The organism is Intestinimonas sp. (assembly GCF_026169115.1).
GTDB lineage: Bacteria > Bacillota > Clostridia > Oscillospirales > Oscillospiraceae > Intestinimonas.
Genome location: NZ_JAPFEA010000132.1, coordinates 1 through 51,962 on the forward strand (window position 1 = coordinate 1; position 51,962 = coordinate 51,962).

A 51,962-nucleotide genomic window follows, 5' to 3' on the forward strand; every position below is an offset into this window, starting at 1 on the left:
CAGACTGTATTTACCGTCACAAACCGGAAACCTTCTCCGAAGCAAAGGAAATGATTGACCGCTATATCTGTATTTTCAACGATGAGCGAATCCAGTTAAAAACCGGAGAGGCGCCGCTGGCGCGACGCCTCTCCACTTAAAACTCAATATTTCCTACCAGGGGCTCTTTTTTGTGCTGTCCGCATAATCTGGGGCAGTTCAGACCTGGTCGACCTCTGCCTGTCCGAATTGGGCGTCCCGGCAGCACAATGCGTCTATGTGGGGGATTCCGATGTGGATATCCAGACGGCGGCCAATGCCGGTCTTCCCTGCCTTTCCGTATCCTGGGGCTTTCGCAGCCGCGAGTTCCTTTTGTCGCACGGAGCATCGGCCATTGCCGATACGCCGCAGGCGCTATTTGCGCTCCTGGAAAAATAAATATCGCCCCAATACGAAAAAACGCGGACCCGTATGTTACGGGTCCGCATTTTCTTTGAGAGAGAGGAGGAGGTTTGGGTTGTGGTCTCCTGACCACGGTTTTATTCTAGCATTTTCCTCCTGAGCATGCATGGACAAATCATAAACAAGCTGTAAACAAACGATGAACAGATCTCACATCATCAGTTCAAAAATATCTTCCTGGACAGAGCGGAAATTTCCCTCCTCCAGCCACTGCCGGACCTGCTCAAACAGGGTCGGTTGGATCTCCGGGTAGGTCAGCGCCTCCGGAAGAGACTCCATCAGTCGGCACTCGGCCATCTCGCTTTCTGCCGGAAGGGCGGCCATCTCCCACACATCGGCAAAGAAGAGGGCGCCAAAGGAGGGGTCCTCCCCTTCCTCAAATACGCCATAGGCCGCCACCGGCTCCAGCTGGCACTCGGTCACACCGGTCTCCTCACGGAGCTCCCGCTGGGCGGTGGCATGAATGTCCTCCCCCGGCTCCCGGTGTCCGCCGGGCAGCTCCCAGGTCTCCCGTGCCCTGTGGCGGCAAAGGAGCCACCGCTCCCCCGCTCTGGCACAGATCACAGCATATTTCAGGTCGCTGTCCAGGGCCTGCTCGTAAAAACGGATCTCCATATTGCTTCACCCTCAGTTCAGGAAGTCCTTGAGCTTTTTGCTCCGGCTGGGATGGCGGAGCTTCCGCAGGGCCTTGGCCTCAATCTGGCGGATACGTTCACGGGTGACGTTGAACTCCTTGCCCACCTCTTCCAGAGTGCGGGTCCGGCCATCCTCCAGGCCGAAGCGCAGCTTGAGCACCTTCTCCTCCCGGGGGGTGAGGGTATCCAGTACGTCGATGAGCTGCTCCTTGAGGAGGGTGTAGCTGGCGGCCTCAGAGGGCTCGGAGGCATCCTCGTCTGGGATGAAGTCTCCCAGGTGGGAGTCCTCTTCCTCGCCGATGGGGGTCTCCAGGCTCACGGGCTCCTGGGCGATCTTCAGGATCTCCCGCACCTTGTCCACCGGCATATTCATCTCCTCGGAGATCTCTTCGGGGCTGGGATCGTGACCCAGCTCCTGAAGAAGCTGCCGGGAAACCCGGATGACCTTGTTGATGGTCTCCACCATATGGACGGGGATGCGGATGGTGCGGGCCTGATCGGCAATGGCGCGGGTGATGGCCTGACGGATCCACCAGGTGGCATAGGTGGAGAACTTATAGCCCTTGGTATAGTCAAACTTCTCCACAGCCTTGATAAGGCCCAGATTGCCCTCCTGGATCAGGTCCAGGAAGAGCATTCCACGTCCCACATAGCGTTTGGCGATGGAGACCACCAGGCGGAGGTTGGCCTCGGCAAGGCGCTGCTTGGCGGCTTCTCCCCGCTTGACGGCCCGCTTGAGCTCTTTCTCTTCCTCCGGGGTAAGGGTAACCTCCTCCCCACGGGCCCTGGCGCTCTCGACCTCCGCCATGCGCTCCTTGGCAGCGTCGCCCGCTCCCATATCCTGAGCAAGACGGACCTCCTCGTCGGGCGAGAGCAGATTCACTTTGCCGATCTCCTTGAGGTACATGCGCACCGGGTCGTCAATGCCAAAGGAGTCCACCAGAGCGTTGGTGTCCACGATCTCCTCTTCCGGGATCTCCTCAATTTCTTCCAGCGTGGGGACCTCGTCCACCAGCTCGGGAAGGTAGTCCTCACCGGCAGTGTCAATGCCCATATTCTCCATGGCGTCGTAGATCTTGTCCAGCTGCTCGCTCTCCAAATCCATCTCTTCCAGGACGTCCATGAGTTCGCTGGAGGACAGCTTCCCCTTCTTCTTGCCCTTGTCCAGCAGCTCCGCCAGCTTTTCTGCGCCCTGGACGCCCTCAACGACCTTCATGAGCTCGATCTTGCCGGCCTCAATCTTTTCTTCGCTGGTGGCCTGTCCCTTCTTGATGGGCTCCGCAGGCATATCCAGTATTCTCTTTCCACTCATGGATTCATCCTCCATATGCTTTTTTCTCCAGCATCTTTTTCTGTATGGCCAGCAGTTCGTCTGACGCACCTTCCAGCCGGCGTTTTTCCGCTTCTGTCTTTATGATCTCTATGTAATCCCTCATGGCCTGATCGCCATTCTGGAGAGATTCCGGTTTTGTAAGTATCCCGCTCAGGTGGTTCATCTCAGCGCTCTCCAGCTCGCCGGACAGCGCGTTCAGGCTGACTGTGAGTCCATTGGTCCATCGTGCCCGCAGCAGCCCGAAGACTCTTCCCAGCAGCGGAGAGGAAAAATCCTCCGGTTCCAGCAGGGCCGCGCCTCCAAAGAGCTCTGGGTCCAGCATCACCAGTCTCAGGACGCCCTCCTCTGCCCCGGCAGAATGGAGGTTGTCATAGCGTAGCGCCCGTTCCTTCGGCTGGCGCTGGACAGCTGGGGTCAGGTCACGCCGTTCCTGCTGCTTTTTTTCCTTCCAGCTCCGGCGGGAACGCTCCCGTTTGACCTCTTGGGCCACCACCTCGGCAGAGACGCCGGCCATCTCGGCGCACCGGGCACCATAGATCTCCCGCTCCGCCGGACTTGGCAGTTGGGCCAGTATGGGGACGGACTCCTTCAGAAATTCCACCCGTTGAGCGTCGTCTGTCAGATCGTACTTCCCTTTTACCTGATCGATGCGATATTCGATGTGGTTCTCACTCTGATCCAGCAGCTTGGCAAATGCTTCCGGTCCATATGTTTTGATAAATTCATCGGGGTCTTTTGCCCCCTTCATCCGCAGGACCCGTACCTTCATCCCCGTTTTCTCCAGCAGTCCGATGGCCCGCTGGGCCGCGGAGACGCCGGCGCCGTCGCCATCGTAGGCGATCACGACCTCTTTGGTGTACCGGGCGAGGAGCTGGGCGTGGTCTCCCGTCAGAGCCGTGCCCAGCGAGGCCACGGCACAGTCGAACCCGGCCTGATGGAGGGAGAGCGTATCCATGTAGCCCTCCGTGAGGATGATGCGGCCCAGACGACTCTTTTTCGCGATGTTCAGGGCAAAGAGGTTTCGGCCCTTATTGAATACCGGCGTATCCGGTGAGTTGAGGTATTTGGGCGTGGAATCGTCCAAGACCCGGCCGCCGAAGCCGATTACATCCCCACGCAGATCAATGATGGGGAACATGACCCGGTTGCGGAACCGGTCATACATCCGGCCTTCCTTGTTGTTGACCACCAGTCCGGCCTCCAGCAGCTCGCTCTTTTCAAAGCCCATAGCAGTCATGGTGGTAAGGAGATTGTCCCAGCCCTCCGGCGACATACCCAGCCCGAACCGGGTCACAGTTGATTTGGAGAGCCTTCGCTTACCGAACAGGTATTCCACCCCGGCCTGTCCGGCGGGACTGCGCAAGACGCTGTGGAAGTACCGGGCTGCCTCCCTGTTGAGGGCCAGGAGCCGTTCCCGCTTCCTTCGGAAGCGGCCGTCCCCCTGCTCCTCCGGCACGGTCAGTCCTGCCCGCTTGGCCAGAAACCGAACGGCGTCCGGATAAGAGAGATTTTCTATCTCCATGATAAAATTGATTACGCCGCCCCCCTTGCCGCAGCCGAAGCACTTATACATCTGCCGCTCCGGCACCACATGGAAAGAGGGGGTCCGCTCGCTGTGGAAAGGACAGCAGCCCCACAGGCTGCCGCCCTTTCTGCTCAGAGGGACATAGTCGGCCACCACATCCGCGATGTCGCACCGCGCGATCAATTCATCGATGAATTGTGCAGGGATGGCCATATTTTTCCCCCTTTCAGCCTATTTTTGCCGCCATTCGGCTGATTCATACCGTACAGCGGTCACTTTACCCCCCAGGACATCGGAATAAAGGCCGCCGAAAACTTTTCCACGGCATATTTGTCCGTCATACCGGCAATGTAGTCGCACACCGCCCGCTCCACACCTTCCCGCTCCCGGATGTCCTGAAACTCCGGAGGAAGCATGTCCGGGTCATGGCAGTAATATTCAAAAAGCCTCAGAAGCATATCCTGGGCCTTGGACTCCTCTCCCTTGGCCACAGGATTGCGGTAGACATGCTCAAACATAAATTCCCGCAGGTCGCGCATGGCCTCCCGACAGGCATCTGACTGCCGCAGGGCCCCGGTGTCGGCGCTCTCCCGGATGATGTCGGTGGTGAGTGTATCGATGCGCTCGGAGTGGGTAAAGCCCAGCACATTGGAGATCTCCAGGGGAATGTCCATAGGATAGATGATCCCCCCTCGCATGGCGTCGTCAATATCGGCGTTGATGTAAGCGATTTTGTCTGCCAGGCGCAGCAGCTGGCCCTCCAGCGTCTCGGCGGTTTCGGCTCCGGTGTGACACAGGATACCGCGGCGCACCTCATAGGTGAGGTTCAAGCCCTCTCCGTCCTTTTCCAGCCGGTCCACCACCCGCAGTGACTGGACGTTGTGCTCAAAGCCGCCGGGCATGATCTCATTGAGGACCCGTTCCCCAGCATGGCCGAAGGGCGTATGTCCCAGGTCGTGGCCATAGGCGGCAGCCTCGGTGAGGTCTTCGTTGAGCTGGAGCCCCCGGGCGATGGTCCGGGCGATCCGGACCACCTCAATGGTGTGGGTCATACGGGTGCGGTAGTGGTCTCCTTCTGGCTGCAAAAAGACCTGGGTCTTGTGCATCAGTCTCCGAAAAGCCTTGGAGTGGATGATCCGGTCAATATCGCGCTGAAAGCAGGTCCGTACCGGGCAGGGCTCCACAGGCCGCGCCCGCCCTCTGGAGTCCTCTGCCAGACAGGCGTAGGGCGAGAGAAAGCGCCGCTCCTGCGCTTCCCGGCGTTCCCGTTCCGTCAAGGCATCTCACCTCCCCAATCAGGTCTGAAGTGTTATACGCCGCTGACGATAAAAAATCCTGCCTGCACGAAAAATTTTTCGGCCTATCTGCGCGCTTCGGAGGGGGGCTCCCCCCGTGCGGTCAATGGCGCCGCCCGGAAGGTATGCCCATTGACCGCAGGCGAGACCCCTCCGGCGGTGAGTTCCACCACCCGGGCGGCAAAGGCATCCTCTTTTCCCTCGGGCAGAAGAAGTGCGAGTCCCACATCGGCGGCGTAGTCGATCTCGCCCAACACACCGCCGGCCTCCTCTGCCTCCAGCTTGATCCGTTCCAGAAGGTGGTAAGGGAAGCGCAGCTCAACCTGGGACCATCGGCGGACCACCGAGATGCCGGCGGCATCCAGCGCATCCTTGGCGCTCTGAGTATAGGCGCGGACCAGCCCGCCGGCCCCCAGCAGCACACCGCCGAAATACCGGGTCACGACACAGACCACATCCACCACGCCCTCCCGCTGAAAGACGTTGAGCATGGGCTGTCCGGCTGTGCCCTGGGGCTCCCCATCGTCGGAATAGCGTTCTGTGCCGTCTTTGAGCCGGTAGCACCAGCAGTTGTGCCGGGCGTCATAGTGTTTCTTTTTTGTCTCCTCGATCCTGGCCCGGGCCTCCGTCTCGCTCTCCACCTGCCACACCTGGCCGATAAACCGGGAGCGTTTTTCTACCAATTCTGTTTCGGAATGCTCCGTCGGGATATAATATGCCGAATATTCCGTCATAGCTGGCCCTCATTTCTCAGCGATCCAGAAGATATTCTTCCATCTGTCCCAGCAGCCTGGACGTGCATACTGCGGTCACCAGAATGGTCTCGCCGTACTCCACCGACTCCACCTTGGCTTCCTGGTACAGGACATCCAGCAGTCCGCCTTTGTCGTAAGGCAGGGAGAGGGTCACCCGGTGGGCGCCGGCATCCAGCCGGTCACCGATCATGCTCCGAAGCCGGTCCAGCCCTTCCCCCGTCCTGGCGGAAACGGTGACGATGTCCTCCCCATGGGGCAGGATATCGCCGTGATAGCGGTCACACTTGTTGAACACATCGATCCTGGGCGTCTCCGAGGCTCCCAGCTCATGGATGAGGGACTCCACCACCGCCGCCTGTTCCCGCCACTCCGGATTGGAGGAATCAATGACATGGAGGAGCAAATCGGCAAAGGAGAGCTCCTCCAGGGTGGCCTTGAAAGCCTCCACCAGGTGGTGGGGCAGCTTAGAGATAAAACCGACCGTATCCGAGATGAGCACGGTGCAGGTGTCTGAGATCTCCAGGGTCCGTGTCGTCGTGTCCAGGGTGTCGAAGAGACGGTCATTGGCGGGAATGTCCGCACCGGTGAGGGCGTTGAGCAGCGTGGATTTCCCGGCGTTGGTGTAGCCCACGATGGCGACCACCGGGACTTCGTTCTTCTCCCGACGGGAGCGTTGAGTGGCCCGCACCCGACGCACCTGCTCCAGATCCTCCCGCAGCTTCTGGATCTTCCGGTGGATGTGCCGGCGGTCGGTCTCCAGCTGGGTCTCACCGGGACCGCGGGTACCGATGGCGCCCTCCTGCCGCTCCAGGTGGGTCCACATGCCCAACAGCCGGGGCAGCAGATATTGGTACTGGGCCAGCTCCACTTGGAGCCGGCCCTCCTTGGTCCTGGCCCGCTGGGCGAAAATGTCCAGAATCAGGGCGGAGCGGTCCAGCACGGACACGCCCAGCTCATCGGAGAGGACCCGCTGCTGGGAGGGAGAGAGCGCGTTGTCAAAAATGACCATGGTGGCGCCCATTCCCTGGACCAGCTCCTTTACCTCAGCCACCTTGCCCTCTCCGATAAAGGTGCGGGAGTCCGGGGTGTCCTTGTTTTGCAGCACGGTGCCCACGCAGACGCCGCCCGCAGTCTCCAGGAGGGCAGAGAGCTCCTCCATGGACGAATCGCTGGCGTTCTCCTCCCGGCTCAGACAGCCGGCATTGAGACCCACCAGTACTGCCCGGTCGATCTTCTTTTCGGTATGGTCAGTCATAGCACCTCCGGGACTGTGTCCCTCATTTCTTTCGATATGCCTCCACGATCTTGCCGATATACATTCTGTGGTAGTCCTTTTCAGGGTACCATTTGGAGTCCGTCTCCGGGTCCAGGAAGTGGGCGGGATCCATGTCCTGCCAGTACGCCTTCCGGCACACCAGGACCAGCTCCGCCTCAGCAAAGTAAGGCGCGCCGCCCTCACCGGTACAGACCGTAAAGCCGCACTCCTTTACCTTATCTACCTCCCGGCCACTCTTGGCACCGCAGAGCGCCAGCGCCCGCCGGTACTCAGGGCCGAAAAAGGAGAGGGTAAAGAAATCGCTTTTCTCTACAAATTCATAGGTATATCGCTGTGGACGGATGTAGCAGGTGGCCACATCACTTCCCCAGAGCACGCCCAGGCCGCCCCAACTGGCGGTCATCGTGTTGCAGCGCTCCCCTGTTCCGGCGGTAATGAGCATCCACTGCTCGCCAATCAGGGAGAATACGTTCTGATCCAGACCTTTCACATCACATTTTTCCAGCATATCGGCGCCCTCCTAGTTACAGTATGGCTCTGTCTGAAAATGGCTCTGTCTGAAAGCAGTATATGCGAAAAGACCCGCGCCGAAACCGACGCGGGCCTCATGAGACGATCGCTTACTTCTGGTCCAAACCGAACTTCTTGTTGAAGCGGCTCACGCGACCACCCGTATCCACCATCTTCTGCTTGCCGGTGAAAAAGGGGTGACACTTGGAGCAAACTTCCACGCGGATGTCCTTTTTGGTAGAGCCGGTCTCGATCACATTACCACAGGCACACTTGATCGTGGTCTGCTGATAATTGGGATGAATACCTTCCTTCATTGCTGTTTCACCTCTTTCTCGTTCCGGATGAGACGGCGCAGCAAACCTCCACGCCTTACAAACGCTAGAATATAATAGCACAGTGCAGGACAGAATGCAACTGTTTTTTCAATTTTTCCCTGTACTTTTTTCTTGCGCCTCTATAATAGCTCCACGGCGCGGTCCAGTTGGAAAAACCACAGCACCTTTCGGACTACTTTCCGGCCGGTGATCTCCTCCAGCGCGCGGCTGTACGCCGTAAGCTGCGGACGGTAGGACTCCGAACGGGCCTGAAGCTCCTCCTCCCCGATCCGGTCGGTTTTGAAGTCCACCACGGTGATGCCCTCCAAAGTCTCAAACCAGCAGTCCACTACACCTTGGAAAAGTACCTCCTCCCTCTCTCCTGCCTGAGGATAGTAGTCACGGGCAGGAACCAGGATGGAGAACTTGAATTCCCGCTGAAGGGTATCCGAAGCAAGAAGTTCCCGGCCCAAGGGCGAGGAAAAGAGGGCCGCAATGCGAACGGGATCTGCGGCTTCCCCCTGCTGCTGGGTGATGACCTGCTCCAGGACCAGGCGTCGGATCTCCTCGGTCACGCCGTGGCGGGTGGTGCATTTTGTAAAATCAATGAATTCCATCACCAGATGGATGGCAGTCCCCTTCTGAGCCGGCGTCAATCCCAATTCTGCTGCTGCAAAGCGTGGTCTTGGAAACAGGATGGGCCGCTGCGGCTGGGGGGCAGCCTCCGCCGCTTCCTGATCCAGATGTCTGCCCTTGAGCTGGGTTGCGGTCAGCTTGGAGGGGATGAGCGTGTCCTCCTGATGGGGGTAGCGCCAGGTCAGGCATTGGGTCAGGGCCTCCAGGTCTTGCTCGGCTGTCTCTGGTTCTCCATCTGCCGGTACTAGCCGTCTGTATACCGGCACGGCGCCCAGGTCGCTGCCGTCTACCCAGCGGATATCCCAGCCTGGACCGCAGTCGGCTGTGGTCACAGGGAGATCCCGTTCCATGGCCCGCCGGAGCGCACCGGCATCGGGACGGGCCAGCACCGAAAGCAGGAGCCACTGGGCCGCCGACTGGGTCCCAAGAAGGGCCTGGGGGTCTACCGGACAGGCGGCGTCCTCTGCCAGTCTGCGCAGGTCTCTGGCTCCGCCGGTCAGGGCACAGGTGAGGATCAGCTTCTCCTTAGCTCGGGTCATGGCTACATAGAGCAGTCGCAGCTCCTCCGCCATCATTTCCCGTTCCAGCTGGGCGGCAACCGCCTGTCGGGCCAGAGTAGTGTACTCCACCATCTTCTCCGGGTCAAGTCCTTTGGGCCCCACCCCCAGCCTGGGATGAAAGAGCATGGGCTTTTGCATATCCTCCCGGTTGAGCCGCCGGGCCAGCCCGCACAGAAATACCACCGGGAACTCCAGTCCCTTGGAGCGGTGGATGCTCAGAATGCGCACGCCGCTCCCCTCCCCGGCCGGACTGGGCGAGGACAGCCGTCCGCCGGCATCCAGGACCCGGTCCAGATAGGAGAGGAAGCCATAGAGGCCCTTGTGCCCTGCGGACTCAAACTGCCTGGCACACTCTGTCAGGGCCAGCAGATTCCGCCGCCTGGTCTCTCCGTCACCCCGGGCATCAAAAATACCAAGGAGTGCAAAGCGGTCATAGACCTCCCACAGGAGCTGGTGACAGCTCATGTCACAGGCCAGGTCCCTCAATCGGTCCAGTTCATCCAGAAACTCCCTGACGTCAGCGCCGTTGTCAGCCAGGAGCGCGTCATAGAAATCAGTGTCCGAAGCGGCGGAGCGGATCTGAGAGAGCCGGTCTGCCGAAAAACCCCACACTGGGGAGCGGAGCACGGAAATGAGCGGGACATCCTGTCGGGGGTTATCGATGACCCGCAGGCAGGAGAGGGCCACTGACACCTCAGTGGAGGCGAGGAAGTCCTCTCCGCCCTCCGCCTCCCAGGCCAGCCCCTGTTCGCCCAGGGCCTTTGCATAGTGGCGCAGAACAGTTCCGGGGGAACGGAGCAGGATCACCACATCACCCTGCTCCAGGGGGCGCGTCCCTCCTTTGCCGTCAGACACTGGGAAACCGCTGTCCAGCAGAGCACGGATACGCCGGGCCGTAAAGCGGGCCTCCAGCAGATCCCGGGGTGTCTTTTCTTCTGTACCGTCTGTTTCCACTCCAGAGAGGTCCAGGGCATCCAGCTCCACAGCGTAGTCCTCCGCCTGACCGGGGAATTCTGCGCCCGGATAGAGGGCTTCGTCCGCCGTGTAGTCCATCTCTCCGAAGGAGACCGACATGATGTTGCGGAAGAGGAAGTTGGTCCCCTCCAATACCTGGGGCCGGGAGCGAAAGTTCCTTGTCAGAAGGATGCGGCGGTCCTCCCCCTCTCCCGCCTGTTCACGGGGCTTGAAGGCGCGATATTTCCCCAGGAAGATGGTGGGGTCGGCCAGACGGAACCGATAAATGGACTGCTTTACATCGCCCACCATAAAGAGCTTCCGTCCATTCCCGGAAATGGCGTCAAAAATGGCGTTTTGCGCCTCGTTGGTGTCCTGGTACTCGTCCACCATCACCTCAATGTACCGGCTGGCCACCAGTCCGGCCAGCTCGGTGGCCGAACCGTCCGCTTCCCGCAAAAGCCGGATGGCCAGATGCTCCAGGTCAGAGAAATCCAGGAGCCGCCGGCGGCGCTTGAGCGCGGTGTAAGCATCCGAAAAATCCTCCACAAGAGCAAAGAGGACCTGGACCGCCGGAGCCACCGACCTCAGATCCTCCAACAGCTGCCCGCTGCCGTCGGCGAATCGCTCTGAGAGTTTCCCGATCCGTTTCTTGCAGGCATCCCGAATGGCCTTGATCCGCTCCTGAGCAGCGGGGTCCTCACAGCTCCGCACTGCCCCCATACGCGGGAAAGAGACGGCAGCCTTTGCCGCCGCCTGGTCCCAGCCCTGGCCCAGAGCAGTTTCAAACGCCTCCAGGTCGGCCAGACTCGTGGCGAGACTGGGGGCATAGCTCCGACTGAGCTTTTCATCGACCTCACACAGCGCAAGGGCCTCCGTCATCCTGACCCGCCAATAGCCGACCTGCTCCTGGGCCTGCTCCAGCAGCAGTCGTCCCCAGACGGTCTCCCCAGCGTCAGAAATATCCGTCAGGTCGAAAGCACGGCCCTGTATTTCCAGCCAGGCGTGGGGGTCTGGGTGGCTTTGGACCTTGTTGTAGATGTCCAGGGCGATCTCCACCAGACGGCTGTCATCCCGCCCGGCGGACATGGTATCCAGCAGGCAGGCAAAACCGCTCCCATCGGAAATGGTCTCATACCGCGCCTCCAGTACCTGGTCCATGGCCAGGAGCATCAGAGCGCCGGCCTCGCTCTCGTCACACAGCCGCAGATCGGCTTCCAGATCCAGCAGATGGCCGTGCTCCCGCAGGAGCTGGGCGCAGAACGCATGGATGGTGGAGATCTGGGTCTTATAGAGCAGCATGGCCTGTCGCCGCAGGTGCCGGTCCTCCGGATTTTCCGCTATGCGGGCGGAGATCTCCTGGGCAATGCGGCCCCGCAGCTCTGCCGCCGCCGCCTTGGTGTAGGTGATGACCAGGAAACGGTCTATGTCTGCCCCCTCAGCCTGGACCCGGCGGAGAAGACGCTCTACCAGCACCCTGGTCTTGCCGGAACCGGCGGCGGCAGCGACCAGCAGCCCACCGCCCCGGTCCTCTACCACCGCACGCTGCTCCTCTGTCAGCGGAAAACCCACAAAACCACCCCCGTTCCCATTCGCTCAATCGTCATGGCCGTCCTCCTGCTCTATAAAATCCCAAAAGTGTTCGCCATCAATAGATGGAAAGTATCTTCGCCTGTCATTCCCGTTTCCATCCTCAAAGTGGCAGGCGGCTGCATAGTCGCAGTAGAGGCAGGCATTCTTTTCCGGTCCGCGCCAGTATGGATCAGCATCAATGACCCCTGATGAGAGTTCTCCGGCGATCTCCATCAGGATGCGCTGGATGTGCGTTTTCAGCCTGCCCAAACGCTCGGCGGTCACCAGAGCTTCACCGGTAATCGCACCTGTACGGCTGGAGACCTTTACAGGTAGAAAACGCGGGCCATGCTCGCCCATGGCTTCCATGGCCTCCAGTACATCTGGATCGTCCAGCAGCAGGCCGTGACGCCGCAGTTCGGCGTCAGTCTGTTTCCGTCGCTCCTCCTCCGTCATGATGCGGCTCCCCTTGGCAACCGCTGCCCTGGCCGGCAGGTAGAGCACGCCCGCCGGTGTGATGGCATAATTGTAAAGCGATTCTCCTTTCTCTTCCAGTGTGAAGAGGTAGAGGAGCATTTGAAGGCCCAGACCATTCCAGACCTCGGTGAGATCAAAGGATTTCCGGCCTGTTTTGTAGTCGACCACCCGGAGATAGAGCCGACCATCGTGGACCCAGCCATCCACGCGGTCCACAAAGCCGGAGACGCTGACGGTGATCCCAGCTGCGGTAAGCTCCACAGGGGGCAGGTCTCCCCGGTCGCCGAAGCCCAGCTCAAAGGAAATGGGCTGAAATTGAGAGACGGAGAGCTCCTCCAGTACGTTTTCCACTACTTGGGTCACCGGACGGCTGAGCCTGTGAAAGAGATAGATAAAGCGGGGCGTTTTATTCTCCAGTCCCCCGAGCTCCTGGGCGATGTAGGTCTCCATAATGGTATGGATCTGCTGACGTACGATGGTTCTGTCCCAGGTCCACCCGCCACTGCCCTCCTCCACTTTCCAGGCAGTATCCTTAAGAATGTGTTCCAGGACATAGTGGACGAAGGTGCCGTACTCCGGCGCCTGGAATCCAGCGGCCTGTCGGGGCCTGGCCTTCAGCCCAAACTGCATGAAATAGGAAAAGTGGCAGGAGCGGTACTTGTCCATCCGGGAGGCGGACATGGGGACTCTCTGCCCATAAAGTCTGGCCACGGAGTCCGGACAAAGCCTTCCCCGTTCCAGAGACATTCCACGCTCCAGGCGCTCTGCCAAGGACGCCAGTACATCCTGCTGCCTGAGGATACGCAGCACCTCGGGATGGGCTCCCGCCATTTCCAGCGCGGCCCGGGGCGCCGCCAGGCGGAAGTCCTCCGCTAGGCCCTTCTCCCGCACAGGCACTACATCTGGAAAGAGACGGCGCAGGCGCTCCCACAGGAAGGAGGGACTACGCTCTTCGCCTTGTGGGCCAAGGGCCGCCCAGCTCACCGTCAAGTGGCAGTCGGGGCGCGCGCAGGCGGCATAGACGATGGTCATTTCACGGTCCAGCTTGTCGGTGAGCTGTGGGGAGAGCTCCAGGCCCATAGAGGCGAGGAGACTTCTATCGTCATCCGTGAAGAGTCCGGGGGCCGGCGTCACCTGCGGCAGAGCGCCGTCATCAGCCCCCAGAAAGAAAAGGGCAGCGCAGCGGCGATCCCCCAGCCGTGCGGCATCACCGGCAGTCGCCCGGTCCAGGGAGACGGGGATGGCGCCCACGTCATACTGTGCGAGCACCAATTTGAACAACTGGGCAAACTCCTCCATTCCCAGGGGGGTATGCCCCAGGATGGCGGCACACTGCTCCAAGCCGCCGCAGAGGATCTCCCACAGCTGGCTGTACTCCTCCGCCCGTTTGAGCTCCCCCCGCGCCCGAAGGGCCTGGGCCCGCTCCTCCAACCGCTGCGGCAGCTGGATGGACTCCAAAAATTTGTAAAGGGAAATCGCTTGTCCCTCTCCAGTTTCGTTGGTATTTGAGTGGAGTTGCTCCAACGGCTCCACCAGCTGCCGCCGCACTGCATCAAGATGGTCCAAAAGGGCCTGGTCCCCCTCCGTCATGGGGAACCCGTAACCTCTGGGATGCATGGTCCAGGGCGCAGATGTCGTCCATCGACTCCCTTTCAGGTCCCACTTCAAGGCGTAATTTTCCAGAAGGTCACAATCTGAACGGGAAATGCCGGTAAGACCGGTCTTCAGGTAGCGGAACAAATCCTCCCTGTCGTACCCCCCTGCAACCACATCCAACGCACCCATGACCACCGCAAAGACCGGCTTTTGCAGGACGTCAGTCACGCTGTCCAGAAAGACGGGGATTCCATAGCGTCCAAAAACCTCCTCGATCAGCGGGGCATACGCATCAAACCCTCTGGCCACAACGCCGATCTCACGAAAGCGAAGCCCTTCCTCCCGCACCAGCCGCAGGATCTCCGCAGCGGTCCATTCCACCTCGGAGCGCGGGGAGACCGCCGTGAACAGCTTGACGCCCTCTGTCTCCCCTTTCCAGGCATGAGACGTCTCGGAAAACAAGTGTTCTTCAATATAGGAAAGCTCTTTTGCTTTACAGTGATTCCGGCCTCGCAGCACCTCGGTCTCTACTGGTATATGGTCCGTCCGGGCGGCTCTGGTCAACTGGGCTATGGTCCGCCGCGCAGGGGCGAAGATCCCGGCTTCTTGCTGCTCCTCTCCCCCGTCGCAGGTGAGCGACACAGTAAGCGATCCGGCCTGTCTCCACAGCTGCCGAAGGACTTGAATTTGCTGCGGTGTAAAGTCTGTAAAGCCATCTACGTATACAGTGCTTCCCTGTGCCCAGCTGCTCTCGGACAGGCCCTCGGCCAGCCGGGTGAGCCGGTCTCTGGGGTCTGCGGCCACCCGGGCGGTCAGAGCGTCATAAGCGCCGAAGATCAGCCCCAGATCCCGGAGCTTCTCCCCCGCCTGACCAGGAAGCTCCTCCCCCGCCCTCGTGAGATCTTCCGGAGAAACACAGTACTGCTTGCACTCGTCCAGAGTGGCCAGCAGTCCGGAGAGGAAGGCGGGCTTCTGAGAGGGCCGGGCATAGATGGTGAGCGCGGTAGAGACTGCCTTCCGCGCGGCACACATGAGTAGGACCCGTCCTCCGGGGTCCAATGCCGGTGCGGCCAGACCGCCGGCATTGGCCAACACTCGGCTGGCCAGTCTGGTAAAGGAGAGCACTTCGGCGTGAAGACAGGCGCGGTTTCCCGCCACAGCACACAGCCGCCGCTCCATCTCGTGGGAGGATTGCTCTGGAACGATAATCAGGTGCCGTCCCTTTTTTGCAGCTGCGACCCGTTCCAGGATCGCAGCTGTTTTTCCTGCTCCGGCCCGTCCCAAAAGAAGCTTTAGCATTGGGCTCCCCCCTTCCTCACATGGTGCTCTCTCATTTGATGCCGTGGCTTTCCAGCCAAACAAACAGCTGTTGCAGCATCAGTTTCTCCCCCAAAAGCTCCCGGAACCGGGCGCTTTTTTGTTTTCCTGCCGCCCGCAGGGGCGCCATCTGTTCCTCCAGGCACACCTTTTTGATACACAGCGCCTGATAGGCGTCCTCAAAACAGGCGAGGCGTGCCAGTGCGGCCTGTTCCAGGCCGATCGGCACCAGCCATTCCTCTCCTTCACGCCTGGTATATCGCTCCATGTGTCCTCTCTCCTTCTCTTTTGGGCCTGACGAAAAAAGGCCCGCGTCCATCACTGGCGCGGGCCTTTTGGAGTGTATTACTGGGGATTGACCGTGTAGTTGGGGGCCTCCCTGGTGATGTAGATATCATGGGGATGGCTCTCCTTCAGACCGGCGCTGGTGATCTGGATAAACTGGCCATTGCTGCGCAGATCCTCAATGGTGGCACATCCGCAGTAGCCCATACCGGCCCGCAGTCCGCCCATCATCTGATAGATGGTTTCGCTCAGGCCGCCCTTGTAGGGAACGCGGCCCTCTACGCCCTCGGGGACCAGCTTTTTGTTGTTCTCCTGGAAATAGCGGTCCTTGGAACCCTTTGCCATGGCGCCAAGGGACCCCATGCCCCGATAGACCTTAAACTGACGTCCCTGATAAACCTCGGTGTCCCCAGGGGACTCCTCACAGCCGGCCAAGAGCGAGCCGAGCATGACTACATTGCCGCCGGCCGCGATGGCCTTGACGATGTCGCCGGAGTACTTGATGCCGCCGTCTGCAATGATAGGAACGCCATATTCAGCGGCCACACAGGCGGCGTCATACACAGCGGTGATCTGGGGAACGCCGATGCCGGCCACCACGCGGGTGGTGCAGATAGAACCGGGGCCAATACCGATCTTCACGCAGTCGGCGCCAGCTTCGATGAGGGCGCGAGTACCCTCCGCAGTGGCCACGTTACCAGCGATGAGCTGTACATCGGGGCAAAGGGCCTTGATACGCTTGACACACTCCAGGATGTTGTGAGAGTGCCCGTGGGCAGAGTCCAGGCACAGCACATCGACTCCGGCCTCCACCAAGGCGGTCACCCGGTCCATGACGTCGGAGGTGGCACCGATGGCAGCACCCACCAGCAGACGGCCCTTCTCGTCGCGGGCGGAATTGGGATAGACCTCTGCCTTTTCAATGTCCTTGATCGTAATGAGTCCCTTGAGATGGAAGTCATCGTCTACAATGGGCAGCTTCTCAATCTTGTGCTTGCGGAGGATCTGCTTGGCTTCCTCCAGGGTGGTGCCCTCTTTGGCGGTGACCAGATGGTCCTTGGTCATCACGTTGTCAATCAGCTGGTCCATGTCCTCTTCAAACTTCATGTCCCGGTTGGTGATGATGCCGATGAGCTTACCGTGGTCGCAGATGGGCACACCGGAAATGCGGTATTTCGCCATGAGCTCGTCAGCCTCAGCCAAAGTGTGACCGGGAGCCAGCCAGAAGGGGTTGGTAATGACGCCATTTTCACTGCGCTTCACCATATCCACCTGCTCGGCCTGCTGGCCGATGGACATGTTCTTATGGATGATGCCGATACCGCCCTCACGGGCGATGGCAATGGCCATCCGATACTCGGTGACTGTATCCATGGCGGCACTCATCACAGGGATGTTCAGGCGGATCTTTTTGGTGAGCTGGGTGTGCAGGTCGATGTCTGCGGGCAGGATATTGCTCTCCGCGGGGATCAGCAGCACATCGTCAAAGGTCAGACCCTGCCGCACGAACTTACTGGCGGCATCCGTATGGAACATGGACTCCACTCCTTCGTTTGTTTTCATTGCATCCTGGTGGTGAAAAACATATTTGATATATTTTATGCCCCTGGCTGAAGGTTGTCAAGAGGGGAAATCGTCAATGCCGCATCAAATCTGGCCTTTCCCTCCGCACCGTCTCCCTGAACATAAAAAGTATCTCCCTTGCGGCCTGCGGAGAGAAGAAGCCTCTCCCCCGCCCGGCACTCCTTCAAATAACCGATCTGGACCTCGGAGATAAAATGTCCGCTTCCCTCCTGCTCCAGATGGACTGCATCGCAGGCGTAATCGGCGTAATGGACATTGTTGACGTGGCCGTTTACGTCGCAGTCGCTGTACCAGAGCTGCCGCTCTCCCGCCTCGTTCAGTGTGATTGGTATGCGCAGCTTGGGCAGCATATGGCTTTTGCAGCGATCCCCGCCGGAGGTATTGACAAACTCCGAAAGCTCAGACACACGGCGGAGCTTTCGGGTCTCTGCGTCGGCCAGAACCCACAGGCTCACGCCTTCCCCGATGCGGGTCCCATCCCGAAAGATATCGAAATCACGATACATGGAGACGCCGTGATTGCTGCCCCGGTGCCAGGTCTGAACCGTCAGCTCTTCATTCCAATAAACAGGCACATCCAAATGATACCAGATCCGGGCAAGCATCCAGAACACGCCATGGCCGTGGAGCATCTCCTCCCGGGAGACATGAAGGGCCACCGCAGCACTGGTGGCGGCCTCCTGAAGAAAGTCCATCATGGCCGATGGGCGGCACAGGCCAAAGAGGTCGGTATCCCGGGCGCCCACCCGAAAGGAAGCCTCATGGATCATGGCTCAATCCCCCTTTCCCCTAATGCACAGGGTCTGCTTGCAGCACAGATCGCCCAGATCGTCTGCGGTGGCCGCAGGGATACGCAGGGCGGCGCCGCAGTGTCCGCAGATCAGGTCTACCGAGCTGAAGTTCACTTGGAGCCGCCACTCCCTGGAGCCGCAGGTGCAGGAGACCCCGCCCCGCTGGGCGATATCCCGAAGCTCAGAGAGGACCTCGTGCATGATGACCTCATCCAGAAATGTGCCCTTCTCCCCGGCTGCCGCTTCCAGCTTGTCCACGGCCTCCTCCAAGCGCTCCATAGCGGCAAAAACCGGCCCCTCCTCCCCTACATAGCAGCAGTCCAGACCGGAGGCGGCACAGGAAAACGCCAAGGCCTTTTCATGGAGGAAAGCATGGGTGGAGCAGGTCACAGTGTGTTCCCGTCCGCAGAAGAGACAGGGCACGGTCAGCTTCACCCGGTCCCCGATCATCTCTGTCTTTAGTGCCGATTTCCCGCAGGGACAGGGGATCTTTCCGGGGGCCGCCGCCAGAGAGAATACAGTTTTTTCAACCACCACAGCCTGCCGGCACTCTGGACAGAGGTAGGCGACGGTGCGTTTCGGCTCTTCAATCATAGCGATCATTCTCCATCCTGACGATAAATATGTGACTTTATTATATCGCATTTTCCTCCATTTGACCAGCAGTCGCACCGCCAAAATGCGCCCTCATATTTTCCGGAAAACTGTTCAAACTAGTTCTGTTTCGTTCCATCCCCGCAGACAGGAGGAGACGTGATGGGTACAAAAAAATTGGGAAAACAGACACTGGCCTTTGTCGCACCCCCCACCATCGCCGGTTACGCCAGTGTGGTGGGGAAAAAAGAGGGACAGGGACCTCTCGCAGGCGCCTTTGATCTCATCAATCAGGATGACAGCTTTGGGGAGTCCAGCTGGGAAAAAGCGGAGAGCACCATGCAGCGTATGGCGCTTGAGACAGCGTTGGATAAGGCTGGGCAGTCTCCCTCCGGCCTGGACCTTCTCTTCGCCGGTGACCTGCTCAATCAATGTATTGCCTCCTCCTTCGCCGCCCGTGGGCAGGATGTCTCCTTTCTGGGGCTCTACGGCGCCTGCTCCACTATGGCGGAAGGGTTGGCACTGGCCGCCATGGCCCTGGATGGGGGCTTCGGTGAACGGGCGGCAGCGGTGGCCTCCTCCCACTTCTGCTCGGCTGAGCGGCAATACCGCACCCCCCTGGAATACGGCGGGCAACGCACACCAACTGCCCAGTGGACGGTGACCGGCGCCGGCGCCTGTGTCCTCACTTGTCAGGGAACGGGACCCTGTATCACCCACGCTACCCTCGGCAAGGTGATAGACAAGGGCATCAAGGACGCCAACAACATGGGGGCTGCCATGGCCCCTGCCGCCTGTGATACGCTCGCCGCCCATTTCTCCGATACTGGCCGGCGGCCCTCTGACTATGACCTTATCGTCACCGGGGATCTGGGCGAGCTGGGCAAGTCCATCGTTTTGGACCTGTTTCGCTCTGACGGCGTGGAACTGCCCAACTACGACGACTGCGGCGTGATGATCTTTGACCTCCCCGCCCAGGACGTCCACTGCGGCGGCTCCGGCTGCGGCTGCTCTGCCGTCGTCCTCAACGGCTATCTGCTCCGGGGCATGGCGGCCGGGCGCTGGAAAAAGATCCTCTTCTGCGGTACCGGGGCTCTGCTCTCCCCCATTTCTTCTCTCCAGGGAGAGAGCATCCCAGGCATCTGTCACGCCGTGGCCATTTCTACCGGGAAAGGAGGATAATAGGATGGATGGTATTTTGCCCTATCTCCGGGCCTTCCTCTGCGGCGGGACCCTTTGCCTCATCGGACAGGTGCTCATCGACCGTACGAAGCTCACCCCCGCCAAGATCCTGGTACTCTATGTGGTATCTGGGGTGGTGCTGGGCGGACTGGGGATCTATCAGCATGTGGTCGATTTTGGCGGCGCTGGAGCCACTGTCCCTCTGACCGGCTTTGGGTATCTGCTGGCAAAAGGGGTGAAGGAAGCGGTCGCTCAGGACGGTCTCCTGGGGGCCTTTACCGGCGGCGTCACAGCCGCCGCCGGCGGAATCGCCGCCGCCATTTTTTTCGGCTGCGTGGTTGCGCTTCTCTTCAAGCCCAAGCCAAAAGGGTAAAAAAGGTCCGGCGTACCCCAGTACGCCGGACCTTTTGCTTGTTTAACAGATGAACATGGCGTCGCCAAAGGAAAAGAACCGATACCTTTCCCGGACAGCCTCCTCATAAGCTGCCAGGATATGTTCCCGTCCGGCCAGAGCGGAGACCAGCATCACCAGGGTGGACTCCGGCAGGTGGAAGTTGGTGACCAGGGCGTCCAGGACCTTGAAGCGGTAACCGGGATAGATATAGATGCTGGTCCAGCCGGCGGACTCCTTTAATGTCCCGTCTTCGGCGGCCCAGGACTCAATGGTCCGGCAGGAGGTGGTGCCCACACAGATCACCCGTCCGCCCCGCCGACGGGTCTCATTGATGGTCTCCGCCGTTTCCTTGGAGATCATGCAGTATTCGGCGTGCATCTCATGATCTGTGATCTCCTCCTCCTTCACAGGGCGGAAGGTTCCCAGACCCACATGGAGGGTCACATAGGCCAGAGAGACGCCCATCGCCTTGATCTGCTCCAGCAGATCCTTGGTGAAGTGGAGTCCCGCGGTGGGAGCCGCCGCCGAGCCCACTTCACGGGAGTATACCGTCTGATATCGCTCCGGGTCCTGGAGCTCCGCTTTGATATAGGGTGGCAGCGGCATTTTGCCCAGCTGCTCCAGCAGCTCCAGAAAGATTCCCTCGTAGTTGAAGCGGACCAACCGATTACCCCCCTCCAGGGTCTCGGTGACCTCTGCCGTCAGCAGCCCGTCCCCAAAGGACAGCTTGGTCCCGGGCTTCATTTTCTTGCCCGGGCGGACCAGGCACTCCCAGGTCTTGTCTCCCTTGTCGTTGAGCAGCAGCACCTCCGCCGCCCCACCGCCGGGCTCCCGGTGGCCCAGCAGGCGAGCGGGCAGCACGCGGGAATCGTTGAGCACCAGGCAGTCGCCCGGACGCAGCAGACTGGGCAGGTCGTAAAAGTGCTTGTGCTCCACCGCTCCAGTCTCTTTGTGGAGCACCATCAACCGGGAAGCGTCCCGCCGGTCCAGCGGCGTCTGGGCGATGAGCTCCTGGGGCAGATCATAATAAAAATCCGATGTTTTCAATTCAAGTTCCTGCTTTCCTTATGGTCTCTCACTCCACCGTGATATCGGTGAAATAGAAGGTCAGAATATCGATGTAGTCCATTCCCCGCAGAGCCATGGCGCGGGCGCCCTGCTGGCTCATCCCCACATTGTGGCCATAGCCTGAGCCGGTAAAGGTGATGGTACTCCCCGTGGAAGTGACCGTTGTGGCAGCCCCCAGCCGGTCAGTTCCCGAAGCGGTGGCCACATAGGGCGTGCCGGTGATGGCGCTCACCGCACCGTCTCCATTCACTGCATAGGCTCCGCTGATTGAAGTAAGGGCATCCGATGCACCATTCACATAATAGCTGCCACCCCCCTCCCCGATGGTGAAGCGGTTGGAACGCAGACCGAACCAGATGCGCATGGTCTCCGGCCCGAAGGACCATTTCTTCCCATTGGCGTCCACAAAAGTGATGGTCTTGGGGTTTCCCGTCTCGCTGAGCTCGGCCACATAGGCATCTGTGATGGCGCCGCAGTTATAGCCCTTGCTCCGGAGCTTATCGGCGGCCTGTGCCTTGCTGACCGTGACCGTCCAGTTGTACTGGGAGATCCCGTCTGCCAGGTCGGCCTCATAGGGATCGACGACCCCCTTTAGGTGGGGCAGATCGGCAGTGGAATTCCAGATATTCCTCACATCCTCCGTAGCGCCTCCATCACTGGCTGAGTAGTAGGTGACGGCCGGCTGTCCACGGTAGCGGACAAATTCCCCGGCGGTCTCCTCAACTGCCTGATCGGTGTTGGAATTGGCCTGGTTCAGGCCCTGGTACATCTGACAGTGGGTATTGTTGCACACGTCGAATCCGCTGCCGGCGTGGTTGGAGGAGATGGTGGCCGCATAGGTCCGGGCGCACACAGCCTGGGCCTTCAATGCCTCCAGGGGCCAGGCGTTGTTCATCTCGTAGGGCAGGACCCCCTTGATATAGTCCTCCAGATCCACGATGTTGATGACGGTGAGATTGCCGCCGTTTCGGCGGTACTGGAAGCCTCCGTAATAGCGATATCCTTTGAACCAGGTCACCGGCGTTACGCTGTCATCCAGACCGGGCTGGATACCCAGGCAGTCATTCTGACCACCGTCGAACTGGAAGATGGGGCGGCCCGTTTTTGTGACCACCACTGTGACCGCATAGCCGCTGGTCCCGGCCACCGCTGCATCGGTCAGCCCCAGGGCAGCCTGGGCCGCCAGGGCCGCCTCTTTGGTGGGATAAGCGCCTACCCGGACATAATAGGTTCCATCGATCCAGGCGGGGAATCCGTTGGTCAGCCCAGACGCTGCGGATTGGGCCTCCTCAAAGGTGGGATAGGTCATGGGGAGCTGGAGGTGGTAGCAGCCCACGGTCACCGCGCCGGCGCCATCCACATAGTTGCCCCCGGAGAAGGTGACATTCTGGGTCTTCACCATGGAGATCTGGGTCTCCGTCGTGCTCCCCACCTGGTGGAAGGCCAGGCCGTCGTCGTACCAGCCGAAGCGGTAGCCGTTCCCCACGCTGTTTTCCAGGTTGGCGCCGGGCAGAGCGGTACTGCCATAAAAGAGGCCTACCCGCAGGGTCTCTTTGATCCCGGCTGCCCCGGCAAAGGCCGCCGAGCAGCCAAGGAAAAGGGCGGCAGTCAGGAGAGCGGTTATCAGTCGCATCGTATGTTTGCCCATGAGGAAGCTCCATTTCTGTCAATTATCGGTTTACATTGTAAAAGAATTGTGCTACACTATCGAAAATACCCATACACATCTCTTTTGTCTTTCCCCCAGCTTGGACGGCTCTCCGTTGGCGCGAGGGATACAGAAGACATTATAGTACAAAACCCAACGCCAATGCAACCGCCGTTTTTCCGGCGGACAGGCACGTTGGGCAGGATTCCCGGATAGAATAGCAAAGAGCATATGATAAATGGAGGTCTGCGACATGGAAAAATACAAGGTAGGCGTGATCGGCGGCACCGGAATGGTCGGACAGCGTTTCATCACTCTGATGGAGCATCACCCCTGGTTTGAACTGGCTGTCATCGCGGCCAGCCCCCGCTCTGCGGGAAAAACCTATCAGGAAGCTGTGGGCAGCCGCTGGGCCATGGATACCCCCATCCCCGCGCAGGCCAGGGATATGGTGGTCATGAACGCCGAGGCCGACGTGGAAAAGATCACCTCCATGGTAGATTTTGTCTTCTCCGCCGTGGACATGAAAAAAGAGGAGATCCGCGCCCTTGAGGAAACCTATGCCCGCCACGAGTGTCCTGTGATCTCCAACAACTCCGCCCACCGGTGGACGGAGGATGTGCCCATGGTCATCCCGGAGGTGAACCCGGAGCACATCCAGGTCATTGAGGCCCAGCGGAAGCGGCTGGGGACAAAGCGGGGACTCATTGCGGTCAAGTCCAACTGCTCCATCCAGAGCTATGTGCCCGCCCTCCATCCCCTGCGCGGCTTTGGCCTGGAGCGGGTCCTGGTGTGTACCTATCAGGCCATCTCCGGCGCCGGGAAGACCTTCCAGTCCTGGCCCGACATGGTGGACAATGTGATCCCCTACATCGGCGGTGAGGAGGAGAAATCCGAGCAGGAGCCCATGAAGGTCTGGGGCCGCCTGGAAAACGGTGTCATCGTCAATGCCGCCAAGCCTGCCATCACCGCCCAGTGTCTCCGCGTCCCCGTCTCCAACGGGCACACCGCCGCCGTCTTCGTGGATTTTGAGAAGGTCCCCTCGATGGATGAGATGAAGGCCATCTGGGCGGAATATCGGGGCCGCGCCCAGGAGCTCAAGCTTCCTTCCGCCCCCGCACAGTTCCTCCGCTATTTTGAGGAGCCGGACCGCCCCCAGGCAAAGCTTGACCGTGACCTGGGCAACGGCATGACCATCTCCATCGGGCGGCTGCGCCCGGATACCCAGTACAGCTATAAATTCGTGTGCCTGTCCCACAATACCCTTCGCGGCGCGGCGGGCGGCGCGGTCGAGCTGGCCGAGCTGCTGTGCGCCGAAGGTTATATTGTCAAGGCGTAAGAGACAATAGAAACAGAGCTTCTTTGCGCCTCCGTGGACAGCATGCCTGTCTGATCGGGAGGTAATTCCAGAATGAGAGAACCTGTTTTTACCGGCGTCTGTCCCGCCCTCGTCACTCCCTTTGACGAAAAGGGCGCCATTGATTATGACCGGTTTGCCCAGCTCATTGATGAACAGATCGCCGCCGGCGTGGATGCCGTCTGTGTTGTGGGCACCACCGGTGAGAGCACGACCATGACCCTGCGGGAGCACATCGCTGCCGTTGACTTCTGCGTCAGGCGCATCAACCACCGGGTGAAGGTCATTGCAGGTGCCGGCAGCAACGACACCTCCACCGCCGTCTACCTTTCCCAGCACGCCGAGGACTCCGGCGCCGACGCCCTTCTCCACGTCACGCCCTATTACAACAAGTGCTCCCAAGCGGGCCTGATCCGCCACTATGAGCACATCGCTGACCGGACCGAGCTGCCCATCATCCTCTATCATGTGCCCTCCAGGACCGGCGTCTCCTTTACCGCCGAGACCTATGCGGTCCTCTCCCAGAACCCAAACATCAACGGCGTGAAGGAGGCCAGCGGAGACCTCAGCCTTGTCGCTCACACCCGCCGGCTCTGCGGCGATGACTTTTTCATCTGGTCCGGAAACGACGACCAGGTGGTCCCCATGATGGCTCTGGGGGCCAAGGGGGTCATTTCCGTGGCGGCCAACATCACCCCCAGGCTCATGGCAGACATGACCCACCTGTGTCTGGACGGCCACTTTGAAGAGGCCGCCCGGCTCCAGCTGGAGCATATGGACCTCATCGACGCCCTCTTCTCTGAGGTCAACCCCATTCCCGTCAAAGCCGCCTTCGACCTTATGGGGAAAGGGGTAGGCGGGCTGCGTCTCCCCCTCTGCGACCTCTCCCCCACCAACCGGGAACGCCTCCGGAGCGCCATGGAGCGGAGCGGTCTGCTCCCACCCCTTCGTGAGTAAGATCACAAGCGAAAGCGGCAGGCTGTGCAAAGCACAGCCTGCCGCTTTCGCATAAAAATGCCGTGGCGGTCCTGACCCTCGCAGATTGGGACCGTCACGGCATTTTTCATATCAATCTATATAGTGGATGGCTGTCAGGCATCTTCTGCCTCTCCACCTCCAGGGTTGCGGCCCGGCAGGGGCTCGCCGTTTCCGTCGATGCCCTTCTTCTCCAGGCGATGGTTGACCCACTCTCGGACCAGCGCATAGAGCACCGCAAAGGTGGGGACGCCCAGCAGCATGCCGGGAAACCCGAACAGGCCGCCGCAGACCACGATGGAGACCAGGACCCAGATGGCGGAGAGACCGGTGCTGTCCCCCAGGATCTTGGGCCCCAGAATGTTGCCGTCAAACTGCTGGAGGGCCAGCACCAGAACGGCAAACCGCAGGGCGGCCCACGGGTCCACAATGATGAGGATCATGATACAGGGCACAGCGCCGATGATGGGCCCAAAGAAGGGGATCACATTGGTGACTCCGATGATAACGGCGATCAGCGTATTATAGGGGATCTGGAGGATCAGGTTGAGAACAAAGCAGAGCACGCCGATGATGGCTGAGTCAATGAGCTTACCGTTGATAAAGCCGACAAAAATTCGGTTGGCCTGACCGCACACCCCCAGGAACCAGGACGCCTTTTTCTTGGGAATGGCGGCGTAGATGAGCTTCTTGAGCTGCGGCACCAGTCGGTTTTTCCCAGAGAGCATGTAGATGGAGGCGATAAAGGCGGTCAGGGCGGAGATGACGCCGCTACCCACGGCCACGCCCAGATTCAGGATCTGGGGCAGGGCCGCACTCACCTTTTCAATCGCGATGGAGGTTAGAGACTGCACAAAATTCTGGTAGGCGGTCAGCATCTCATTGATGCTATCCCCCTCCAGATTGAAGCGGATGATGAGCTCCTGCACGAAGGCGTCCAGACCGCGCATATAGGTGGACATATTGTTGACCAGCTCCACCGCGCTGCTCCAGACCTGGGGCAGAATGAGGTTGAGCAGAATGGCCAGGACTGCGGCAGCCAGGAGGTAAACTGTGACGATGGCCAGTGTGCGGCTATGCTTGTGGTCACAATAGACTTTTTCTTCAAAGAATGTGGTGGGCGTATTGAGCAGGTACGCAATGGCAAAACCGATGATGAAGGGAGAAAGCACACCCGTCACCATCGAGATCTTATCGCGCATGACATCAAACCGGTAGAGCACAAAATAGAACAGGATACCGATGAGCACGACGATCAGATTTGAGATCGTACGCGTGTCCAGCGGCCACGGTTTTTTCTGCACGGCATCAGGTCCCCCCTCATACATGATTGTTCTTATTGTAACATGGGCTGTTTCCCGTGTCTAATCATTCTTTCTTAAGAATCACAAAAGATTCTGAAAAGGCGGACGCCGTGCTCAGGCGTCCGCCCATTTCATCAGACCAGAACGGCCCGATGGAAGACCTTCTTCCCTTTTTTGATGGTGGCGCCCTCGCCCTCCAGCGCGGCGGCGGGCACCGTGGCGGCGGTGTCGGTCACCTTCTCGCCGTTGAGCTCCACGCCGCCCTGCTGGATGAGCCGGCGGGCCTCGCCCTTGGAGGGCGTGAGACCGCACTTCACCATCAGGTCCACCACCGTGATCTGGCCGTCGGTAAGGTCGGCGGCAGAGAGCTCGGTGGTCGGCATATTGCTCTTGTCGCCGCCGGTGGAGAACAGCGCCCGAGCGGCGTCCTGGGCCTTTTGGGCCTCTTCGGTCCCATGGACCAGCTGCGTGAGCTCAAAGGCCAGGATCTCCTTGGCGGTATTGAGCTGCGCGCCCTCCCACTTGTCCATCTCGTCGATCTGCTCAATGGGCAGGAAGGTGAGCATCCGCAGGCATTTGAGCACATCGGCGTCACCCACGTTGCGCCAGTACTGGTAGAAGTCGTAAGGGCTGGTTTTGTTGGGGTCCAGCCATACGGCACCGGACTGGGTCTTGCCCATCTTCTTGCCCTCGGAGTTGAGCAGCAGTGTGATGGTCATGGCGTGGGCGTCTTTGCCCAGCTTGCGGCGGATGAGCTCGGTGCCGCCCAGCATGTTGGACCACTGGTCGTCTCCGCCGAACTGCATGTTGCAGCCGTAGTGCTGGAAGAGGTGATAGAAGTCGTAGGACTGCATAATCATATAGTTGAATTCCAGGAAGGAAAGGCCCTTTTCCATCCGCTGCTTGTAGCACTCGGCCCGGAGCATATTGTTTACGCTGAAGCAGGCGCCCACTTCACGAAGGAGGTCCACATAATTGAGCTTCAGGAGCCAGTCGGCATTGTTCACCATCTGGGCCTTGCCCTCGCCGAACTCAATGAACCGCTCCATCTGCTTTTTGAAGCAGTCGCAGTTGTGCTGGATGGTCTCCGGGGTCATCATGTTGCGCATATCGGTGCGGCCGGAGGGGTCGCCGATGTAGCCAGTGCCGCCGCCAATGAGGGCGATGGGGCGGTTGCCCGCCATCTGGAGCCGCTTCATCAGGCACAGGGCCATAAAGTGGCCCACATGGAGGGAGTCCGCAGTGGGGTCAAAGCCGATGTAGAACACCGCCTTGCCCTCGTTGACCATCTTGGAGATCTCCTCCTCATTGGTCACCTGGGCGATGAGGCCGCGGGCCTTGAGTTCTTCATAACAGGTCATTTTTCTTGCATCCTTTCTTCCCAGGCCAGGCGAATGGCCCATGCCTGATACTCTAAAAATAGTGCATGCTCACAAGATTCCGCCGGTACCCATCTGAGCGCATGGTCATGCTCAACAGGCTCCCGGACCTGTGGGCCAAGGGCCGCCCGATAACACCGGCCCATCACATGGAGATACCGTCCGTCGCTGGGGGCAAAGAGATATTCCTCTCCGGTGCAGAGGGGCTCGCCCAGCACGATCTCCCGGCCCAGCTCCTCCAGGCACTCCCGCCGGAGACATTCCTCCGGGGTCTCCCCCGGCTCGATGCCGCCGCCGGGCAGGAAAAGCCCCCGGTCCGGGCCGCCCGCCGCCGGCGCCTCCACCAGAGCAGCGTTACCCGCGCCGTCCAGGATCACGGCATAAGCGCCCGCCCGGTCCCGATAGACCGCCCCGGGTTCCCTTTGGCCAAAGCTCCTGTGCTCCATCCCCTACGGTTCCCGCTTGGTCAGGCACTTGGGGCATCGCTCCGCGTCTCTCGGATATCGTGCGTGGCAGACAGGACATACCACCTCGTCAGAAACGTCCTCCATGGCATAGAATTCCAGTTTCTTGCAATCCCGGCAGCAGTAGATATCTCCCCGCCGCAGCGGAGACAGACCTCGCGCTCCATGGTCATTCCTCCTTGAATCATTCTGCTCTCTAACTCAATCAAAAAACGCCCCCTGTCCGTCTGGACAGAGGGCGTAGATACGCGGTACCACCTCTGGTTCACCCCTCCCTCGCGGGAGTGGGCCTCACGCCGTGCCATCACACGGCTGCGCGATAACGGGCGCACCCGACACGCCCTACTGCTTTCGGTTCAGGCGGCCGCTCCGAGGGGTATTCATCTCCAGGCCCTCTCCCCCTCCCACCACGCCGGGGGCTCTCTGTGCAGGGGTACTGAAGATTACTTTTCCTCATCCTTGCGTTGTATACGCCGGTCATTCTAACACAGCCTGACCGGGTTGTCAATCAAAACGTTTCACCTTCGCCTCGGGGCAGGCCGTCTGGGCCAGAAATTCAAAACGAAGCCGGTCCTCCTCGCTTTGAAACGCGGATCGGGGCAACAGCAGATAACCCTCCGCCCCACGGAAAAGGTAGTAGAACTCTTTGCTGCGCCAGAGCATTTTGAGGTCCCAATCCAGCAGGACCGCCGTCTCCTCATCCTGCCGGGACAGGTCCTCCCGGTTAAAAAGGAAAGACACCTGCCGCCCCAGGGCCGGATTTTTGTCATAAATCCGGCCCGGCTGGATGACATAGAGCCAGACCCCATAGAGGGCCACCATGGCGGAGAGGACCACCAGAAGGGTACAGAGAAAGCTCATCCGCTCCATCAGCGTTCCCATGACCGCAGCCGCCGCCAGGGCGACGATCAGGACCACCGCCTGGACCCAGCTCACCAGATGGCTTTTACGCAGGTAATAGCGTACCGCCCGGACATACTCCGCCCGGCTGAGGGAAAAGGTGACCCGCACCTCCTCCTGTTCGTCGTTTTGCTTCATGTAAGCCTCCGCTTGTAGGTCTCCGCACTCTCCAGCAGCTCGCCGGCCCCTGCCAATATGGCGGGTGTGATGTGGTCGCCGCCGGTGAGTCTGGCTAGCTCTTCCTGGCGGCGGCCGGCCTCCAGCCGTTCCACTGCCGTGTAGGTCCTGCCGTCCCGCTCCCCCTTCTCCACCGAGAAATGAGTATCGGCCATGGCCGCGATCTGGGGCAGGTGGGTGACGCAGAGGACCTGCTTGCGCCGGGCCACCTGGGCCATTTTCTCAGCCACCTTTTGGGCCGCCCGTCCACTGACGCCGGTGTCCACCTCGTCAAAGACCAGGGTGGTCACATCGTCGTTCTCCGCCAGCACATTTTTCAACGCCAGCATGATGCGGGAGAGCTCACCGCCCGAGGCGATCTTCTGAATGGGCTTCAAGTCCTCCCCCACGTTGGCAGACATGAGGAACTGCACCTCGTCCATGCCCGTCTCGTCCATGGCATATTCGCCGCCCTTGGCGGAAAATGCCACCTGAAAACGCACCTTGGGCATGTCCAGCTGCCGCAGCTCCTCCTGGATGAGCGTTTCCAGTTCTGCCGCCGACTGTTTGCGGGCGGCAGTGAGCTTCGCGCCCTCCGCTCTGGCCTTTTCCAGGGCAGAGGTCAGCTTCTTTTCCAGCCGGGCCAGGGTGTCGCTGGAATCCTGGATCTGTTCCAGCTCCGCCTTGCATCTGGCCAGGTAGTCCAGCATATCCTCCACCGTAGCGCCGTATTTTTTCCGCAGCCGGTAGATCACGTCCAGGCGGCTCTCCAGCTCGTCCAGCGCCCCCGGCTCAAAGTCCAGACTGTCCCGCAGGTCCCGGACCAGCTCCGCTGCATCGTCGGCGGCGCAACGCAGCTCAGTGAGACGCTGGGTCACATCAGCAATTTGGTCGCTGATGCCCCTGGCCCCGGAAAGAGACTGCTCCGCCGACATGATGAGGGAGACCGCCCCCTCGCGCTCATCATCTCCGGAGAGGGCCATATGGGCCCCCTCCACCGCATCGATGAGCTTGCCCGCGTTGCGAAGCACCTTTTTTCGTCCGGTGAGCTCTTCCTCCTCGCCCAGCTTCAGCTCGGCCCGCTCCAGCTCACCGATTTGGAAGGTCAGGCTGTCGATACGGCGGGCCTTTTCCGCCTCGTCCATCTCCAGGGCGGAGATCTCCCGCCGCAGCGCAGACATGGTCTCGTAGGCCGCCTTGAAGGCCGTCCGATGGCCCTCCAAGGCGCCGAAGCGGTCCAGATAGTCCAGATGGCAGGCAGGGTCCAGAAGCTGCTGGCCGTCATGCTGACCATGGATGTTCAGCAGCTGTCGTCCCAGGGCCCGGAGCTGGGAAACCGTCAGCGGCCTGCCATTGAGCCGGCACACATTCCGCCCATCGGAGAGGATTTCCCGCTGAATGAGAAGCTCCCCGTTCTCATCAGGCCCTATGCCGTTTTGCGCAAACCAGGGGAGGGCCGGCAGACGAGTGAATTGGGCGCTCACCACCGCAGCCTTTGCCCCGGTGCGGATCAGATCCCGGGAGGTCCGCTCTCCGATCACGGCGCCGATGGCGTCCACCACAATGGATTTGCCCGCGCCAGTCTCACCGGTGAGGGCGTTGAATCCATGGTCAAAACGGATGTCCGCCTCCTGGATCACTGCGATATTCTCAATATGGAGCAGCGAGAGCATCCGCACCACCTCCCCGCTTTCTGCATCTTATTGCAGCATCTTATGGATCTCATCGCAGAAGGACTCCGCCTTCTCGCTGTCCCGCATGATGAGAATGGCGGTATCATCCCCCGCCAGACTGCCCACCAGATCGCCGATCTCCATCCCGTCGATGGCGGCGCAGGCCGCTGAGGCCAGGCCCGGCATGGTCTTCAGGACCACAATGTTCTGGGCCCGGTCAAAGGCCGTCACACCCTCTTTGAAGATGGTGCGCAGGCGGCCGGCGATGTTCATACTGGTCTTGCGCCCGGACACAGCGTACTTATAGGTCCCGTAGCTGGTAAGCTCCTTGATGAGATGGAGTTCCTTGATATCCCTGGAAATGGTGGCCTGGGTAGAGGTGACTCCCCTGTCCTTGAGCTCCGAGAGAAGCTGCTCCTGGGTCTCCACGTCCACGTCCTCGATGATCCTCAGGATCTCCGCCTGCCGCTTGGATTTCATTTCCCCATCACGCCTTTCCTAATTTTTGATCGATGATCTCATAGAAACTGTGGTCGGTGAGCCGCACCAGCCGGGTAACGCTCCTGGAACGACGCACCTCCACGGTGTCGCCGCCACAGAGTTTGAACGCCCTCCCGCCGTCCACTGACAGGTAAGCAGTTTTCCTTGACAGTCTTCCCATCCGTACCGATACCACCCGATCCCGGCCCATGACCAGTGGCTTGGCCTGGAGCGAGTGGGCACAGATGGGAGTGACCAGGATATTTTCAGCTGTGGGCTCTACGATAGGACCGCCTGCCGACATGGAATAAGCAGTGGAGCCGGTGGGCGTGGCCAGTATGACCCCGTCTCCGGAAAAGGAATAGATCGGCACTCCATCTCCCCGGAGCGTCAGGTCGATGACCCGGGCCACCGCCCCCTTGGTGATGACGGCGTCATTGAGGGCCACATCCCGGGTAAGGATCTCCCGTCCCCGGCGTACCGTCACGTCCAGCATCATCCGATGCTCAGTGGAAAACTTCTGTTTCGGCAGCTGGGCCAGTGCCTCCAGATCTCCCTGCTCCAGCTCGGCCATAAAACCGACGCTGCCCAGATTGACGCCCAGAATGGGGATGCCGTGGGCGTTGGCATCCTTGGCGGCGTGCAGAATGGTCCCGTCCCCACCAAAGCAGATCAAAAGATCGGCGGTTTTGAGCTCCTCCTGCATGTTGCGGTAGTCCTGCCCCTTGGGGAGCTCTACATGGCTCCCCTGTTCCAGCGCGAAGGGGAGACACAGGGCGGTCTCCGCCCCGGCCGCCTTGAGGATGTCCCTGGCCCGGAGCGCCGCCTTCAATCCACGGTCCCGGTAAGGATTTGGGCTGAGCACCACTTTCACGGATGGGCTCCCCCTTCCAGTTCAGCGTGGGAAGCATCCACCAGAGCGGACAGATCCCCCGCGTAGGGCCCTCCCCTGCCCACTGTCAGGTGCCCCAGGTATTCGATGTTTCCCTCCGGCCCCCGAATGGGTGAAAAGGTTATATCCTTTACAGAAAAGTCGGCGTCGTCCGCATGGATCAGGAAATGCTCCAGCACCTCCAAATGGACCTTGGGATCCCGGACCACGCCCTTCTTGCCCACTTTTTCCTTTCCGGCCTCGAACTGCGGCTTTACCAGGCAGACCACCTGACCGTTGGGCCGCATGATACCGCGGAGGGCAGGCAAAATCAGGCGCAGAGAGATAAATGAGACATCCACGCTGGCCAGATCCAGCTCCTCGGGGATCTGTTCATGAGTGAGGTACCGGGCGTTGGTCCGCTCCAGAGGAACAACGCGCTCATCCGTCCGGAGCTTCCAGGCCAGCTTGCCATAGCCTGTATCAACGGCGTACACCTTGGATGCGCCGTGTTGGAGCATGCAGTCGGAAAAGCCGCCGGTAGATGCCCCGATATCGGCGCAGATCATACCGGTAAGGTCCAGGCCGAAGACATCCATTGCCTTGGCCAGCTTCAGACCGCCGCGGCTTACATAGGGAATGGCCTGCCCCCGTACCTCAATAACGGCCTCCTCAGACACGGCGGTCCCGGACTTGAGCACCTGCTGCCCGTCCACATAGACCCAGCCCCCCATGATGTCGGCCTGGGCCCGCTGGCGGCTTTCCGAAAGTCCCCGCTCATACAGCAGAACATCCAACCGCTTTTTACTCATGCTTCCATACCTCCATTGCCGCCTCATAAAGAGAGTGGCTGTCCAGTCCGCACAGGTGTCTGAGCTGCTCCACCGTACCTTGGGGGACAAATCGCTCACCGGTATTGCACAGTCGTACGGCCTTCAGAGCGATGCCGGCCTCAGCCAGCCCGGCGCACAGCCGCTCTCCTACCGAGCCCATGGCCGCCGCTTCCTCAGCCACCAGCAGCCGACCGGTCTTGGACACCGAGCGGCAGACGGGCACCAGATCCAAAGGGCACAGCCGGTTCAATTTGATGATCTCAGGGCGGCAGCCAGACGCCTCCAACTGCTCTGCCGCCGCCAAAAGGTCGGGATAGGTGGCTCCATAGGCGACAAGTGTAATTCCTTGCCCCTCTTTTGTTACCAAAGTGGGGACGGTCCCGGCGTCCTCGTGGTACCCTCCCTCTCCTCCGCGGGGATACCGCAGGGCAACAGGGCCGTTACACTCCAGCAGCCCATGGCGGAGCATTGTCGCGACTTCGGCGAAGCTGGAAGGGGCGTACAGCGTCATGCCCGGCACAGAGGAGAGGTAGGCCACGTCGAAAAGTCCGTGATGGGTCTCCCCGTCCTCTCCCACCAGGCCGGCCCGGTCCACACCGAAGACTACATGAAGGCCCAGAATGGCCACGTCATGGAGCAGCATGTCATAACCGCGCTGCAAAAAGGAGGAGTAGACGGCAAAAACGGGCAGACAACCCTGCTTGGCCAAGCCAGCAGCCATGGATACGGCATGTCCCTCTGAGATACCCACATCAAAAAAGCGTTTTGGGAACCGGGCCTCAAAGTCTTTGAGTCCGGTGCCGTCCCGCATGGCAGCTGTAATGGCGCACACCCGCCGATCCTCCTCTGCCAACTGGCACAGGGCCGCTCCGAAGGCCCCGGAATAGGATGGTCCGGATGGATGGAGGGACTCACCGGTCTGCACACAGAATTTTGAGACGCCATGATAAGCGTCAGGATTCTGCTCAGCTGGTGGATAGCCTTTCCCCTTTACAGTTCTGATGTGGAGCAGGACTGGCCCCTCCATATCCTTGGCATATCTGAGCAGTCTGGTAAGCCCGCGGACGTCGTTGCCGTCCACCGGTCCCAGATAGGTAAAGCCCATATCCTCAAAGAGACTGCACGGGAGCAGTGTCTCTTTTACCGCTGTCTTGACCTTATGGGTCACCCGATAGATGGTCTTGCCGCCGGGCAGGACGGACATGGCCTTCCGATAGCCCTTTTTGAAGCGCAAATACTGGGGCTTAAGGCGCTGATGGGCCAGATGCTGAGCCACACCGCCCACATTCTTGGTGATGGACATCCCATTGTCATTGAGGATGACCAACATGGGCTCCCGGCTCAGTCCAGCATTGGAGAGCCCCTCATAGGCCAGGCCGCCGGTGAGCGCGCCGTCGCCAATGAGGGCGATGACATGATAATTCTCCCCCAGCAAGGTCCGGGCCCGGGCCATCCCCAGGGCCACCGACACAGAATTGGAGGCATGTCCGGCAATAAACGCGTCATGGATGCTCTCGTTGGGCTTCGGGAAGCCGGAGAGACCGCCGAACGTGCGCAGCGTGTCCATGGCACTCCCCCGGCCGGTGAGCATCTTGTGGATGTAACACTGGTGTCCCACATCAAAGACCAGCCGGTCCCGCCCCGTGTCAAAGACACGATGGAGGGCCACGGTAAGCTCTACCACCCCCAGATTGGAGGCCAGATGACCGCCGGTTCGGGACACCATGTCAATCACACTGGAGCGCAGGCGGGCACACATGGCCTCCGCTTCACTATCTGTGACTTGTTTCAGGTCTGTGATCTCGTCGAACTCAATCAAAATGAATGTTACCTCCCGGCAGAAAAAACCGTGTTCATACTGCCAGCATCGCGCCCAGCAGTCCGATGGCGATGCCCAAGGCCGCCCCGGCGATGACTTGGATCGGCGTATGGCCCAGCAACTCCTTGAGCTGTGTTTCTGACGGCATTTCGCCCTTTTCCGCCCACTGCGCCATCATGTGGTTGAGGATCTTGGCATGCTTTCCCGCCGCCTGCCGGATATTGGCGGCGTCATACATCACGATAATGGCGATCACCACGCTGATGGCGAAAAGCGCAGAGCGCCATCCACACAGCTGTCCCGTCGCGGCAGAACAGGCACATACAAAGGCAGAGTGGGAACTGGGCATGCCACCGCTGCCAAAGACCCGCTCCAGGTCCAGCCGGTGTTCCCGACACAGGGGGACCAGCACCTTGATGATCTGGGCAACCGCCCATGCCGCCACAGCCAGGACCAGGATCCAGATTCCCATGCGGCGTTCGATCAGATCATATTCCATACCATCATTGCTCCCGTCCGGCCAACGCTTCGGCCAGCCAGCAGAGGAAACTGGACCGCTCCGCCCCAAAGCGGGACAGCGCGCACACAGCTTCGTCGGTCAGCTTTTTCACCAGCGCCCGACAGCCGTCCATACCCAACAGGCTGACAAAGGTGGTTTTCTCATTGGCCTGGTCCGAGCCAATCGGCTTACCCAGCGTCGCCTCATTCCCCTCCAGATCCAGCATATCATCCCGGATCTGGAAGGCCATACCCAGCTTTTCGGCGTAGAGACGGACTGCCTCCTGCTCCTCCCTCGTTCCGCCCGCCACGATACAGCCCATTTCGGCGGCAGCACTGAGGAGTGCGCCGGTTTTCAGTCTCTGGAGCTGCTCCACATCATAGCGGGATACTGCCCGTCCTTCGGCGGCCATGTCCAGCACCTGTCCCCCCACCATACCATGAGCGCCTGCCGCCCGGGCAAGGCAGGCCGCAGCGGCCACGACCCGCTGTGGCGGAAGCGGACTGTCCTCTCTCAGCGCAATCTCAAAGGCAGCGGTCAAAAGACCGTCTCCAGCCAACACGGCAGTGGCCTCGCCATAAATCTTATGATTGGTGGGCTTGCCCCGCCGGAGGTCGTCGTCGTCCATACAGGGCAGGTCGTCGTGGATCAGCGAATAGGTATGGATCATCTCCACTGCACAGGCAAAGGGCATGGCCAGAGCTGGGTCGCCGCCGCACATGCGGCAGACCTCCAGGGTCAGTACTGGCCGGACCCGTTTTCCTCCTGCCAGAAGGCTGTACTCCATGGCGTCATAGATATCGCCGCGGGGCTCCCGTCCTTGAAAACAGGCCCGCAGAGCAGTTTCCACCTGCTCCTGAAGTGCGTTCAGATGGGCTTTCTCATCCATGGGTTCACGCTCCCTCTGTAAATGGCGCTTCTGACGGCATGCCATCGGCTCCGCCGGTCAGCTGCCGAACCTTCTGCTCGGCCTTGTCCAGCAGACCAGAGCATTGCTTCATGAGCTTGGTCCCCTCTTCAAAGAGCTTCAAGGACTCCTCCAGAGGGGCGTCCCCACGCTCCAAAAGTCCCACGATCTCATCCAGACGGGACATGGCTTCTTCAAAGGTCTTCTTTTTCTCTGCCATTACTGCCTCCTCTTTCCCTCTACACGGCAGTCCAGATTGCCGTCAGAGAGCCGCAGGGTGAACCTGTCCTCTGGCCGGACCTGCTCCACGGAGGAGAGGATCTCCCCTGCCTCAGTCCTGGCCAGGCTATATCCCCGCCCCAACACCTTGAGGGGGCTCAGGGCATCCAATGAGGCCGCCAGTCGTGCGAAGTGTTCCCGCTTCCCCGCCATGGCGGCGGTGAGCCCGTGGGCCAGCTGCCGGCTCTGATAATCCAGGAGCATCCGACGGTCCTGGAGGGCAGACATGGGGTCCCGGAGGGCCCTGCATGCCTCCATTCGGGCCAGGTCCCGTCGGCTGCGGTCCAGTCTGCCCTCCAGCAGAGCCATCATCCGCTCCCTACGATGGCCCAGCGCCGCCGCCACCTCGTTCTGGTCGGGGACGGCCAGCTCAGCGGCATTGGAGGGGGTAGCCGCCCGCAGGTCAGCCACAAAGTCGGCGATGGTCACATCCGGCTCATGCCCCACAGCGGAGATCACCGGAATAGAGCAGTCATAGATGGCCCGGGCCACGACCTCTTCATTGAAGCACCACAGATCCTCCATAGAACCGCCGCCCCGCCCTGCGATGAGGACGTCGGCCAGCTGATGGGCGCTGGCATAGCGGATGGCTCCGGCGATCTCACGCGCTGCCTCCGCCCCCTGGACCCGCACCGGCAGCAGCAGCACCTCCGCCATGGGCCAGCGGGCGTTCAGGATGCGGAGCATATCCCGCACCGCCGCCCCCACCGGGGAGGTCACCAGCGCGATGCGCTCCGGGTATCGGGGCAGGGGCTTTTTGTGGGCGGGGTCGAAAAGCCCCTCCCGATAAAGCCGCTCCTTGCATTGCTCAAAGGCCACATGGAGATCCCCTACCCCGTCGGGGGAGAGCTCTGCACAGTACAGCTGATACTGGCCGTCCCTTGGAAAGACGGCCACTCGTCCGAAGGCGATGACCTTCATCCCGTTCTCCGGGCGAAAGCGCAGTCGGGCCGCCTCCCGCCGGAACATAACGCACCGGATGGCGCCCCCCTCGTCCTTCATGGAAAAATAGTGATGCCCGGAGGGATAGGTCTTATAGTTGGAGAGCTCACCCCGGACAAAGACGCCGCTGAGGAAGCCATCCCGGTCCAGCAGCTCTTTCAGATAGCCGTTGACCTGGCTGACGGTATAGATCTGCCGCTGTGTGCTCATTGCGGACCTCCCATGCTGAGGGCCCGGTGGGTCAGCACCGCCACGCCCAGCGCGTTGTCGGCGGAACAGACCGGAGGTGCGAAGACCGCATCGGGCAGGTACTCCCGCAGCAGGCTGTTGGAGGCCACGCCGCCGGAGCAGAGCACCGGCAGTCCGGGATACTGCTCCAACGCCCGTTCCGTGGTCCTTCGGATGGTGTCGGCCACGGTGGTCACTGCAAACCGGGCCACATCGGCAGCCGGTGCGCCCGACGCAGCCATATCCTTCACCTTGTTTTCCATGCCGGAAAGGGAAAAGGTCAGACCGTTCAGCTTCACAGGGAAGGGCCGGAGCCCCCCGCCCTCCCGGCTCAAAGCGTCCAGGGCCTTTCCAGCCGGGAACTTCAGCCCCAGCGTCACGCCCGTGCGGTCAATGAGCTGCCCGGCGGAGATATCGCTGGTGCCGCCGATCTTACGGGGCAGAACGCCCGGCCCATCCGGCTCTACGTACAGCAGCTCCGTGGTGCCACCGGAGAGATGCCAGGCAAGCAACGGCTTGTCCAACAGCTCCAGACGGCCCGCGCCCCAGGCGACGGCGGCAATGTGCCCCTGCTGATGAGCGCAGGGATAAAACGGAACGCCCAGGGTATCCGCCAGGATGCGGCCTGCCGTCTCTCCGGCCAGGAAACAAGGCATGTAAGAGCCATCCACCCATCTGGGTTTGACACTGGCCCCTACGGCGGTGATCCCCTCCAGCCGGCCCTCTGCCCGCAGCCGGTCAAAAAGCTCCGGCAGACGCTTGACGTGCTGAAACAGGGCGTCGCTCTGGCGCAGGCCGAGACTGCCCGCCTCCACATCCAGCAGACGGCCCAGCTGGTATCCGTCCGTCCCGTCAAAGAGGGCCGTGGAGGTGGTGTAGTTGCTGGTGTCCAGACCCAGGCAGCGCTGGGGACTCACTTCGTCTCCCCCGCAGGCGCGGAAGCCCGCTCCGGGGGAAGCTCTCCCCGGACAAAGGCCCCCAGGATTCCGTTGATGAAGGAAGCGGTCTCCTGAGTCTCGTAGTGCTTGGAGAGCTCCACCGCCTCGTTGATGGCCGCCGCAGCGGGAATGTCAGGCATGTAGAGGATCTCATACATGGCAACCCGCATGACAGCCGCCGCCATACGGGAGATCCGGGAAAAGGACCAGCCGATGGCATACTTGGCGATGTAGCCGTCCAGCTCGGCGCCGTGCTCGTCGACCCCCTTCACCAGGTCCTGAATGTACTGGCGCTGCTTCTCATTGGGGAATTCCTGATAAAGGGGGTCTTCCCCGCTGAGCTGCTGGAAATTCTCCCGGCTCAGGGACTCCTTGAGCAGTTCATCGGCGCTCTCGTTAGAAAAGCCCAGCGCAAAGGCCATATGAACTGCGATCTCCCGGGCGTTGCTCCTGGTCATGGTCGTTTCCTCCCAAAATTCTCTTTCTGATGCATATTCATTATATACAGTTTTCTGCGGAAAATAAACCCCTAATTTCCGATATGGGACAATAAAAAGAGCATTGAGCGCATACCAGATGGCTCAATGCTCTTTGAGGGTGACACGATTTACAGCGCCTTCTTCGGAGGCTCTTTCTCAAAGACCACGCCGCCAACGGTCACATTGACAGCGGCGACCGTCAGGCCGCTTGTAGCTTCGATGCTGCCGGCCACGGCCTCCTGCACCGCTCTGGCTACGTCAGGGATGGTAAAGCCGTACTTCACCAAAATACCCAGATCCACCATGACATGATCGTCCTCCACCTGGATGCGGATGCCGCGGCTCAGGTTCTTCTTGCCCAGCAGCTCGGCCAGATCGGTGCCCAGATTGGCGGCCAGACCGCCGATGCCCTCTACCTCCAACACCGCAGCGGCGGCGATTACCGCCAGGACTTCTTCCGATATATGGATATTCCCAAGCTCATCGGACCGGGAAACGTATTCCTTGCCTTCTCCCACAGTGGTCACGCTCCTTTATTGGTTTGAAAGTATTCTACCACAACAGCAATGGATTTACAATCTGATTTTTGGAAACGTCCAATTTCATTTTGCGTTACCGCCGCCGTAGAAGGGGAACATGACGCGGAGCGGCGCTTTGGAAAAGGGCGGATGCCCCCGCACCCGCCCTTGAAACCTTTGGAATTTGTTAACTGGCCTCGATGATCTTGATCTGTCCGGCATGGAAGCCGGTCTCATCCATGACGATCTCACTGATTTTGGCCGTATCCGTCTGAGAGAGGGGCTGCGCGTTGTTGGAGACCACCACGCTGATGCTGTCCTCGCTGAGGAAGGCCACACAGTCGGCATACCCCTTTGCCGTGACCAGGTTTTCGATGTTGGCCTCGGACAGGGTGAAGGCCGCCATAGACTGGATGGCCTCATTTGCCTGATCGATGGATGCCTGATCGGCTGCTTCATCGGAGGCCGCCTCCTGAAGAAGGGACAGGGCGCTGTCCCTGGCCTGCTGCCGGTTGAGCCGGGCGCTGTCAAAATATCCGCCGGACGGCTTTTCAGAGGGCTTCCCCTCCTCTCCCGCATCGGTAGGAACCGGCTTCGTTTCCGCAAGGAGGGGGTCCTCCGTCTTGCCGTCCACCAGCGCCGCCTCACCCAGCACCTTTCCTGTGTCGGTGGAGCCCTCCATGCCCTCCTGGCTGTACGACCAGTTGAGATAAACTGCCGCACACACAAAGAGAATGATCGCAGCCACCACCGCATTCCGTTTCCAAAGTTTCATCCTGACGCTTCCTCCTTACTTACCTTTACAGATGGATATTTTGTCCGCACCCAGGCCGGTGAGATCGGATACGGCTTCCGCCAGCTTCAGCTGGACCCCTGGATCATCCCCGCCGGGGCAGACCACCACCGCTCCTTGCAGCTGCGGCGCCATCTGCTGCAAGGTCACCGCCTCCTCCCGCCCGGACCCACCGGAGATCACCACAGTGGTCCGTTCCTCCGAACGGTCCCCGTTCCGGTCCGACCCCGTCGTATCCTGTGCCAGGATCTGCCGGGGACCCGTACGCAGGGCAAGGGCCACCGTCACCTCTCCAGCTCCGTCGATTTTGGAGAGGGTCTTTTCCAGCTTTTCCTCCAGCTCAGAGAGGGAAAAGGCGACCTGTACCGTCTCCCCTGTCCGTTCCGCAGAAGCCTCCTTTCCAGTCTCAGACTGGGCCGGCAGCAGCAGGAGAAGCAGTCCGACCAGCAGGATCAGCAGAACAAATTTATACTTTTCCAGGACCGACATCGCCTTTTTGCCCGCCGCCGCGGCACGTTCTGTCCCCTTCATCCTTCCTCGCCTCCATCGCGATAGCTCTGCCGCTCTGCGGGGATGGCCAGATCGGCCTCGATCCGCCGGGCGAGCAGCGCCTGTTCCTCACGGCTCATGGGCCCCGTCACCACCACGGACTCCGGGTATGGCATCCCATTTTCTCCGACGGCGCACAGCACCTGCACCTCCCGGCATGGAAGGCCCAGCTCAGCCGCCTTGTCCAGAATATATGCGCCGGTCTCACGTCCTATGATGGATTTCATCAGGTCCTGTCCCGCCTCCTCCGCAGCGGGCACCGCCTCCATTTCCAGCCGCAGGTTGGCCGAGGACAGGGCGGTAAGGTCCACCTCCAGCACCGGCTTTACCACTGCCGCCAGCAGCAGCAGTCCACCGGCCAGCCGACCAATCCGACGCACCGTTCCCCTCGCCGCCAGGCTGTCTGCCAGGGCCACAATGATGGCGGCACAGGTGATTCCCGTGAGCCACTGGCGCAGAAGCTCCATCATGGCGAGGACAGGGAGACGGCCGACACCATGGACACCAGGAGCAACAGAGCGGAGGCCCCTGTCATTCCCAGCACAAGCCCGAAGGCGCTGCCGATCTGATCGATGAGTCCGGCCACCCGTCCATCCGCCACCGTGGCGGCCAGGGCGCCGGTGAGCTTATAGGTCAGGTAATGGATGGCGAGCTGTAGGAATGGAACCAGAGATATGGACAAGACGGTCAGCATCCCAAAGATCCCTACCGCGTTTTTCAGCACGCCTGCGCCCGCCAACACCGTCTCCGCCGCATCGGAGAGGATGCCGCCGACCACCGGCACCATGCTGGAGACGGTAAAGCGCGCCGCCTTCACAGCCATAGCGTCTGCGGTGCCGGCCACCACACCGCTTGCGGTGAGATAACCCACATAGGTAAGGAGCAGGACCGTGAGCACGGTGGTCACCACCCACTTCAACACGCCCGCCATGCGTTTGAGTCCCTCGTTTCCCACCGCCGCCCAGGCAAAACTGGCCGCGATGTAGCCATAGGTCAGAGGCAGGAGCAGACTGGTGATGGCCGTGAGGAGCAGATTGGAAAAGAGCATTGCGGCGAACTGCCGGGCGGCTGCGCTCCCCGGAGCGCCCCCCAGCGCGGTGGCCGCCGCCATGGTGGGCAGGAGGATCTGTCCAAAAGACTCCATCCGTTCCAGCATCTCACGCCCCATCCCGATGAGGGCGTCGGCATCCTTCACCGCGATGGCCGTGATGGCGCAGGCCGCTGCCATGGGTACCGCCGGAAGACCGACGCCCTCTCCCGCTGTCTCCCAGACCCCCTGGGCCAGAGAGGCCAAAAGCACCACTGCCAGCAGCGACACCGCGCTGCGCACCGCCTTTCGGAGTACCCCGCCGGCGGCGGCCTGTCCCTCTTCCAAAAGACTCCGCAGCCCGGCATCCAGGTCAGCTCCGGCCACATCTGTACCGGGCCCATAGACTCCAGCCGCCTCCGACAGCCTGTCCAGGCCCAATCGCTCCGCCTGCTCCGTCAGGATCTCCCCTGACGCCGCCGATGCACTGGTGAGCAACAGGAGAAAACAGAGGAGCAGCATACACATCCGTTTCATTTTCATCCACGTCCCTTATTACAGCAGTCCCGTCACCATGGTAAGCACCGTCTCCAGAAGCGGCACCGCCGCGCATAGGGCACAGGCCGCGCCCGCCGTCTCCACAAAGGCGGCAATGCCGCTCTCGCCTGCGTCCCGGCACAGTTCAGCCGCCAGCCGGGTCAGAATGGCGATGCCACTGGTCTTGACCACCGGCGCAAGCACCGCCGGAGAGAGCCCCGCCGTATCGGAAAGAAGATCCATGAGCGCCCGGACCGAAGAAAGTGCGTCCAGAGAAGTGCTCAGCAAAACGGCTCCTGCCGTCACGGCCAGGACCAGTCCCAGCTCCGCAGCTCCCTTGCGGACCACAGCGGCACACAGAGCCGCCGTTACCGCGATGGCGGCCAATCGCAGGATATCCGGCATAGCCGTTACAGCCCAAAGAGGTCCTTGACCAGCGTGAAGAGCTCGCTGATTTCTTGGACCACCATCATGAGCACCACAACCAGCCCGGCCAGAGTTGTCATCGTGGCCTGCTCCTCGCGCCCCGACCGGGTGAGCACCTGATTGAGCACGGACACCAGGATACCAATGGCGGCGATCTTGAAAATGAGGTCTACATCCATGGTCCTTCCACTTCCCCGTTCCTTTTGAGATTGCGCCGCCCTTACAGCAGCAGAATAGCCAGCATGGCCCCCGAGCCAACGCCAAGTGCGGTGTAGACCCGCCCCAGCCGCCGCCGCTCCTCCTGTGCCCGGGTCAGGCAGACCCTGAGCGCATCTACCGTTCTTCCCAGAGCGGCGATCTGGTCGTCGGCATCATAGCGGCCCAGGACCTCCCCCAGCTCCGCCAGCACGGCTCGTTCCTCCTGGGCAAGCAGCAGTCCCGGCTCCTCCTCTGCCGCCTGTGCCCAGATCGCGCCAAATGTCTGTTCCCCCAACTCCTCCAGGTGCTCTCTGCAATAGGCAAAAAGATAGCGGGCCGGTTCTTCCGTCTGGCAGGCGGTCCGCTCCATCAACTCCGGCATGGCGGCGCGCCGAAAGGCCAGCTCCCGGCCCAGAATCTCCAGTCCGGCAACCAGAGAACGCAGGGATTTTACCCGCTCCTCCAGCTGTCCGGCTGCGCACAGGCCCACACCCGCCGCCCCCGCTGTCAACAGCAATGCGCCCGCCAATCTTAACACAGCCCGTCCCCCTCCAGCCCGGCCAGTCTCCAGCGGCGCGTTCCGCCCCGCCCTGTCAGCACCACCGCCTGCGTCAGGACGCCGCGGCAGACCAGCCTTTGAAACAGCGGGCGGCGGAGAAGATCCTGGGGATTGACCGCATGGGCGGTACACAGAAGCGCGGTCCCACAGCCGGAAGCCTCCTCCAGGGCGGCGGCATCTTCGGCGCTTGCTACCTCATCGGCTGCCAGCACCTGCGGTGTCATGGCCCGCAGCAGCAGAGTCAGGGCCTCCGCCTTGGGGCAGCCGTCCAGCACATCGGTATGGGCGCCCAAATCGTTCATCGGGGTCCCATGAAACATGGCGGCCAGCTCCCCCCGCTCATCGGCCACTCCCACCCGCAGGGGCGGGCCCTCAATACCGTCAGAGATACGGCGGATGAGATCCCGGAGGAGGGTGGTCTTTCCGCCTCCCGGCGGAGCAAGGATCACGGTCCCCCCCACCGCCCCGGCCTCTTTGAGCAGGGGACGTATCCCCTCAGCCACGCCAGGGACCTCTTTCGCGATACGGATCGCCAAGGAGGACAGCGTCCCTATGGTGCGTATCACGCCGTTTTCACAGACTGCGCTTCCACACAGCCCCACCCGATGCCCGCCGCGCACCGTGACATATCCCTCCCGCACCCTGTCCAGGACAGCGTGCGCGGATGCCTGGGTAGCGATCTCCAACGTCAGCCTGAGGTCTTCGCTGGTGACCGGCTGTCCCCCGTCAGTCGCCAGCGGTATCTCTCCCTCCGGCAGAGTGACGGTAGGTAGTCGTCCGATCCGAAGTCTCAGTTCCTCAGCCCGTGCCTTGTCCGACCTGGAAAGCCGTTCCGCTCCCTGACGCAGCCCCTTGGGCAGCAGGGACGCCGCCTGTGAAAACCGCTCTGCGGCTTCTTCCCTTATGGGCACTATCATTGTGCTCAGCACCCCTCTCCTTTGCAGATGCTCCATTCTATGTGAGGGTACCCTTACCTATGACTGCCCGTCCAAGAATTTTCCAAAAGAAAAGGCGTGCGGCATAGGCCGCACACCTTTCTCCCGCTCTATCATCATTATCGTTCTTTACGGGCAGCTCTCGGGTCCATGGCGTCCCGCAGGGCGTTGCCCAGGATTTGGAGGCAGACCACCGTCAGGACGATGAGAAGGCCCGGAGGCAGCCACACCCAGGGCCGACCGGTCAGGACAGCCAGGCTGGATGCGCTCTGCATCAGGTTGCCCCAGGATGCCTGAGGTGGTCGGATGCCCACCCCCAGAAAGCTGAGACTGGATTCGGACAGGATGGCCCGCCCCACCCGTTGGCCAAGGGCCGCCCACACCGGTGCCACTGCATTGGGCAGGACATTCCGATATAGAATGGTCCCTGTTCTGCCACCCAGGGCCCGAACTGCCAGGATATATTCCTTTTCCCGGACTGAGAGCACATTCCCGTAGACCAGCCGGGCGATCCCCGGCCAGCCCAGCAGCCCCAGGACCAGCACCAGATTGAGCACCGAAGCCCCCATCAGACTGACCAGGCACAGTGTGAGCACGATATTGGGAAAGGATTGAAACACGTCGGCCAGCCGCATGATCCAGAACTCCCACGCGCCGCGCCGGTAGCCGGCCAGCAGCCCCAGTGGGACCCCAACGGCAAGATTGATGGCGGCGGCAGCAAAGCCCACCAGCAGGGAGATGCGCCCACCGCAGATGAGCCGGGCCAATATATCCCGACCCACGTCGTCGGTCCCCAGCCAGTGTTCCGCCGAAGGAGCCGCCCAGAATCCGGCTGTCCGGTCAGTGACATTGGGCTCCAGACCCAGCAGCGGCGGCAAAAGCAGCACGCACAGAACTTCCAGGGCCAAGATGACCATACAGACCACCGCCCGCCGGTCCGACCTCAGGCGAAACCATACACGCTTACCGCTCTCCATAGCGCACCCTCGGGTCTACCAGGCCGTAGACCACATCCAGCAGCAGGCTGGTCAGCAGGACCGCCAGGGCCATCACCACCGTGACCCCCATAATCACGTTAAAGTCCCGACCACTGACGGCGGAGAACATCAGGCTGCCCATGCCCGGCCAGCCGAAGATCCGCTCCACGACCACAGACCCGCCGATGATGTGGGGGATGTGGGTCAGGATGCTGGTGAGCACCGGGATCAGGGCACTGCGCAGAGCGTGACGGACCAGGACCACCCGTTCCCTCAGACCCTTGGCCCGTGCGGTCATGATGTAGTCCTCCCCCAGGACCTCCAGACAGGCGCTCTGGGTCTGCCGCAGGATGCCGCCCACATTGCTGAGCCCAATGATCCCGGCGGGTAGAATGAGATGGCGGAGCAGATCCCCGGCCCCTCCCCCGCCTGCGGCCCGATACATGCCAGAGGCCGGCAGCCACCCCAGCTTCACCGAAAAGAGAAAAATGGCTGCCAGGGCCAGGAAAAAGCCCGGTACCGCCGAACCGAAGACGGTAAACAGATGGGCCAGGCGGCCCCACCCCCCTCTTGGCTCCCAGGCAGCCAGCATCCCCAGTGGAACGGCGATGACGACAGCCAGCACGACACCGGTACCGGTGAGGAGGAGCGAGGGCCAGAGACGCTGGATGATAAGCTCGGACACCTCCTGCCCATAGTGGTAGGAGCGGCCCAGATCCCCATGGAAAAGCCCCGCCAACCACAGAGCATACCGCGTCGGCAGGGGCTGATCCAGACCGAGGGCGGCTTCCATGGCCGCCCGTTCCGTCTCGCCGGCCGCTCCCTCCCCCATGAGATCCGTCAGGTCCCCGGGCGCCAGGTCCACCAGCAAAAAGACAAGGATGGTGATACCAAAGAAAACTGGAATGGCGGTGATGAGCCGCCTGCGAATGTACTGTGCCATTGTAATTCCTCCTGCACTTCCGGCCCGGTTAGGGCACAGGGGGTCCCGCCTTCGGGGCCCCCTTACGGAGGTCTATTCTATACAGTGTAAATGTTTATTCCTTTACCCATTCCCACACATTCTCGTTGGAGAAGCTGGCCGAGGGGTAATCGATGTTGGCCACCGTGGGAGACTGGACATGGAGGGCCGTCCCGAACCACAGGGGGATAAAGGGGCGCTCCTGCGCCAGATAGGAGTCCAGTTCGGCCACAAGCTCCATGCGCTTGTCCACGTCGGTCTCAGCCCGGATGGCCTGGATGCGCTGGCTGTACGGTGTAAGGTCGGCAATATGGAAGAGATTGTTGGTCTCTGAAAGGCGGGGTTCCGTGAACCACAGGGGCAGCGCAGCAGGTGTGTGGCTGGCAATGCCCAGATCGTAGGTCCCGTCGGCCATCCCGGCAAACATAGCCGCCGAGTCCACCGTCTCAATGGTGATGTTGATGCCTGCCTCTGCCAGGTTCTGCTGCATCAGAGCGGCCAGTCCGGCGCGGTTGGAGGTGCATACCAGAGTATAGCTCCTGCCGTCGTATCCGGCTTCGGCCAGCAGGGACCTGGCTCCCTCCACATCCCGCGCTCCCGCCGGTTCCGCAGCGGCAGCATAGGGGCCTTCGGGGCTGAGGCTGCTCCCCGCCGGCCTGCCAAGGCCATGGGTAGACTGCTCGCACAGCAGTTCCTTGTCCAGCGCCAGCTCAATGGCCCGGCGGACTCGGGCGTCCGGGATACGCTCTGCATTGAGCATCAGCTCAAAGAAGGTGTTGGGCACCGTCCCCTTTAGAACCGTCAGTCCGCTGCTCTCCGCCAGAGACGCATTCTCGGTGGTGATATTGCCGCCGATGGCGTAGTAGTCCATGTCCCCGGCAATGAGGGCTGTGAGGAGGTTGGACTTGTCCATCACTGTGATGACCAGCTTGTCAAAGCCGGGGCGTCCCAGCTGGTAATCCGGGTTTGCTGCCAGGGTGAGACGGCTGCCGGGCACTTCCTCCAGAAACCGGCACGGCCCGGAGCCCACCGGCGCCTTCCAGAACTCCAACTCCATAAGGCCGGCGGGGTCCTCCCCCTCCAGCAGATGGGTGGGCAGGACATAAAATTCCCGGTTCTTATTCAGCAGGAAATCCTCCGGGGTCGTCGGGTCCCGAAAGGTAAATTTCAAGGTGTACTCGTCCACCGCCTCCACGCCGAAGGTCTCCCCTGCCACCCGGCAGCCGTCCTGGTCGGTCCCGGTGAATACGGAAAAATTCCCCCGGCCCAGCACCGGACAAGCCGGATCAGTCATGAGGGTGAAGGTCTCCACCCAATGCTCCGCCGTCACAGGCGTGCCGTCATGGAAGGCAGCCTGTTCATCCAAATGGAAGAGGGCGGTGTGGCCGTCCTCACTCCCCTCCCAGCTTTTGGCTGCCCGTGGAGAGAGGCGCCCGTCGGCATGGACATAGGCCAGGCGGTCATAGAGCTTGTCGTAGATCATACGGGCATAGTTGCTGCCGGAAATGCTGTTATAAGGCATCAGGCTGTCCCAGGGATTGGAGATGCCATAGTTTACCGTTACGCCTGCCACTTTGCCGTCCCCCGGCCCGCAGGCCGGCAGGAGGGCCAGCAGGGCGGCCAGCGCCAGGGCTGCCGCCAAAAATCTCCCCCGCCTCATTCCACAGTCACCGACTTGGCCAGATTCCGGGGCTTATCGATGTCGCAGCCCCGCATCAGCGCCACATAATAGGCAAACAGCTGCATCGGAATCACATCCAGGCTGGGCAGGAGCATGGGGTGGGTATCCGGCACCGTAATCACATGATCCGCCGTCCCGGCCATCTCTTTTGCTCGGGACGCAACGGTAAGGCCCAGCACATCGGCTCCCCGGGACTTCACCTCCACCACATTGCTCATGAGCTTGTCAAAGAGCTGCACCCGGCTGGCCAGGGCCACCACCAGGGTGCCGTCTTCAATGAGGGAAATGGTCCCGTGCTTGAGTTCACCGGCAGCGTAAGCCTCAGAGTGGATGTAGGAGATCTCTTTCAGCTTCAAAGAGCCCTCCAGTCCGATGGCGTAGTCGATATTCCGCCCGATGAAGAAGATGGATTCGTGGTTGAAGTAGATGGAGGCATAGTACTGGATGGCCTCCCGGTGGGACAGGACCTCTTCCATTTTGGCGGGGATGGTGAGCAGCTCGGCTACGATCTCCTCATAAGCCGCCTCGCTCACGGTACCCAGCAGCTCGGCAAACCGCAGCGCGATGAGATAGATCACAGCCAACTGGGTGGAATATGCCTTGGTGGTAGCCACAGCAATCTCGGGGCCGGCCCAGGTGTAGAGCACGCCGTCCGACTCCCGGGCAATGGTGGAGCCCACCACATTCACGATGGACAGCACCCGTCCGCCCAGGCGCTTGGCCTCCCGCATGGCCGCCAGTGTGTCGATGGTCTCGCCGGACTGGCTGATAACGATACATAATGTGTGCTCGGTCACCAGCGGTTCGCAGTAGCGGAATTCAGAGGCCAGGGTGACCTCCACCGGCTTGCGGAGGATGCCTTCCAGGATATACTTGGCCACCATGCCCACATGGTAGGAGGAGCCGCAGGCAATGATATATATCTTATCCATGGCCTTGAGCTGTTCTTCGGTGATCTCCAGCTCGTCCAGCACCACCCGCCCGTTTTGTATGCGGGGAAAGACCGTGTCCCGGAAGGCTTTGGGCTGTTCCATGATCTCCTTGGCCATGAAGTGTTCGTACCCGCCCTTTTCGGCGGCGGAGATCTCCCAGTCCACATGGTGGAGCTCCTTCTGCACCGGCTGGAGGTAGGGGTGGTTGTAGACCTGGATACCGTCCCTGGTGAGGACGGCAATCTCTCCATCGTCCAGATAATAGACGTCCCGAGTGTATTTGATGACGGCGGTGACGTCGCTGGCCAGGAAGTGAAAGCCCTCCCCCAGGCCCAGGATCAGGGGACTGTCCTTCCGGGCGGCGATGAGCCGGTCGGGGCAGTCGGCACAGACGATACCCAGGGCGTAGGCGCCCTCGATGCGGTGGAGCACCTTGGTGACGGCCTCCATGATATCGCCCCGGTAGTAGTACTCCAGCAGCTGGGCCACCACCTCGGTATCGGTCTGGGAGACAAAGGACACACCCTTGGACTCCAGGAACGCTTTGATGTGGGCATAATTTTCAATGATGCCGTTGTGGACGACGGCGATCCGTCCCGATGTGCTCACATGGGGGTGTGAGTTGACGTCAGAGGGCTCCCCGTGGGTGGCCCAGCGGGTATGGCCCAGCCCAACTGTGCCGTGGATGGTCTTCCCTCCCGCCACAATGTCAGAGAGCACCTTCAGCCGCCCCTTGGCCTTGACGACTTTCAAGCCATCTGTCTCAGAGTAGACGGCCAGCCCGGCGGAGTCGTAGCCACGATACTCCAGCCGTTCCAGCCCATCGAGCAAAATGGGGGCGGCCTCCTCCCTGCCGATATATCCAACAATACCACACATAGGATCGTTCTCCTCCAATTCTTTATGGGGAAATCAGTAAATTATTATATCATCCTCTCAGCCATCCCACAACATAAATTTCCGCGCGTGCACCTTCAAATTGAGAAACCAATGCTTGACATTACGGCTTTGACCAATTATAATAAGTCTTCGGTAAAACATTTCCGGGTGTGGCGAAGCTTGGTATCGCGCTTGGTTCGGGTCCAAGAGGCCGTGGGTTCGAATCCCGCCACTCGGACCATGCGGAGTATCATTAAATGATCTGAAAAGGTCTGTTGATGATACTCCGCATTTTTTATTTCCAAATCTATATGGCAATCTGTGCGGGGGCGTAGCTTAATGCTACGCCTTTTCTCGTTTCCAAAAGAATGTCCCGCTCGGGGATCTTCCGGCGATCTGGCACCTCAAAGGCTCCAATGCAGTTGTAGTGGATCGTCACCCGCTGATTGGTAATGCCGTCCTCCTTGACCGCAGGATAGACCTCGATGTACTGAATGAGCTCGGCAACCATGCGTTTGGTGATAGCGGTGGCGTCGGTGTAGCGGCGCACCGTTTCCAAGAAGGTGTCCACATCCATCCGCTTATCTTCCAGCTTTTTCAGTTCCAGACGAAGCGCCTTGATTTTCTTGGCATTTTCGCCTTGCTCCTGCTCGTACCGCTTGGACATTTTGGTAAACCGGGCATTTCAGATAGCCGGAAAAGACGCTGGGCTCTTGGGTAACTGTGGGGCGCTTGCGCCGTGTCCCGCCTTTTAACGCCTGTACCTTTTCCCAAGTTGGCCGGTCAATGATAGGCTCATGGACATTGAGGAAGATCGCCCTGTTCTCCGACCGGTTCTCAATCCGACGCTTCATTTTATAGGATTTGGAATAGCTTTTGAAGTTGATGACATCACCGCAGTATTCCTGCGTGGTCAAAATCTTCTTGATTGTGGTATGCCCCCATTTTGTGGGCTCCACGGTGCTTTTGGAACCGCCCTTGCTAATTCCCTTGCTGGTTCGATAGGCCGAGGGGTTCAGCGCCCCCATGTTTCCCAGCGCCGTGGCAATCTGCAAAGGCCCGTTGCCCTCCAAGGCCAGACGATAAATGCAGCGCACCACCTCGGTGGCCTCCGGGTCAATCACCCAAAACCAGGGATCGTCCGGGTTCTTTATGTAGCCGTAGGGCGGCGGCGAAAGCGGAATCCCGGCGTTGCCCTTCATCTTGTTGACGATCCGGCGCTTCTTGGAAATGTCTTTGGCGTAGTATTCATTCATAATGTTTTTGAACGGGGTGAAATCATCTTCGCCCTCGTCGCTGTCCACGCCATCGGAAACGGCCACCAGCCGCACATCATGGAGCGGGAAAAATTCCTCGGTGAGCCTGCCCACCTCAATGTAGTTCCGGCCCAGCCGGGAGAGGTCTTTCACAAACACCGCCGAGATGTACCCGGCCTCGATTGCGGCGATCATTTTCTGAAAGCCGGGGCGCTTCATGGTAGTGCCGGTGATCCCGTCATCCACGAAAAAGATAGTGTCCGTGTAGCCCTTATCCTTAGCGGCCTTTTGAAGTATTTTCTTTTGGTTCTGGATGCTGTTGGACTCGCTGTCCATGTTATCGTCACGGCTCAGGCGGCAGTAGAGAGCGGCTGTGCCGGTAGAGATTTTCTTGCTTGACTGTTTCAAAATATCCTCCTTCCTGCAATCAAGCAAGAGGTTCTTATCTATGTATATTATACCTCTGCCGACTGCCCGTGTTAAGGATGTCGATGGAACAGTTAGGC

The 51,962-nt window shown here is 60.6% G+C and carries 52 protein-coding genes, 1 tRNA gene and 1 other annotated feature; of the genes, 7 read left to right on the plus strand and 46 right to left on the minus strand.

All coding sequences use genetic code 11. The annotated features are described in order from the left end of the window. The first annotated feature begins 8 nt into the window (after positions 1-8). On the plus strand, positions 9-140 hold the full coding sequence (locus tag Q0Y09_RS13280) for a hypothetical protein (RefSeq protein ID WP_367184384.1): 132 nt from the start codon (positions 9-11) through the stop codon (positions 138-140). Between the two features lie 64 nt (positions 141-204). Beyond that, the gene (locus Q0Y09_RS11120; protein ID WP_297721667.1) at positions 205-417 is read left to right on the plus strand and encodes an HAD hydrolase-like protein; all 213 of its coding nucleotides are present in this window, start codon (positions 205-207) and stop codon (positions 415-417) included. Between the two features lie 174 nt (positions 418-591). On the opposite strand, the gene Q0Y09_RS11125 is transcribed toward Q0Y09_RS11120, so the two are convergent. The 14 genes from Q0Y09_RS11125 to Q0Y09_RS11190 all read right to left on the minus strand — a co-directional run bounded on the left by Q0Y09_RS11125 (position 592) and on the right by Q0Y09_RS11190 (position 18,462). Beyond that, positions 592-1,056: an NUDIX domain-containing protein gene (locus tag Q0Y09_RS11125; protein WP_297721519.1), complete on the minus strand. Its 465-nt coding sequence runs from the start codon at positions 1,054-1,056 to the stop codon at positions 592-594. A 12-nt stretch (positions 1,057-1,068) separates the two neighbouring features. After that, positions 1,069-2,292, minus strand: coding sequence for an RNA polymerase sigma factor RpoD (gene rpoD, locus Q0Y09_RS11130; protein WP_297721670.1), 1,224 nt, complete (start codon positions 2,290-2,292; stop codon positions 1,069-1,071). A gap of 100 nt (positions 2,293-2,392) precedes the next feature. Further along, positions 2,393-4,147 (minus strand): DNA primase, encoded by a 1,755-nt coding sequence (dnaG, locus tag Q0Y09_RS11135; RefSeq protein ID WP_297721522.1) that lies wholly within the window; start codon positions 4,145-4,147, stop codon positions 2,393-2,395. Between the two features lie 59 nt (positions 4,148-4,206). Continuing rightward, positions 4,207-5,211, minus strand: coding sequence for a deoxyguanosinetriphosphate triphosphohydrolase (locus Q0Y09_RS11140; RefSeq protein WP_297721525.1), 1,005 nt, complete (start codon positions 5,209-5,211; stop codon positions 4,207-4,209). An 83-nt stretch (positions 5,212-5,294) separates the two neighbouring features. After that, complete coding sequence (locus tag Q0Y09_RS11145; protein WP_297721528.1) at positions 5,295-5,963, minus strand: YigZ family protein; 669 nt, start codon at positions 5,961-5,963, stop codon at positions 5,295-5,297. A 16-nt stretch (positions 5,964-5,979) separates the two neighbouring features. Continuing rightward, positions 5,980-7,239, minus strand: coding sequence for a GTPase HflX (gene hflX / locus Q0Y09_RS11150; RefSeq protein ID WP_297721531.1), 1,260 nt, complete (start codon positions 7,237-7,239; stop codon positions 5,980-5,982). Between the two features lie 22 nt (positions 7,240-7,261). Continuing rightward, positions 7,262-7,768, minus strand: a complete 507-nt coding sequence (locus Q0Y09_RS11155; protein WP_297721534.1) for a flavin reductase family protein — start codon at positions 7,766-7,768, stop codon at positions 7,262-7,264. Positions 7,769-7,880: 112 nt separating this feature from the next. After that, entirely contained in the window at positions 7,881-8,087 is a 207-nt protein-coding gene (rpmE, locus tag Q0Y09_RS11160) for a 50S ribosomal protein L31 (protein ID WP_033116474.1), read from the minus strand. A 140-nt stretch (positions 8,088-8,227) separates the two neighbouring features. Then, positions 8,228-11,809, minus strand: coding sequence for a helicase-exonuclease AddAB subunit AddA (gene addA, locus Q0Y09_RS11165; protein WP_297721540.1), 3,582 nt, complete (start codon positions 11,807-11,809; stop codon positions 8,228-8,230). A 24-nt stretch (positions 11,810-11,833) separates the two neighbouring features. Then, complete coding sequence (locus tag Q0Y09_RS11170) at positions 11,834-15,181, minus strand: PD-(D/E)XK nuclease family protein (RefSeq protein WP_297721542.1); 3,348 nt, start codon at positions 15,179-15,181, stop codon at positions 11,834-11,836. A 31-nt stretch (positions 15,182-15,212) separates the two neighbouring features. Continuing rightward, positions 15,213-15,467, minus strand: a complete 255-nt coding sequence (locus Q0Y09_RS11175; protein ID WP_297721545.1) for a hypothetical protein — start codon at positions 15,465-15,467, stop codon at positions 15,213-15,215. A 77-nt stretch (positions 15,468-15,544) separates the two neighbouring features. After that, entirely contained in the window at positions 15,545-17,020 is a 1,476-nt protein-coding gene (guaB, locus tag Q0Y09_RS11180; RefSeq protein WP_297721548.1) for an IMP dehydrogenase, read from the minus strand. Positions 17,021-17,082: 62 nt separating this feature from the next. Further along, positions 17,083-17,838 carry an acyl-ACP thioesterase domain-containing protein gene (locus Q0Y09_RS11185; RefSeq protein ID WP_297721551.1) on the minus strand — a complete coding sequence of 252 codons (756 nt, stop codon included), beginning with the start codon at positions 17,836-17,838 and terminating at the stop codon, positions 17,083-17,085. A gap of 3 nt (positions 17,839-17,841) precedes the next feature. Beyond that, a complete protein-coding gene (locus Q0Y09_RS11190; RefSeq protein WP_297721554.1) occupies positions 17,842-18,462 on the minus strand; it encodes a hypothetical protein in 621 nt (206 codons plus the stop codon). Between the two features lie 153 nt (positions 18,463-18,615). Between Q0Y09_RS11190 and spoVAD the strand changes: the two genes are divergently transcribed. Further along, positions 18,616-19,635 carry a stage V sporulation protein AD gene (gene spoVAD, locus Q0Y09_RS11195; RefSeq protein WP_297721557.1) on the plus strand — a complete coding sequence of 340 codons (1,020 nt, stop codon included), beginning with the start codon at positions 18,616-18,618 and terminating at the stop codon, positions 19,633-19,635. 4 nt (positions 19,636-19,639) lie between these two features. After that, the gene (gene spoVAE / locus Q0Y09_RS11200) at positions 19,640-20,008 is read left to right on the plus strand and encodes a stage V sporulation protein AE (protein WP_297721559.1); all 369 of its coding nucleotides are present in this window, start codon (positions 19,640-19,642) and stop codon (positions 20,006-20,008) included. A 42-nt stretch (positions 20,009-20,050) separates the two neighbouring features. Here spoVAE and queA read toward each other — a convergent pair whose 3' ends face one another. Together queA and Q0Y09_RS11210 are read right to left on the minus strand one after the other, a co-directional pair. Next, the gene (gene queA, locus Q0Y09_RS11205) at positions 20,051-21,076 is read right to left on the minus strand and encodes a tRNA preQ1(34) S-adenosylmethionine ribosyltransferase-isomerase QueA (RefSeq protein WP_297721562.1); all 1,026 of its coding nucleotides are present in this window, start codon (positions 21,074-21,076) and stop codon (positions 20,051-20,053) included. Positions 21,077-21,104: 28 nt separating this feature from the next. Further along, entirely contained in the window at positions 21,105-22,730 is a 1,626-nt protein-coding gene (locus Q0Y09_RS11210) for a SpoIID/LytB domain-containing protein (RefSeq protein WP_297721566.1), read from the minus strand. Between the two features lie 268 nt (positions 22,731-22,998). On the opposite strand from Q0Y09_RS11210, the gene asd reads away from it, so the two are divergent. Both asd and dapA read left to right on the plus strand, forming a co-directional pair. After that, positions 22,999-24,084 carry an aspartate-semialdehyde dehydrogenase gene (asd, locus tag Q0Y09_RS11215; protein ID WP_297721569.1) on the plus strand — a complete coding sequence of 362 codons (1,086 nt, stop codon included), beginning with the start codon at positions 22,999-23,001 and terminating at the stop codon, positions 24,082-24,084. A 72-nt stretch (positions 24,085-24,156) separates the two neighbouring features. Further along, on the plus strand, positions 24,157-25,059 hold the full coding sequence (gene dapA, locus Q0Y09_RS11220) for a 4-hydroxy-tetrahydrodipicolinate synthase (RefSeq protein WP_297721572.1): 903 nt from the start codon (positions 24,157-24,159) through the stop codon (positions 25,057-25,059). Between the two features lie 134 nt (positions 25,060-25,193). Here dapA and Q0Y09_RS11225 read toward each other — a convergent pair whose 3' ends face one another. From Q0Y09_RS11225 to glmS, 28 genes are all read right to left on the minus strand, one after another. Then, positions 25,194-26,381: an AI-2E family transporter gene (locus Q0Y09_RS11225; RefSeq protein ID WP_297721575.1), complete on the minus strand. Its 1,188-nt coding sequence runs from the start codon at positions 26,379-26,381 to the stop codon at positions 25,194-25,196. Between the two features lie 134 nt (positions 26,382-26,515). Further along, the gene (gene tyrS, locus Q0Y09_RS11230) at positions 26,516-27,742 is read right to left on the minus strand and encodes a tyrosine--tRNA ligase (protein ID WP_297721579.1); all 1,227 of its coding nucleotides are present in this window, start codon (positions 27,740-27,742) and stop codon (positions 26,516-26,518) included. Next, the gene (locus Q0Y09_RS11235; protein ID WP_297721581.1) at positions 27,739-28,206 is read right to left on the minus strand and encodes an NUDIX domain-containing protein; all 468 of its coding nucleotides are present in this window, start codon (positions 28,204-28,206) and stop codon (positions 27,739-27,741) included. The genes tyrS and Q0Y09_RS11235 overlap by 4 nt, the downstream gene beginning before the upstream one ends. A 249-nt stretch (positions 28,207-28,455) precedes the next feature. Further along, positions 28,456-28,693, minus strand: a binding site (T-box leader). Positions 28,694-28,728: 35 nt separating this feature from the next. Next, entirely contained in the window at positions 28,729-29,262 is a 534-nt protein-coding gene (locus Q0Y09_RS11240) for a hypothetical protein (RefSeq protein WP_297721584.1), read from the minus strand. Continuing rightward, positions 29,259-30,953, minus strand: a complete 1,695-nt coding sequence (recN, locus tag Q0Y09_RS11245) for a DNA repair protein RecN (RefSeq protein WP_297721587.1) — start codon at positions 30,951-30,953, stop codon at positions 29,259-29,261. The genes Q0Y09_RS11240 and recN overlap by 4 nt, the downstream gene beginning before the upstream one ends. A 27-nt stretch (positions 30,954-30,980) precedes the next feature. Continuing rightward, complete coding sequence (locus Q0Y09_RS11250) at positions 30,981-31,433, minus strand: arginine repressor (RefSeq protein ID WP_297721590.1); 453 nt, start codon at positions 31,431-31,433, stop codon at positions 30,981-30,983. Between the two features lie 7 nt (positions 31,434-31,440). Beyond that, complete coding sequence (locus Q0Y09_RS11255; RefSeq protein ID WP_297721593.1) at positions 31,441-32,307, minus strand: NAD(+)/NADH kinase; 867 nt, start codon at positions 32,305-32,307, stop codon at positions 31,441-31,443. Further along, on the minus strand, positions 32,304-33,116 hold the full coding sequence (locus Q0Y09_RS11260; protein ID WP_297721596.1) for a TlyA family RNA methyltransferase: 813 nt from the start codon (positions 33,114-33,116) through the stop codon (positions 32,304-32,306). Before Q0Y09_RS11260 ends, Q0Y09_RS11255 begins: the two co-directional genes overlap by 4 nt. Then, positions 33,109-34,956, minus strand: coding sequence for a 1-deoxy-D-xylulose-5-phosphate synthase (dxs, locus tag Q0Y09_RS11265; RefSeq protein ID WP_297721600.1), 1,848 nt, complete (start codon positions 34,954-34,956; stop codon positions 33,109-33,111). The genes Q0Y09_RS11260 and dxs overlap by 8 nt, the downstream gene beginning before the upstream one ends. A gap of 34 nt (positions 34,957-34,990) precedes the next feature. After that, a complete protein-coding gene (locus Q0Y09_RS11270) occupies positions 34,991-35,455 on the minus strand; it encodes a divergent PAP2 family protein (protein ID WP_297721603.1) in 465 nt (154 codons plus the stop codon). Between the two features lie 4 nt (positions 35,456-35,459). Beyond that, positions 35,460-36,344, minus strand: coding sequence for a polyprenyl synthetase family protein (locus Q0Y09_RS11275; RefSeq protein WP_297721606.1), 885 nt, complete (start codon positions 36,342-36,344; stop codon positions 35,460-35,462). A gap of 4 nt (positions 36,345-36,348) precedes the next feature. Beyond that, a complete protein-coding gene (gene xseB / locus Q0Y09_RS11280; protein ID WP_297721609.1) occupies positions 36,349-36,582 on the minus strand; it encodes an exodeoxyribonuclease VII small subunit in 234 nt (77 codons plus the stop codon). Next, the gene (gene xseA / locus Q0Y09_RS11285; RefSeq protein WP_297721613.1) at positions 36,582-37,793 is read right to left on the minus strand and encodes an exodeoxyribonuclease VII large subunit; all 1,212 of its coding nucleotides are present in this window, start codon (positions 37,791-37,793) and stop codon (positions 36,582-36,584) included. Before xseA ends, xseB begins: the two co-directional genes overlap by 1 nt. Beyond that, positions 37,790-38,728, minus strand: coding sequence for a DNA-binding protein (locus tag Q0Y09_RS11290; RefSeq protein WP_297721616.1), 939 nt, complete (start codon positions 38,726-38,728; stop codon positions 37,790-37,792). The genes xseA and Q0Y09_RS11290 overlap by 4 nt, the downstream gene beginning before the upstream one ends. Next, positions 38,725-39,207, minus strand: coding sequence for a transcription antitermination factor NusB (gene nusB / locus Q0Y09_RS11295; RefSeq protein WP_297721619.1), 483 nt, complete (start codon positions 39,205-39,207; stop codon positions 38,725-38,727). Before nusB ends, Q0Y09_RS11290 begins: the two co-directional genes overlap by 4 nt. A 149-nt stretch (positions 39,208-39,356) precedes the next feature. Next, positions 39,357-39,746 (minus strand): Asp23/Gls24 family envelope stress response protein, encoded by a 390-nt coding sequence (locus tag Q0Y09_RS11300; RefSeq protein ID WP_297721622.1) that lies wholly within the window; start codon positions 39,744-39,746, stop codon positions 39,357-39,359. A gap of 187 nt (positions 39,747-39,933) precedes the next feature. Beyond that, positions 39,934-40,521, minus strand: a complete 588-nt coding sequence (locus Q0Y09_RS11305) for a SpoIIIAH-like family protein (protein WP_297721625.1) — start codon at positions 40,519-40,521, stop codon at positions 39,934-39,936. 15 nt (positions 40,522-40,536) lie between these two features. Next, complete coding sequence (locus Q0Y09_RS11310; RefSeq protein ID WP_297721628.1) at positions 40,537-41,070, minus strand: stage III sporulation protein AG; 534 nt, start codon at positions 41,068-41,070, stop codon at positions 40,537-40,539. Continuing rightward, on the minus strand, positions 41,067-41,558 hold the full coding sequence (locus Q0Y09_RS11315; protein ID WP_297721631.1) for a stage III sporulation protein AF: 492 nt from the start codon (positions 41,556-41,558) through the stop codon (positions 41,067-41,069). The genes Q0Y09_RS11310 and Q0Y09_RS11315 overlap by 4 nt, the downstream gene beginning before the upstream one ends. After that, complete coding sequence (locus tag Q0Y09_RS11320; RefSeq protein WP_297721634.1) at positions 41,555-42,652, minus strand: stage III sporulation protein AE; 1,098 nt, start codon at positions 42,650-42,652, stop codon at positions 41,555-41,557. The genes Q0Y09_RS11315 and Q0Y09_RS11320 overlap by 4 nt, the downstream gene beginning before the upstream one ends. A gap of 18 nt (positions 42,653-42,670) precedes the next feature. Next, positions 42,671-43,057, minus strand: a complete 387-nt coding sequence (locus Q0Y09_RS11325) for a SpoIIIAC/SpoIIIAD family protein (protein ID WP_297721637.1) — start codon at positions 43,055-43,057, stop codon at positions 42,671-42,673. A 5-nt stretch (positions 43,058-43,062) separates the two neighbouring features. Continuing rightward, a complete protein-coding gene (gene spoIIIAC / locus Q0Y09_RS11330; protein WP_297721640.1) occupies positions 43,063-43,257 on the minus strand; it encodes a stage III sporulation protein AC in 195 nt (64 codons plus the stop codon). 41 nt (positions 43,258-43,298) lie between these two features. After that, the gene (locus Q0Y09_RS11335) at positions 43,299-43,814 is read right to left on the minus strand and encodes a stage III sporulation protein AB (RefSeq protein ID WP_297721643.1); all 516 of its coding nucleotides are present in this window, start codon (positions 43,812-43,814) and stop codon (positions 43,299-43,301) included. Next, on the minus strand, positions 43,808-44,752 hold the full coding sequence (locus Q0Y09_RS11340; protein WP_297721646.1) for a stage III sporulation protein AB: 945 nt from the start codon (positions 44,750-44,752) through the stop codon (positions 43,808-43,810). Before Q0Y09_RS11340 ends, Q0Y09_RS11335 begins: the two co-directional genes overlap by 7 nt. Positions 44,753-44,889: 137 nt before the next feature. Then, a complete protein-coding gene (locus Q0Y09_RS11345) occupies positions 44,890-45,747 on the minus strand; it encodes an ABC transporter permease (RefSeq protein ID WP_297721649.1) in 858 nt (285 codons plus the stop codon). Next, a complete protein-coding gene (locus tag Q0Y09_RS11350) occupies positions 45,734-46,690 on the minus strand; it encodes an ABC transporter permease (RefSeq protein WP_297721652.1) in 957 nt (318 codons plus the stop codon). The genes Q0Y09_RS11345 and Q0Y09_RS11350 overlap by 14 nt, the downstream gene beginning before the upstream one ends. Positions 46,691-46,784: 94 nt before the next feature. Continuing rightward, a complete protein-coding gene (locus tag Q0Y09_RS11355) occupies positions 46,785-48,350 on the minus strand; it encodes an ABC transporter substrate-binding protein (protein WP_297721655.1) in 1,566 nt (521 codons plus the stop codon). Positions 48,351-48,364: 14 nt separating this feature from the next. Continuing rightward, a complete protein-coding gene (gene glmS, locus Q0Y09_RS11360) occupies positions 48,365-50,200 on the minus strand; it encodes a glutamine--fructose-6-phosphate transaminase (isomerizing) (RefSeq protein ID WP_297721659.1) in 1,836 nt (611 codons plus the stop codon). Positions 50,201-50,364: 164 nt separating this feature from the next. Between glmS and Q0Y09_RS11365 the strand changes: the two genes are divergently transcribed. Then, positions 50,365-50,441: transfer RNA gene (locus Q0Y09_RS11365), tRNA-Pro, on the plus strand. A 66-nt stretch (positions 50,442-50,507) separates the two neighbouring features. Here Q0Y09_RS11365 and Q0Y09_RS11370 read toward each other — a convergent pair. After that, positions 50,508-50,867: a DUF4368 domain-containing protein gene (locus Q0Y09_RS11370; protein ID WP_297721661.1), complete on the minus strand. Its 360-nt coding sequence runs from the start codon at positions 50,865-50,867 to the stop codon at positions 50,508-50,510. Beyond that, the gene (locus tag Q0Y09_RS11375; protein WP_297721664.1) at positions 50,782-51,864 is read right to left on the minus strand and encodes a recombinase family protein; all 1,083 of its coding nucleotides are present in this window, start codon (positions 51,862-51,864) and stop codon (positions 50,782-50,784) included. Before Q0Y09_RS11375 ends, Q0Y09_RS11370 begins: the two co-directional genes overlap by 86 nt. Positions 51,865-51,962 lie beyond the last annotated feature (98 nt).

Coding starts and splice junctions, on each gene's coding strand:
- recN (WP_297721587.1), bottom strand. CDS start 30,953: ATGCTCTCGCTGCTCCATATTGAGAATATCGCAGTGATCCAGGAGGCG.
- Q0Y09_RS11170 (WP_297721542.1), bottom strand. CDS start 15,181: ATGCTAAAGCTTCTTTTGGGACGGGCCGGAGCAGGAAAAACAGCTGCG.
- spoVAE (WP_297721559.1), top strand. CDS start 19,640: ATGGATGGTATTTTGCCCTATCTCCGGGCCTTCCTCTGCGGCGGGACC.
- Q0Y09_RS11145 (WP_297721528.1), bottom strand. CDS start 5,963: ATGACGGAATATTCGGCATATTATATCCCGACGGAGCATTCCGAAACA.
- Q0Y09_RS11155 (WP_297721534.1), bottom strand. CDS start 7,768: ATGCTGGAAAAATGTGATGTGAAAGGTCTGGATCAGAACGTATTCTCC.
- tyrS (WP_297721579.1), bottom strand. CDS start 27,742: ATGACCTGTTATGAAGAACTCAAGGCCCGCGGCCTCATCGCCCAGGTG.
- xseA (WP_297721613.1), bottom strand. CDS start 37,793: ATGAGCACACAGCGGCAGATCTATACCGTCAGCCAGGTCAACGGCTAT.
- Q0Y09_RS11350 (WP_297721652.1), bottom strand. CDS start 46,690: ATGGCACAGTACATTCGCAGGCGGCTCATCACCGCCATTCCAGTTTTC.
- nusB (WP_297721619.1), bottom strand. CDS start 39,207: ATGACCAGGAGCAACGCCCGGGAGATCGCAGTTCATATGGCCTTTGCG.
- rpmE (WP_033116474.1), bottom strand. CDS start 8,087: ATGAAGGAAGGTATTCATCCCAATTATCAGCAGACCACGATCAAGTGT.
- Q0Y09_RS11310 (WP_297721628.1), bottom strand. CDS start 41,070: ATGAAGGGGACAGAACGTGCCGCGGCGGCGGGCAAAAAGGCGATGTCG.
- Q0Y09_RS11270 (WP_297721603.1), bottom strand. CDS start 35,455: ATGGAATATGATCTGATCGAACGCCGCATGGGAATCTGGATCCTGGTC.
- Q0Y09_RS11190 (WP_297721554.1), bottom strand. CDS start 18,462: ATGATCGCTATGATTGAAGAGCCGAAACGCACCGTCGCCTACCTCTGT.
- Q0Y09_RS11315 (WP_297721631.1), bottom strand. CDS start 41,558: ATGATGGAGCTTCTGCGCCAGTGGCTCACGGGAATCACCTGTGCCGCC.
- rpoD (WP_297721670.1), bottom strand. CDS start 2,292: ATGAAGGTCGTTGAGGGCGTCCAGGGCGCAGAAAAGCTGGCGGAGCTG.
- Q0Y09_RS11305 (WP_297721625.1), bottom strand. CDS start 40,521: ATGAAACTTTGGAAACGGAATGCGGTGGTGGCTGCGATCATTCTCTTT.
- glmS (WP_297721659.1), bottom strand. CDS start 50,200: ATGTGTGGTATTGTTGGATATATCGGCAGGGAGGAGGCCGCCCCCATT.
- xseB (WP_297721609.1), bottom strand. CDS start 36,582: ATGGCAGAGAAAAAGAAGACCTTTGAAGAAGCCATGTCCCGTCTGGAT.
- Q0Y09_RS11175 (WP_297721545.1), bottom strand. CDS start 15,467: ATGGAGCGATATACCAGGCGTGAAGGAGAGGAATGGCTGGTGCCGATC.
- spoIIIAC (WP_297721640.1), bottom strand. CDS start 43,257: ATGGATGTAGACCTCATTTTCAAGATCGCCGCCATTGGTATCCTGGTG.
- asd (WP_297721569.1), top strand. CDS start 22,999: ATGGAAAAATACAAGGTAGGCGTGATCGGCGGCACCGGAATGGTCGGA.
- dnaG (WP_297721522.1), bottom strand. CDS start 4,147: ATGGCCATCCCTGCACAATTCATCGATGAATTGATCGCGCGGTGCGAC.
- Q0Y09_RS11210 (WP_297721566.1), bottom strand. CDS start 22,730: ATGCGACTGATAACCGCTCTCCTGACTGCCGCCCTTTTCCTTGGCTGC.
- dapA (WP_297721572.1), top strand. CDS start 24,157: ATGAGAGAACCTGTTTTTACCGGCGTCTGTCCCGCCCTCGTCACTCCC.
- Q0Y09_RS11325 (WP_297721637.1), bottom strand. CDS start 43,057: ATGCCGGATATCCTGCGATTGGCCGCCATCGCGGTAACGGCGGCTCTG.
- Q0Y09_RS11260 (WP_297721596.1), bottom strand. CDS start 33,116: ATGAGTAAAAAGCGGTTGGATGTTCTGCTGTATGAGCGGGGACTTTCG.
- Q0Y09_RS11240 (WP_297721584.1), bottom strand. CDS start 29,262: ATGAAGCAAAACGACGAACAGGAGGAGGTGCGGGTCACCTTTTCCCTC.
- Q0Y09_RS11370 (WP_297721661.1), bottom strand. CDS start 50,867: ATGTCCAAGCGGTACGAGCAGGAGCAAGGCGAAAATGCCAAGAAAATC.
- Q0Y09_RS11320 (WP_297721634.1), bottom strand. CDS start 42,652: ATGAAACGGATGTGTATGCTGCTCCTCTGTTTTCTCCTGTTGCTCACC.
- Q0Y09_RS11235 (WP_297721581.1), bottom strand. CDS start 28,206: ATGGAGCACAGGAGCTTTGGCCAAAGGGAACCCGGGGCGGTCTATCGG.
- Q0Y09_RS11250 (WP_297721590.1), bottom strand. CDS start 31,433: ATGAAATCCAAGCGGCAGGCGGAGATCCTGAGGATCATCGAGGACGTG.
- spoVAD (WP_297721557.1), top strand. CDS start 18,616: ATGGGTACAAAAAAATTGGGAAAACAGACACTGGCCTTTGTCGCACCC.
- Q0Y09_RS11125 (WP_297721519.1), bottom strand. CDS start 1,056: ATGGAGATCCGTTTTTACGAGCAGGCCCTGGACAGCGACCTGAAATAT.
- hflX (WP_297721531.1), bottom strand. CDS start 7,239: ATGACTGACCATACCGAAAAGAAGATCGACCGGGCAGTACTGGTGGGT.
- Q0Y09_RS11340 (WP_297721646.1), bottom strand. CDS start 44,752: ATGATAGTGCCCATAAGGGAAGAAGCCGCAGAGCGGTTTTCACAGGCG.
- Q0Y09_RS11345 (WP_297721649.1), bottom strand. CDS start 45,747: ATGGAGAGCGGTAAGCGTGTATGGTTTCGCCTGAGGTCGGACCGGCGG.
- Q0Y09_RS11185 (WP_297721551.1), bottom strand. CDS start 17,838: ATGATCCATGAGGCTTCCTTTCGGGTGGGCGCCCGGGATACCGACCTC.
- Q0Y09_RS11275 (WP_297721606.1), bottom strand. CDS start 36,344: ATGGATGAGAAAGCCCATCTGAACGCACTTCAGGAGCAGGTGGAAACT.
- guaB (WP_297721548.1), bottom strand. CDS start 17,020: ATGTTCCATACGGATGCCGCCAGTAAGTTCGTGCGGCAGGGTCTGACC.